At 43.6% G+C, this 57,671-nt stretch carries 55 protein-coding genes, 1 pseudogene and 2 riboswitches (1 of these 58 only partly in view); of the genes and pseudogenes, 38 read left to right on the forward strand and 18 right to left on the reverse strand.

Annotation, left to right across the window (positions count from 1 at the left end; translation table 11 throughout):
• Nucleotides 1–79 precede the first annotated feature (79 nt).
• Nucleotides 80–1,423: an MATE family efflux transporter gene (locus R7E42_RS02920; protein WP_025767935.1), complete on the forward strand. Its 1,344-nt coding sequence runs from the start codon at nt 80–82 to the stop codon at nt 1,421–1,423.
• Nucleotides 1,424–1,491: 68 nt separating this feature from the next.
• Here R7E42_RS02920 and R7E42_RS02925 read toward each other — a convergent pair whose 3' ends face one another.
• Nucleotides 1,492–4,128, reverse strand: coding sequence for an ATP-binding protein (locus R7E42_RS02925; protein ID WP_086047506.1), 2,637 nt, complete (start codon nt 4,126–4,128; stop codon nt 1,492–1,494).
• Nucleotides 4,129–4,743: 615 nt separating this feature from the next.
• Between R7E42_RS02925 and R7E42_RS02930 the strand changes: the two genes are divergently transcribed.
• Both R7E42_RS02930 and R7E42_RS02935 read left to right on the forward strand, forming a co-directional pair.
• Nucleotides 4,744–6,177 carry a glyceraldehyde-3-phosphate dehydrogenase gene (locus R7E42_RS02930; protein WP_025767937.1) on the forward strand — a complete coding sequence of 478 codons (1,434 nt, stop codon included), beginning with the start codon at nt 4,744–4,746 and terminating at the stop codon, nt 6,175–6,177.
• Between the two features lie 240 nt (nt 6,178–6,417).
• Nucleotides 6,418–6,639 (forward strand): hypothetical protein, encoded by a 222-nt coding sequence (locus R7E42_RS02935; RefSeq protein ID WP_005373607.1) that lies wholly within the window; start codon nt 6,418–6,420, stop codon nt 6,637–6,639.
• A 125-nt stretch (nt 6,640–6,764) separates the two neighbouring features.
• On the opposite strand, the gene R7E42_RS02940 is transcribed toward R7E42_RS02935, so the two are convergent.
• The 4 genes from R7E42_RS02940 to R7E42_RS02955 all read right to left on the reverse strand — a co-directional run bounded on the left by R7E42_RS02940 (nt 6,765) and on the right by R7E42_RS02955 (nt 9,558).
• A complete protein-coding gene (locus tag R7E42_RS02940; RefSeq protein ID WP_005373609.1) occupies nt 6,765–7,094 on the reverse strand; it encodes a hypothetical protein in 330 nt (109 codons plus the stop codon).
• A gap of 329 nt (nt 7,095–7,423) precedes the next feature.
• Nucleotides 7,424–8,038: a LysE family translocator gene (locus tag R7E42_RS02945; RefSeq protein WP_005373611.1), complete on the reverse strand. Its 615-nt coding sequence runs from the start codon at nt 8,036–8,038 to the stop codon at nt 7,424–7,426.
• A 109-nt stretch (nt 8,039–8,147) separates the two neighbouring features.
• Nucleotides 8,148–9,062 carry a LysR family transcriptional regulator gene (locus tag R7E42_RS02950; RefSeq protein ID WP_017819875.1) on the reverse strand — a complete coding sequence of 305 codons (915 nt, stop codon included), beginning with the start codon at nt 9,060–9,062 and terminating at the stop codon, nt 8,148–8,150.
• Between the two features lie 40 nt (nt 9,063–9,102).
• On the reverse strand, nt 9,103–9,558 hold the full coding sequence (locus R7E42_RS02955; protein WP_005373615.1) for an Lrp/AsnC family transcriptional regulator: 456 nt from the start codon (nt 9,556–9,558) through the stop codon (nt 9,103–9,105).
• A gap of 327 nt (nt 9,559–9,885) precedes the next feature.
• Between R7E42_RS02955 and yjeH the strand changes: the two genes are divergently transcribed.
• Nucleotides 9,886–11,148 (forward strand): L-methionine/branched-chain amino acid transporter, encoded by a 1,263-nt coding sequence (gene yjeH, locus R7E42_RS02960; RefSeq protein ID WP_017635168.1) that lies wholly within the window; start codon nt 9,886–9,888, stop codon nt 11,146–11,148.
• On the opposite strand, the gene R7E42_RS02965 is transcribed toward yjeH, so the two are convergent.
• Nucleotides 11,149–12,594, reverse strand: coding sequence for a PLP-dependent aminotransferase family protein (locus R7E42_RS02965; RefSeq protein WP_017635167.1), 1,446 nt, complete (start codon nt 12,592–12,594; stop codon nt 11,149–11,151).
• A gap of 100 nt (nt 12,595–12,694) precedes the next feature.
• Between R7E42_RS02965 and R7E42_RS02970 the strand changes: the two genes are divergently transcribed.
• Nucleotides 12,695–13,351: a pyridoxamine 5'-phosphate oxidase family protein gene (locus R7E42_RS02970; RefSeq protein ID WP_318072326.1), complete on the forward strand. Its 657-nt coding sequence runs from the start codon at nt 12,695–12,697 to the stop codon at nt 13,349–13,351.
• Here the strand turns inward: R7E42_RS02970 and R7E42_RS02975 are convergent.
• Both R7E42_RS02975 and R7E42_RS02980 read right to left on the reverse strand, forming a co-directional pair.
• Nucleotides 13,332–14,654 carry an ATP-binding protein gene (locus R7E42_RS02975; protein WP_182039584.1) on the reverse strand — a complete coding sequence of 441 codons (1,323 nt, stop codon included), beginning with the start codon at nt 14,652–14,654 and terminating at the stop codon, nt 13,332–13,334. The two genes, R7E42_RS02970 and R7E42_RS02975, sit on opposite strands and share 20 nt — an antisense overlap.
• Nucleotides 14,655–14,657: 3 nt before the next feature.
• The gene (locus R7E42_RS02980; protein ID WP_005373624.1) at nt 14,658–15,350 is read right to left on the reverse strand and encodes a response regulator transcription factor; all 693 of its coding nucleotides are present in this window, start codon (nt 15,348–15,350) and stop codon (nt 14,658–14,660) included.
• Between the two features lie 366 nt (nt 15,351–15,716).
• Between R7E42_RS02980 and R7E42_RS02985 the strand changes: the two genes are divergently transcribed.
• Both R7E42_RS02985 and R7E42_RS02990 read left to right on the forward strand, forming a co-directional pair.
• Entirely contained in the window at nt 15,717–17,258 is a 1,542-nt protein-coding gene (locus tag R7E42_RS02985) for a hypothetical protein (protein ID WP_064369369.1), read from the forward strand.
• 12 nt (nt 17,259–17,270) lie between these two features.
• On the forward strand, nt 17,271–17,960 hold the full coding sequence (locus tag R7E42_RS02990) for a hypothetical protein (protein ID WP_031778833.1): 690 nt from the start codon (nt 17,271–17,273) through the stop codon (nt 17,958–17,960).
• Nucleotides 17,961–18,049: 89 nt separating this feature from the next.
• On the opposite strand, the gene R7E42_RS02995 is transcribed toward R7E42_RS02990, so the two are convergent.
• Nucleotides 18,050–19,051, reverse strand: a complete 1,002-nt coding sequence (locus R7E42_RS02995; RefSeq protein ID WP_213871424.1) for an AraC family transcriptional regulator — start codon at nt 19,049–19,051, stop codon at nt 18,050–18,052.
• 107 nt (nt 19,052–19,158) lie between these two features.
• Here R7E42_RS02995 and R7E42_RS03000 point away from each other — a divergent pair, with 107 nt between their 5' ends.
• From R7E42_RS03000 to R7E42_RS03065, 14 genes are all read left to right on the forward strand, one after another.
• Nucleotides 19,159–19,485, forward strand: coding sequence for an MFS transporter (locus R7E42_RS03000; protein WP_017635162.1), 327 nt, complete (start codon nt 19,159–19,161; stop codon nt 19,483–19,485).
• Complete coding sequence (locus tag R7E42_RS03005) at nt 19,485–20,708, forward strand: HlyD family secretion protein (RefSeq protein ID WP_213871425.1); 1,224 nt, start codon at nt 19,485–19,487, stop codon at nt 20,706–20,708. The genes R7E42_RS03000 and R7E42_RS03005 overlap by 1 nt, the downstream gene beginning before the upstream one ends.
• Nucleotides 20,709–20,809: 101 nt before the next feature.
• On the forward strand, nt 20,810–22,132 hold the full coding sequence (locus tag R7E42_RS03010) for an AarF/ABC1/UbiB kinase family protein (RefSeq protein ID WP_318072327.1): 1,323 nt from the start codon (nt 20,810–20,812) through the stop codon (nt 22,130–22,132).
• 112 nt (nt 22,133–22,244) lie between these two features.
• The gene (locus tag R7E42_RS03015; protein ID WP_005373641.1) at nt 22,245–23,591 is read left to right on the forward strand and encodes a magnesium transporter; all 1,347 of its coding nucleotides are present in this window, start codon (nt 22,245–22,247) and stop codon (nt 23,589–23,591) included.
• A gap of 804 nt (nt 23,592–24,395) precedes the next feature.
• A complete protein-coding gene (gene codB / locus R7E42_RS03020) occupies nt 24,396–25,634 on the forward strand; it encodes a cytosine permease (RefSeq protein ID WP_318072328.1) in 1,239 nt (412 codons plus the stop codon).
• A 9-nt stretch (nt 25,635–25,643) separates the two neighbouring features.
• Nucleotides 25,644–26,921: a cytosine deaminase gene (locus R7E42_RS03025; RefSeq protein WP_025767946.1), complete on the forward strand. Its 1,278-nt coding sequence runs from the start codon at nt 25,644–25,646 to the stop codon at nt 26,919–26,921.
• A 248-nt stretch (nt 26,922–27,169) separates the two neighbouring features.
• Nucleotides 27,170–27,808, forward strand: a complete 639-nt coding sequence (locus R7E42_RS03030) for an HD domain-containing protein (RefSeq protein WP_318072329.1) — start codon at nt 27,170–27,172, stop codon at nt 27,806–27,808.
• On the forward strand, nt 27,809–28,567 hold the full coding sequence (locus R7E42_RS03035; protein ID WP_042522681.1) for a helix-turn-helix domain-containing protein: 759 nt from the start codon (nt 27,809–27,811) through the stop codon (nt 28,565–28,567).
• A 146-nt stretch (nt 28,568–28,713) separates the two neighbouring features.
• Entirely contained in the window at nt 28,714–30,567 is a 1,854-nt protein-coding gene (locus R7E42_RS03040) for an MFS transporter (RefSeq protein ID WP_104976243.1), read from the forward strand.
• 117 nt (nt 30,568–30,684) lie between these two features.
• Nucleotides 30,685–31,302 (forward strand): triacylglycerol lipase, encoded by a 618-nt coding sequence (locus tag R7E42_RS03045; protein ID WP_318072330.1) that lies wholly within the window; start codon nt 30,685–30,687, stop codon nt 31,300–31,302.
• Nucleotides 31,303–31,406: 104 nt separating this feature from the next.
• A riboswitch (FMN riboswitch) is annotated at nt 31,407–31,546 on the forward strand.
• Between the two features lie 113 nt (nt 31,547–31,659).
• Nucleotides 31,660–32,316: a 3,4-dihydroxy-2-butanone-4-phosphate synthase gene (gene ribB / locus R7E42_RS03050; protein WP_005373655.1), complete on the forward strand. Its 657-nt coding sequence runs from the start codon at nt 31,660–31,662 to the stop codon at nt 32,314–32,316.
• Between the two features lie 104 nt (nt 32,317–32,420).
• Nucleotides 32,421–32,966, forward strand: coding sequence for a glutathione peroxidase (locus R7E42_RS03055; RefSeq protein WP_005373657.1), 546 nt, complete (start codon nt 32,421–32,423; stop codon nt 32,964–32,966).
• Between the two features lie 10 nt (nt 32,967–32,976).
• Nucleotides 32,977–33,420 carry a DUF3429 domain-containing protein gene (locus tag R7E42_RS03060; RefSeq protein ID WP_005396352.1) on the forward strand — a complete coding sequence of 148 codons (444 nt, stop codon included), beginning with the start codon at nt 32,977–32,979 and terminating at the stop codon, nt 33,418–33,420.
• A 153-nt stretch (nt 33,421–33,573) separates the two neighbouring features.
• Nucleotides 33,574–33,819, forward strand: a complete 246-nt coding sequence (locus R7E42_RS03065; protein WP_005373664.1) for a hypothetical protein — start codon at nt 33,574–33,576, stop codon at nt 33,817–33,819.
• Nucleotides 33,820–33,889: 70 nt separating this feature from the next.
• Here R7E42_RS03065 and R7E42_RS03070 read toward each other — a convergent pair whose 3' ends face one another.
• Nucleotides 33,890–34,489 (reverse strand): thiol:disulfide interchange protein DsbA/DsbL, encoded by a 600-nt coding sequence (locus R7E42_RS03070; RefSeq protein ID WP_005373667.1) that lies wholly within the window; start codon nt 34,487–34,489, stop codon nt 33,890–33,892.
• An 83-nt stretch (nt 34,490–34,572) separates the two neighbouring features.
• Nucleotides 34,573–34,953 (reverse strand): hypothetical protein, encoded by a 381-nt coding sequence (locus tag R7E42_RS03075; protein ID WP_318072331.1) that lies wholly within the window; start codon nt 34,951–34,953, stop codon nt 34,573–34,575.
• A gap of 278 nt (nt 34,954–35,231) precedes the next feature.
• Between R7E42_RS03075 and R7E42_RS03080 the strand changes: the two genes are divergently transcribed.
• The 10 genes from R7E42_RS03080 (at nt 35,232) to R7E42_RS03125 (ending at nt 44,269) form a co-directional block, all read left to right on the forward strand.
• Nucleotides 35,232–35,528, forward strand: a complete 297-nt coding sequence (locus R7E42_RS03080) for an isoamylase early set domain-containing protein (protein ID WP_005373671.1) — start codon at nt 35,232–35,234, stop codon at nt 35,526–35,528.
• 213 nt (nt 35,529–35,741) lie between these two features.
• Nucleotides 35,742–36,455, forward strand: a complete 714-nt coding sequence (locus tag R7E42_RS03085) for a response regulator (RefSeq protein WP_318072332.1) — start codon at nt 35,742–35,744, stop codon at nt 36,453–36,455.
• Nucleotides 36,455–37,753 carry an ATP-binding protein gene (locus tag R7E42_RS03090; RefSeq protein ID WP_005373675.1) on the forward strand — a complete coding sequence of 433 codons (1,299 nt, stop codon included), beginning with the start codon at nt 36,455–36,457 and terminating at the stop codon, nt 37,751–37,753. Before R7E42_RS03085 ends, R7E42_RS03090 begins: the two co-directional genes overlap by 1 nt.
• 119 nt (nt 37,754–37,872) lie before the next feature.
• Nucleotides 37,873–38,265, forward strand: a complete 393-nt coding sequence (locus R7E42_RS03095) for a hypothetical protein (protein WP_005385575.1) — start codon at nt 37,873–37,875, stop codon at nt 38,263–38,265.
• A gap of 127 nt (nt 38,266–38,392) precedes the next feature.
• Entirely contained in the window at nt 38,393–38,749 is a 357-nt protein-coding gene (locus tag R7E42_RS03100) for a diacylglycerol kinase (protein WP_017635149.1), read from the forward strand.
• Nucleotides 38,750–38,770: 21 nt separating this feature from the next.
• A complete protein-coding gene (locus tag R7E42_RS03105) occupies nt 38,771–40,426 on the forward strand; it encodes a phosphoethanolamine transferase (RefSeq protein ID WP_213970330.1) in 1,656 nt (551 codons plus the stop codon).
• Between the two features lie 123 nt (nt 40,427–40,549).
• Nucleotides 40,550–41,482: a Gfo/Idh/MocA family oxidoreductase gene (locus R7E42_RS03110; protein WP_318072333.1), complete on the forward strand. Its 933-nt coding sequence runs from the start codon at nt 40,550–40,552 to the stop codon at nt 41,480–41,482.
• 218 nt (nt 41,483–41,700) lie between these two features.
• On the forward strand, nt 41,701–42,132 hold the full coding sequence (locus R7E42_RS03115; protein WP_005373685.1) for a YccF domain-containing protein: 432 nt from the start codon (nt 41,701–41,703) through the stop codon (nt 42,130–42,132).
• A 690-nt stretch (nt 42,133–42,822) separates the two neighbouring features.
• The gene (locus R7E42_RS03120) at nt 42,823–43,161 is read left to right on the forward strand and encodes a hypothetical protein (protein WP_017635147.1); all 339 of its coding nucleotides are present in this window, start codon (nt 42,823–42,825) and stop codon (nt 43,159–43,161) included.
• Nucleotides 43,162–43,420: 259 nt separating this feature from the next.
• Nucleotides 43,421–44,269: a patatin family protein gene (locus tag R7E42_RS03125; protein WP_042522690.1), complete on the forward strand. Its 849-nt coding sequence runs from the start codon at nt 43,421–43,423 to the stop codon at nt 44,267–44,269.
• Nucleotides 44,270–44,411: 142 nt separating this feature from the next.
• On the opposite strand, the gene R7E42_RS03130 is transcribed toward R7E42_RS03125, so the two are convergent.
• On the reverse strand, nt 44,412–45,260 hold the full coding sequence (locus tag R7E42_RS03130; RefSeq protein ID WP_213904411.1) for a pirin family protein: 849 nt from the start codon (nt 45,258–45,260) through the stop codon (nt 44,412–44,414).
• A 401-nt stretch (nt 45,261–45,661) separates the two neighbouring features.
• On the opposite strand from R7E42_RS03130, the gene R7E42_RS03135 reads away from it, so the two are divergent.
• The 5 genes from R7E42_RS03135 (at nt 45,662) to R7E42_RS03155 (ending at nt 48,555) form a co-directional block, all read left to right on the forward strand.
• A complete protein-coding gene (locus tag R7E42_RS03135) occupies nt 45,662–45,871 on the forward strand; it encodes a cold-shock protein (RefSeq protein WP_005373691.1) in 210 nt (69 codons plus the stop codon).
• Between the two features lie 240 nt (nt 45,872–46,111).
• The gene (locus tag R7E42_RS03140; protein ID WP_005373692.1) at nt 46,112–46,321 is read left to right on the forward strand and encodes a hypothetical protein; all 210 of its coding nucleotides are present in this window, start codon (nt 46,112–46,114) and stop codon (nt 46,319–46,321) included.
• 50 nt (nt 46,322–46,371) lie between these two features.
• Entirely contained in the window at nt 46,372–46,512 is a 141-nt protein-coding gene (locus R7E42_RS03145; RefSeq protein ID WP_017633782.1) for a PA3496 family putative envelope integrity protein, read from the forward strand.
• A gap of 237 nt (nt 46,513–46,749) precedes the next feature.
• A riboswitch (purine riboswitch) is annotated at nt 46,750–46,849 on the forward strand.
• A gap of 89 nt (nt 46,850–46,938) precedes the next feature.
• Nucleotides 46,939–47,955 (forward strand): adenosine deaminase, encoded by a 1,017-nt coding sequence (locus R7E42_RS03150; protein WP_318072334.1) that lies wholly within the window; start codon nt 46,939–46,941, stop codon nt 47,953–47,955.
• A gap of 126 nt (nt 47,956–48,081) precedes the next feature.
• Nucleotides 48,082–48,555, forward strand: a complete 474-nt coding sequence (locus R7E42_RS03155) for a peroxiredoxin (protein ID WP_054577743.1) — start codon at nt 48,082–48,084, stop codon at nt 48,553–48,555.
• A gap of 50 nt (nt 48,556–48,605) precedes the next feature.
• Here R7E42_RS03155 and R7E42_RS03160 read toward each other — a convergent pair whose 3' ends face one another.
• From R7E42_RS03160 to yghU, 3 genes are all read right to left on the reverse strand, one after another.
• Nucleotides 48,606–49,013, reverse strand: a complete 408-nt coding sequence (locus R7E42_RS03160; protein ID WP_005373701.1) for an SPOR domain-containing protein — start codon at nt 49,011–49,013, stop codon at nt 48,606–48,608.
• A gap of 211 nt (nt 49,014–49,224) precedes the next feature.
• Nucleotides 49,225–50,394, reverse strand: a complete 1,170-nt coding sequence (locus R7E42_RS03165) for a D-alanyl-D-alanine carboxypeptidase family protein (protein ID WP_053304564.1) — start codon at nt 50,392–50,394, stop codon at nt 49,225–49,227.
• A 1,183-nt stretch (nt 50,395–51,577) separates the two neighbouring features.
• Complete coding sequence (yghU, locus tag R7E42_RS03170; RefSeq protein WP_005373705.1) at nt 51,578–52,435, reverse strand: glutathione-dependent disulfide-bond oxidoreductase; 858 nt, start codon at nt 52,433–52,435, stop codon at nt 51,578–51,580.
• 253 nt (nt 52,436–52,688) lie between these two features.
• On the opposite strand from yghU, the pseudogene R7E42_RS03175 reads away from it, so the two are divergent.
• Nucleotides 52,689–52,799, forward strand: a pseudogene (locus tag R7E42_RS03175) (dihydrofolate reductase); the annotation flags it as partial.
• 125 nt (nt 52,800–52,924) lie between these two features.
• Here the strand turns inward: R7E42_RS03175 and R7E42_RS03180 are convergent.
• The 3 genes from R7E42_RS03180 to R7E42_RS03190 all read right to left on the reverse strand — a co-directional run bounded on the left by R7E42_RS03180 (nt 52,925) and on the right by R7E42_RS03190 (nt 56,939).
• On the reverse strand, nt 52,925–54,379 hold the full coding sequence (locus R7E42_RS03180; protein ID WP_258656500.1) for a sucrose-6-phosphate hydrolase: 1,455 nt from the start codon (nt 54,377–54,379) through the stop codon (nt 52,925–52,927).
• 31 nt (nt 54,380–54,410) lie between these two features.
• The gene (locus tag R7E42_RS03185; protein WP_053349293.1) at nt 54,411–55,334 is read right to left on the reverse strand and encodes an aminoimidazole riboside kinase; all 924 of its coding nucleotides are present in this window, start codon (nt 55,332–55,334) and stop codon (nt 54,411–54,413) included.
• Nucleotides 55,335–55,499: 165 nt separating this feature from the next.
• Nucleotides 55,500–56,939 carry a sucrose-specific PTS transporter subunit IIBC gene (locus R7E42_RS03190; protein ID WP_062731055.1) on the reverse strand — a complete coding sequence of 480 codons (1,440 nt, stop codon included), beginning with the start codon at nt 56,937–56,939 and terminating at the stop codon, nt 55,500–55,502.
• A gap of 235 nt (nt 56,940–57,174) precedes the next feature.
• Between R7E42_RS03190 and R7E42_RS03195 the strand changes: the two genes are divergently transcribed.
• On the forward strand, nt 57,175–57,671 hold the 5' portion of the coding sequence (locus tag R7E42_RS03195) for a LacI family DNA-binding transcriptional regulator (protein ID WP_017633789.1). 490 nt of this gene lie beyond the right edge of the window; 497 of the gene's 987 nt are visible here — the first part of the coding sequence; it begins with the start codon at nt 57,175–57,177; its stop codon lies off the right edge, out of view.

Genomic DNA, 57,671 nt, shown 5'->3' on the forward strand with positions numbered 1-57,671 from the left:
CTCGGGGTTTATTTTTGTCTCTAAACTAACCGCCGTGTACAATCAATCTAACTCTTATTTCTAACGCATTCAGCTTTCTATGTCTTCAACTACGACAAGTACACAACCAACGCTTGCAAAACAATTATTTACGATGACCTGGCCAATGCTTTTTGGCGTTCTGTCTTTAATGAGCTTTCAGCTTGTGGATAGCGCGTTTATCGGTCAGCTCGGCGTTTTACCGTTAGCCGCTCAAGGTTTCACTCTGCCTTTGCAAATGGTCATTATCGGCATTCAAGTCGGTCTAGGAATCGCAACGACAGCGGTCATTTCTAAAGCTCTTGGAGCGAATGAAAGTCGGTATGCCAAACAACTTGGCGGATTAGTATTGATGATCGGCTCAATTGGTGTCGCTATTTTTGGCGGGCTAATTTGGCTTTTGCGCTACCCCATTTTAGCTCTATTAAGCGCTCCAGAATCTGTTATGCCGATAATCGACAGTTACTGGCCTTGGTGGTTATTAAGCTCATGGACTGGTGCGGTTTTGTATTTTTATTACAGTATCTGCCGAGCTAATGGCAATACAATGTTACCTGGCACAATGATGATGATAACCAGCGGCGTGAACCTTGTACTCGATCCGCTATTTATTTTCACGTTTGACTTGGGTATTAACGGAGCGGCAATAGCAACCATCGTCGCTTTTGGGTTTGGTATTTTAGTCGTCGCTCCTCGCGTGAAGAAGAATCACTGGGCAACGACACAATGGCAAGATCTCAACGTAGCCAAAAGTGTTGCATCTATCGGTAACATTATGGGCCCCGCGATGATTAGCCAACTGCTGCCACCGTTGTCTTCCATGCTAGCAACAAAATTATTGGCAAGCTTTGGAACCGCAGCAGTCGCCGCTTGGGCGCTTGGTTCACGCTATGAGTTCTTTGCTATCGTTTCGGTCTTGGCGCTGACAATGTCTATGCCTCCAATGGTTGGACGCTTACTTGGAGCAAAGAACTATGAAGATATCCAAAGGCTCGTCAGTATTGCCGTAAAATTCATTCTAGGTTTCCAACTTTTGATTGCTGCCATTACATTTGCCGTCGCAAACCCACTCGCATTATTGATGACAAGTGATGTGCAAGTGGAGCAAGTCTTGGAAATGCATTTACTGATAGTGCCGATCAGTTTGGGTTCATTAGGGGTTTGTATGCTAATGGTTTCTCTTTGTAATGCATTAGGCAAATCTTACACCGCGCTCACCATTTCAGCGCTGCGCTTGTTTGTCTTTTTCCTACCGTGCTTGTGGGTTGGCGCTCAAATGGATGGAATCCGAGGTTTACTCTTAGGCGCTTGTATCGGCAACCTGTTAGCTGGTGTTTCCGCATACCTAACCTATCGCCAAACCATACGCAAACTCGCAGGCGCGCAAGCCAACGCACAACAATGAATAATCAGAACTAAGCCCCTGAAGTGGGGCTTTATCGTTTTGACGCCTTGTCTAAGTTGAAATGTTAGCTAGGCGAGTTTTAATTCACTAAAGAGCTCAAATAACTGGTTCGATTTATACGGCTTAGGTAAATAAGCATCCATGCCTGCCGCAAAACAGTTGTGGATGTCTTCTTCCAAAACACTCGCAGTGAGTGCGATAATCATCGTTTTTTCACGTCCTGCTTTCTTTTCCCAACGACGAATTTCTTTCGTCGCGGTCAGTCCATCCATCACGGGCATCATGCAGTCCATTAAAATTGCATCGAATTCTTCTCCCTTTGTGATGGCTTCTAACGCTTCTTGACCGTTGCTTGTTATCAAATAGTCATAACCTGCTTTATCCAGAAAAAAACTCGCTATTTTCTGGTTCATCAAATTATCCTCCGCAATTAAGATCCTCCGATGAGAGCGCGACGCTCGATATTCAGAGCTGACAACATTATTGGTGACATTGTCACTTGATATAGTCTTTTCAACCTTAGCTAAATCATCAATGACATGCTTAAATCGATTGCCAAGGAAAGGTAATGTGAGTACGGCATGTACTTTTTCTGCATTTTCGTAGGGAGTGGATAAATGATGCTGGCAAATAATCACACGGCGAAGATCGTAATTAAAGGATAGATTATCCAAGATTTCATCGGTATTAGCGTCGTTACTGTGGCACAGAAATATGACATCAAAGTCATCATTTATCGCTTGCACTTCATTCACATTATTAACACCAAAGAGATTGATTTTCGCTAAGCGACACTCTTTTAATACTTGGTCGGCGTAGTCGTAATTTGAGCAGATCAAAAGCCCTTTATTAATCACCTCCGAACGCCAGCCAAACACCGGAATTGCTTCAACCTCAATCGAGAATTCAAAGCATGTGCCCACTCCTTTTGTAGATGTTGCTACGAGCTTGCCCCCCATCATCGACACAAGCTGACAACAAATTGCCAAACCCAACCCTGTACCGCCAAATTGCCTCGACACTCCTTCATCTTCCTGAGTAAAGGGTTCAAAAATCGTGGTTAACTTATCTTGATCAATGCCTATTCCGGTATCTTCTACTTTAAACGTCAGCACTCCACGTTCTTTCTCAAGTAACTCCTCATAACTAACATCAACGCATACATGCCCACTTTCGGTAAACTTAACCGCATTCGATACCAGATTCGTAACTACCTGTTTGACACGATGATCATCGACCATCACGCGAATGGGGATATTTTCAGCTAAATTAATACCTAACTTTAGCTGTTTAGATGTTGCTTTGGATTGGAATAAAATCATCGACTGATACACGACTTCTCGGATATCCGCTTCTACTAGTGACAGCTCCAATCGTCCAGACTCGATTTTAGAGAGATCCAATATATCGTTAAGTAAAGTAAGCAGCGTTTGAGATGAGGAGTCAATGTCATCAACAACTTCTTGTTGATGCGAAGACAACTCACTTTGAGAGAGTATTTCTGTCATGCCCATGATCCCGTTAAGGGGCGTGCGGATTTCATGTGACATGTTGGCAAGAAACACAGATTTTGCACGATTAGCCGATACTGCTGACTCTTTTGCATGCAGTATTTCTTCAGTTTGTCTCTGCATTTCTTCAACCACTCGATTCACTTGCTGAGCAAAAATGGTCAGTTCATCACTTCCATCAACTTTGACTTTTGTTTGCTTCTCTTCGGAGTTGATCAACGCGTTTAAAGTATGAATGATCGCATCGAGTTTGCTGTTAACGCGGAACCAAGTACTAAATCCGAGCCAACAAAGCAGGATAACCACTAAGGCAACGCCAAAACTGATCATGGCTATATTGGCCTTTTGTTCATGAACCTGCGTGAGAAGCGACTGCTCAGTTTGTTTGGTGAACCCATCGATGAGCACTTGTAAGCGCTGCACACGAAAATCGAGTTCTTTTAAATACGCGGCGTAGTCACTTTGTGACATGTCTCCTGACATTAATTGTCCGCGAGACGCCAAGTTTCTCTGATATCTCGGCGAAGTAAACAAGCCAAGCAATTTATCCACTTGCTCGTATGACCCACCTAAGTTTAAAAACGCATCCAAATTTTGCTGCTGTCGGTCAATCGCCTGATAAAACATACTTTGACTTAGCCGACTCTTAGGGTCTTGGACTAAACGGTTCGTCAGCCAAGCTTCTTTCTGTGTCCAAAAAGAGAGCTGAGCAAGGTAGGCAATAAAATTTTGCATGCGAATGCCATCGTCACTGCCATACCATTGATGATTTTGCAACAAAGAGCGCGACATATTTTGGAGCTGTTGAAATGCCCAATCACCCAGGTCGTCCATCTCACTCAATCTACCTGACAATACCCCCAGCATGGCTTCTTTCAGTTCATCAGCATACTCAGCAGTATTAGGGTTACTCACAAACTTTTGATGCAAAGAAGAAATAACTTCACCTTGTTCTTCAATATTAATGGCTGCAGAGACTTGAAGATCAGGCTGTCGGCGTACTTTCTCTATGGAGTAAATAAAGTGGGAGGCCTTGGATATCAATTGGAAACCTTGAATATTGCTAACCGTTTGATTGAGACGGCTCACGCGCAACGCATTATCAGAAAACTGCTGAACTGCAAATACCACGATTACCACAGCGGGTAATAGTGCGAGGAGTGCTAAGCGTGTTTTTATTGATAATCTCAACATCCATCAGCCTAATGGTTGATTTCATCCGTTTATTTAATATTAGACTAGTTTCCCGCATTGAAAGGCATATACGACATTGTTACTTTCAAACAACATTCACCTACCTAGATTATGGTTATTGTGAGTGTTTTATCATCGGCTAATGAAGTGGCAATTGTGATTTAAGTCATATTTTTTGATCTTAAAGTTGGATGCAAACAATAAAGTTTCACTCACAACTAAGAGTCGCATCACTTTTCAGGAAATCATCTATTGTATGTTTACCTATTGAGTTGCCTTATCGAGTCAAATCACACAAAAATGCAAAATATCCATTTTTGTCAACAAAACTAATTTGAAAGCAAACGTTATCATCGCAAAAAAAGTAAGTTACTTTCTAAATGTCAATACGTGAAAACCACTGCTTTAGTCACATTAATCCACCACTAACGTCCCCTTAAGTAGTGTTTTACACTGGATTTAATTTTCCTAGCAGAATAAGGACTCCGACCTTAGAATCCGCACACATAACTATTACAACCCGATTACATAACCCACCACACTCTTGCACGCTGCCGAAGAGGCAACAACAGAGAGTATGGTTAGCCCCCAAAACGTGAAAGGTCTAATACAACAATGAGTCCAGAGAAATATCTCCAAGACTGGCAAACTAGCCAAACGATTGCTGAATCTATTTCCCCTCTAATTGGTAAGCTATATCGTCAAAAAGGAATCGAAGTGGTTCTGTTTGGTAAAACGCTTATTAATGCTACTACTATAGACATTCTCAAAACTCATCGCGTTGCAAGACGTTATACCGGTAACCCACTTTCGCTTGAGCACACGATGCCTATTATTCAAGCTCTTTGTGAAATGAGCATTTCTTCATGCCGTGTCGATGTTGGCCAATTGGCAACTATGTACTGGAATGAACATGACGATACAAGCTCTCTAAACGATTTCCTTATCACTGCACTTGATGGCGCTCGCGACGCAGATTCTTCATTGAAAGCGCGTGATGTGGTTCTTTACGGGTTCGGTCGCATTGGTCGACTACTTACTCGCCTTCTCATTGAGAAAAGTGGTCCAGGTTACCCACTAAGACTACGTGCGATTGTGGTTCGTGGCGGTAAAAAAGGCGATTTGGAGAAGCGTGCTAGCTTGCTGCGTCGTGACTCAGTTCACGGTCAGTTCAACGGTAGCATTGTTATCGATGAAGAGCGTAAAGCACTGATCGTTAACGGCAACTACATCCAAATCATCTACGCAAATAACCCAAGCGAAGTGGATTACTCAGCTTTCGGTATCAATAACGCGCTAGTTGTTGATAACACAGGTGTTTGGCGTGATTCTGAAGGCCTGAGCCAACACTTAGCGTGTAAAGGCGCAGAGAAAGTACTGCTAACAGCACCAGGTAAAGGTGACATCAAAAACGTTGTCTTCGGTGTAAATGAGTCGGTAATTAAAGAAGATGACACCATCATCTCTGCGGCAAGCTGTACAACAAATGCAATCACGCCAGTCCTTAAGGCTCTGAACGATAAATATGGTGTTCTTTCTGGCCATATTGAAACCGTGCACTCATACACAAACGACCAAAATTTGATCGACAACTTCCACTCTGGTGACCGTCGCGGACGTAGTGCTTCACTAAACATGGTTCTGACTTCAACAGGTGCGGCAAAAGCAGTTGCTAAAGCATTGCCAGAGCTTGCAGGCAAGCTAACAGGCAACGCGATACGCGTACCGACACCAAACGTTTCTATGGCAGTCGCTAATCTAAACTTAGGTGAAGACGTAGACCGTGATTCACTGAACGATTACTTGCGTGAAATGGCGTTGAACTCTGAGCTTTCGGCACAGATTGACTACACCGATTCAACAGAAATTGTATCAACTGACTTAGTTGGCTCTCGCCATGCAGGCGTCGTAGATGGTCAAGCGACTATCGCACAAGACAAGCGTTGTGTACTTTACATCTGGTACGACAACGAATTCGGTTACAGCTGCCAAGTTGTGCACTGTATGGAACAAATGATGGGTGTTCGTTACCAAACATTCCCTCGATAGGTGAACTTTGCTCCACAACGTTAACCACATAGCGTAGCGGACAATATCTCATATTTGTTCTAAATAATAAGCGCCATGCGCATTACTAATATTTTTCCCCGTTTATACGCCTGATCACCCTCAGGCGTTTTTTCGTTTCATTCATTTGACACTCTCCGGACAAAGTGAACGTCAGCATTCATGTTTTGTTCATGTTCACAGCATTAATCTGAGCACATAAATTACAGAGAGGTCATGATTATGAATCGGATTATTGTAACTGCACTAGCACTGATTACCGGCTTTTTTACGTTAGTATTTAGCTTGATCATTGCGATTCCGTTGACCATCGCAGCATTAATTACCGGCAAGCGTATTGAAAAGCGCGTCAAGAAAATGCAGAGAGAAATGCACGAAGAGTATGAGTTTAATACAGGTAAAGCAGATGCGATTGAAGGTGAATTTGAAGAGGTTCGCCGGTAAGTAAATAAGATTTAGATGAGTTTCTCTCCCCCGACCGCTCCTGAGAAACTTCTTGCTTTCACCCTGTCCTTAAAATGGCAGGGTGCTTTTTTGAAAAGCACAATGTTGAATAAGCACCTAGCGGTTTATTGCTTTATCTTTTTGTTGTAGGAGGCTGTGTAACCAGCCTCCCATAAATCACCATCGACACCAGAGTATGGGTTGGATTCTTTCGGAGCGCCGCTTAGGCAAGCATCTTTGCCTTCCTTCTTAATTTCATCGATGTGATTTAAAACAAAGTCAAAGTGTTTAGGATCAGCCTTTTGTAGTAACCCGTACAAAAGGCCAAAGCCAAGCATCGTAAATACAAACAGTTCAAAAAACACCCAAATGCTCTTTGTTGAAAAGAATATCCAAGCAACGCTGCAAACACTGGTCAAAATTACTACTGGAGCTAAATCTACTATTCTTTGCATATTGCTCTCACCTTCTAAACGGTCATGAAGTCTCTACCCCTTTCATAGGGTAAGTAAGAGGAAAGTCCGTTTTTATCCAATAAAGCACTCTCGACTTAATATGCGACACTGTTAGTATTAACGTTAAGTGGCTATCGTTCTCATTATAACAATGCGTTGGAAAGTAGCTTTCACAGCAAATGAGAATATGAACCAAAGTAACACTATTGATAATATTAATTTTAGCAACGTTTAGCGTCAGAATTACGTAAATTGTGTAAGGGTTACTGAGAGTAGACAAAAAAGCAGCCACACGGGCTGCTTTTAGTATTTCTGTCTTGCGAGCTTGTCTATACCGTTACGACCACTCTAAGAGCCAGCAGCATGAGTACTACCCCTGACAAACGATCAATCAACACTGCCTTAGAGCGAATTCTGTCAACGACTTTAGAGCTCGATAGCACTAGGGTAATAAAGGTGTACCAAAGCCCATCCACAACAAACGGCGTGGCAACAATGATCATCTGATTACTCAAATCATTACCGAGCGCGACAAACTGACTGAATAATGCGATAAAAAACAAAGCAATTTTGGGACTTAAAATCGAGATAAAAAAGCCTTCTCGCGCAGACTGGATTACCGTTGTCTCCTCACCTGACTCCAACTTCGCAGCCACACCACCTTTTGAACGCAAAGCATTAAACCCTAAATACGCAAGATATGCCGCACCCACAAGGCTAATCGTCTTGAACAGCATCGGGCTTTGCTGCAAAACAACAGCGAGACCAATCAAGGTAATAAACGCATATATACCAATGCCAAACGCATGAGCCCAAGCCGTAGCTAATCCATTGATACGTCCACCAGCCAACGAGTGCTTAGCGACAATAGCTAAGCTGGGACCTGGTGACATAGCCCCTAATAAACACACGGTAAAAAGTGATAACCAAACTGTTAGTGTCATAAGAATTTCCCCTCTTTGAAGCTCACTCTATCAACGGAAGAGGTATAATTAGAAATCAAAGTTATTCATACTAATCATGACTTCAAGTCATAGCTAAACGATGTACGTATTAGCGAATGGAATATTCAGAGATTTGCATTACTGAGCGAATCTCTTCTCGCACCCATTTATGCGCAGGATCCGTGTCGTATTTGGGATGCCACATTAACCAATATTGATGAATAGGTGTTTCGAGTGGTAATGCTTTATGGGTTAAGTCCCAATGCTTAGCGAGGTTAACGGCAATATGTTCAGGAGCCACCATCAGGTGCTCGCTTGCAACTAAGCGATTGATCGCAGCAGAGAAGAATGGAACCTTAAAGGTAACGTGGCGGGTGTGCCCTAGCTCTTTCAATGCTAAATCAGTGTAGGAATCTTTGTCTCCGCCGCCAGTCACTTTGATGTGTGAATATGAAATCAAGTCTTCAATACTGATCTGGTCCTGCTTTGCTAACGGATGAGAAGATTTCATCAAACAAACTGATGAATCCTCACCAATTTTAACGCTCGACACACTCTGTGGTTTTTCTGGATACATAGAAGACGCGATATGGATGCCCGTCTCATGAAGTTTATCAAGAAAGTTGGGTTGCCACAGTCGGTACGCCATATCTAGCTGTGGCGCTTGTTCACCCAAGTGAGAGGCAATATCGGGCAATACGTATTGCGCCACGTAGTCACTAGAAGCAATAACAAGCTCACCTTGCCACTGCCGCGGCTCAAAAGGTTGGTCATCGAGTAAATGGTCAAACTCAGCCAGTAATGCATCAAGCTTTGATTTTAACGCTATTGCTCGTGGCGTTGGTATCAGTTGATTACCTTGACGAATAAGCAGTGGGTCACCACACAGATCGCGCAATTGTGCAAGCTGTCGACTGACGGCAGACTGCGTAATGTGCAAACGGTCTGCGGTCCGGCTGACATGACACTCCTCTAAAAGTACATGCAAGGATCTAAGTAGATTCAAATTAATGTTGTTTAACATATTCGCTCAGAAGGGTTTTCAACATAGCATCCATTCATGGTCACTTCACAAACAGGTTCCCAGTCGTGTTAAAGAATTCAGCTAAGACGGTATGAGTCATCAGGTTTCGAAGCTCTGGATATCGTTGAATTTGATCTCTGATTTCGTTCAAGCGAGCCATCGTAGGCACTTCGACAAAAACCATCATGTCCGTCTCACCGCTGATCGCATGACACCATTTTACGCCATCAATTTTGTATAACTCGTCCGCGTATGATTCGCAATAATACGTAGAGGTTGATTTATCGAACTTTAAGGCAAAATAGGCGCAAATCGAATCCCCACCCGAAGGCGCAATTTCAGCGTGATACCCTAGAATCACTTTGTCATGCTCTAGCTTACGAATACGGGCCGTTACCGCAGAACGAGAAAGGTTTACTTTATCCGCAATTTCAGTCACCGACAGCCGAGCGTTGTGCCTGAGCAGATCCACAATCTTATGATCAAACTTGTCCATACCGTTACCAAGCTTTCCTTATTTTTCTCATTCTATACCGATTCTAACTGCATAAGAAACCAACATTTTGTTGGAATTATTTAAAACAACCGTCATATTGACGGTTTAGTAAATCATTTTGTTATTAACATTTTGGATATGCTATTTGGCGGGCATGAGATGAGTGCTGTTATCCATTTCAACAGAAAATAGATAACACATTGAAATCAAATTCCCACCTTAAGTACTCAGCACATAAATAGCATCGCTTAAACACATAAAACGAAATAACCAGAAGCCACAAGCTTTTTCGCAATAACCCTCATAACATTGGATGAATCAATTCGCATGGAAGAGCTCAAAAAAGACATTTCACTCACATCAGGTATCGCACAGTTATCCACCACATTAATGGGAACGGGGCTGTTTATGATCCCGGCTATCGCAGCAGGTATAGCTGGCCATTTTTCACTATGGGCTTGGATTTTATTGTTCATCGCGATTTGTCCTATTGCGCTGACTTTTGCTCAACTGGGTAAACGATACCCCAACGCGGGCGGAACAGCCTTTTTTGTACGCAAAGCCTTTAACGCCAAGCTGGAAAGTAGTGTCGCTTGGCTATTTGTTAGTGTCATTCCGGTAGGGGTTCCGGCCGCGATTGCACTCGCCGCAGGCTTTCTACAACAAATATTGCCAGAGCCTATTAGCAACAATCTGTTTGCACAAGTTCTCACGGTAGTACTTCTTGTGTTCGTCAACTTGATGGGCACAAAATCATCAGGCCATTTACAAACTCTTATTGCTTTGAGTGTCTTCGCACTTGTTGGCGCATTTTTATGGAAAGGCGACGTTAACAGCGCCGATCTTGTGATGCCCGCCATCACACAAGAGTCAATTTGGCCTATTACCGCAGCGTTAGGCGTGATGTTCTGGTGTTTTGTTGGCATAGAGGCTTTTGCCCATATGGGGGAAGAGTTCAAAAACCCTCAAAGAGATTTCCCTATTGCCATTGTGGTCGGTTGTTTTGTAGCAGGGGCTACCTATTGGGCATGCTCTGTCGTTATTTTAAAATTTGGCGCGTATGGTAACGCTCAATTTGATAACGCATCCATCCCCTGGCTTAGTGCCCAACTACTAGGCGATGGAGCCAAATGGATAATCAGCTTGATAGGTTTCTCCGCTTGTTTCGCGAGCGTTAACTTATACACACAGAGCCTAGCGCGAATGGTCTGGGCTCAAGCTCGTGAACATCGTCCTTCTAGTCCACTAGCCAAGATTTCGCGTCGTGGTGTCCCTTTCTCAGCCACCATATTAGTTGGCGGTATATTATTGATATCTTGTGTGATAGGAACCCTATCACAGCTCGATCTGGAGTTTTTCCTAAAACTCGCAAACAGTGTATTCGTTCTGGTTTACATGTTGGCGATGTTAGCCGCTTTTAAATTGCTTCGAGGATTTGGTAAAACACTTGCGGGACTGTCCCTACTGCTTTGTACCGGTGTTTTTATATGTTTAGGCTGGTCAATGTTTTATGCACTTGGCATTTTTACTCTACTTTTACTGCCTTGGAAACAGTGGCGACATAAGCGACAAACACGTGTAGTTGAATAGTCATCGCTTCCCATTTCGAAATATGTGAGCTAAACGTTGGATACCAGCGTCTATGTTCTCTAACGCGATATTGCCGTAACCAAGCACGGCACCATGCCAGTGACGTGCTTGAAAATCTGGGTGTTCATAATAGCTCAAAGGTCGCAAGATGATCCCTTCATGCTCTGCTAGTTTTATAAAACGCTGCTCATCCATACCGTCTTGCCATTTCAACGTAACATGAAGCCCCGCCGCTTGGCTAACGACGCAAACACGGTCGCCAAAATGCTGTTGAATGGATACATGCATCTGTTCATGCTTAGTTTTGTACAGTCGACGCATTTTTCGAATATGACGTAATAACCCACCTTCAGTAATAAAGTCTGCCAATGCTTCTTGTGTATGCGTCGGCGAATCACCACTTAACGCATCCTTAACCACTAAGCATTGCTCTACTAAACGTTCAGGAACTACAAGGTAGCCAAGCCGCAATCCGTTAAACATCACTTTACTGAAGGAGCCCACATACAACACACGATCATCTCGACCCATTTGAGCTGCTAGCCCCTGTAAGCTGGTATAGGGACGATGAGCAAACTGAAATTCGCTGTCATAATCATCCTCGATGATCCAACTTGATTGTTCGACCGCCCAGTTGATGATCTTTCCTCTTTGCTCGGTATTGAGTGTGGTACCCATCGGATATTGATTACTTGGTGTAATATACAGCGCATCGGCATCGCTTGAGGTCACCGCTTCCACATCAAAACCTAATTTCTCTGTTACGAACAAAGGCTCAAATTGATAGTTTTGGAACTGAATCAACTTCCGCATTTGCGCGTAACCTGGTTGCTCCATCAGAACCTTATCACCTTGTTTGAGCACTACCATCGTCGCAATCGACAACGCTTGCTGCGCCCCAGAGGTAATAATAATGCGCTCTGGAGAACAATTCACTGAACGGCTTGATGCGAGGTAGTCAGCTAAAGCACAGCGCAATGCCCAACTACCCTGAATATCTTGATTCCCCAACAAGCAAGTACGAGACATATGGCGAGTGAGTAACTTTTGCCATTGCGCCATCGGAAATGCGTCCAAATCCGGCACACCCGGTGCAAATGCGCGGTTGATATCAAAGTGAGCTTTCGGTGATGAGTCTCTCTGAACTGAACTAGGTTCAGGCAAGTACTGCTCTGGCAGTTCTACGGCAACATAAAAGCCAGAACCTTTTTGGCTGTTCAAGTACCCTTCCGCCACTAACTGTTCGTAGGCAGAAATCACGGTATTCCTACTTAGATTAAGCTCTTGTGAAAGCTTCCGCGTAGAAGGCAGCTTCCCATTCTTCACCCACAGTCCTTGAACAATTTTCTTGCGAATAGCCAAAAACAACGCTTGCTGACGCGTTCCTTCACTGTCTTTTAAATGTAGGTCACCGATATCAATCAAAGACAAACTGGATCCATCCATTAGTTAAAACTGGCTCTCTTTAAGCTACCAGTTAAACGCTACATTGCAATCAAAGAATGAGGATCAATCGCTCGTAATCGTGAGCAAACAAGGAGAGAAAATGCTATCCAACACCAATAGAACGGAAATTAAGAAAGGCGCACATAAAGCCGTCTCTGATGTTAGCAAACTGCACGCCATCATAGATGAAAGCCTAATCGCTCATATTGCGATAACCAACGAGTCAGGCCCTGTGGTCATCCCTATGCTGGCATGGCGTGTCGATGATTACGTGTATATCCATGGTGCCAACAACAGTCGACTGTTACGCTCACTCAAACAAGGAGTGCAAACGTGCTTAACCTTTACTTTGTTTGATGGTTGGGTATTGGCTCGAAGTGCGTTTCACCACAGTGCGCATTATCGCAGTGCTGTGGTCTTTGGCCAGTTTGAGGTGGTGGAAGATAACCAAGAGAAAGACAGGTTGCTGAATCACTTTATTGAACAGATCGCTCCGGGGAGAACAGAACAAATCCGTTTGAGTAATGAAAAAGAACTCAAAGCCACCATGCTGCTGCGTATTCCACTCACAGAAGCATCGGTGAAAATCAGCAATTTTGGCGTCAACGACGATGCGGAAGACATGGACATCCCTGTTTGGGCAGGTGTCCTACCCTACCAAACCGTCGTAGGTCCGCTGCAAGCTTGTGACGATTTGTATGAAGGTATCGCAAAGCCAGACTACCGCAGTGCCTACTCTAACCGTTGGCAGGAATAAGCACCGTAAAACGTGCGCCGCCTAAGTGACTCTCGCCGACAGAAAGCTCCCACCCCAGTTGCCGCGCTGCACTGGTAGCGATGGCAAGCCCTAAACCAAAGCCTTTCATGTCGGCGTTGCGGCTTTTGTCTAAGCGCGAAAATGGCATAAATACTTCTTCTCGCATCGCCTCAGGGATGCCCGGACCATCGTCCTCAATATCGATGCTCCAGCAATCCGCTACCGTTCGAATCGTCACCTCAACGCAGGATTCACCGTAACGCTTGGCGTTTTGCAGTAAATTATCGAGGACGAGGTTACCCAAAGTAGGCTGAAAGTGAATCAATCGGTTCGCGAGTTCATTTTCTGCTCTCAACATGGCGGACTCTAAGCCTAGGTAATTCATGCGGCTTTTACACCAAAGTGGCAGTTCCATGGTTTCAACAGAATCGATCCATGAGTGGTTTTTCACACTCAAGCGAGACAGCATGACGATGTCGGATGTTAAATCCGTCACGACATCAACGTATCGTTCAATATCGTCATGTAACTCTGCCTGCATTTCACCACTCGTGCGTCGAGCTAAATCCGTCGCTAGCTGAATACGACTCAGCGGAGTGCGCACTTCATGAGGAATAGCTTGAGTAAAGATGTGTGTTTGGCGCACTCGTCTCTCAATCTCTTCAGACATGCAGTTGAAGCCTTGGGCGAGCTCTTTTACGGGTTGCGAAAATTGCTTTAGATCGACTCGCGTATTCAACTCACCAGAACCAAATTGTTGTTGCGCAGCCGTTAATTGCCGAATTTGGCGGTCAAGACGTCGTACAGGTATGTAAACCATAATGCCTAAACTGCATACAACAACCAAAAGCAGAGTAAGTATAAATACAATCTCAGAATCTTCATTCCAATCAACGTGTGGGCTAAAGAAGTCCGTTTTTTCTTTGAAAACTAAACTCTTCGAAGTGTTAGGCAAAGGGAATACCGCAGCATAGGTACTGCCGTCAATAAGATAAACAGGTATCCCTTGCATTCGGTACAACAGATTACAATCTCGACAAGGCGGTGATCCGTCCCAGTTTTCAACCAATGTTAAATCAAAGATAAAGAAATCTTGCTTGCCGTTTTCGGTTAACTTCTTGTAGAGAGAATCCGGAGTGCCTCGTTGCTCAATGTATTGATCGACAAAATAAGCACCATCACTCAAAAAAACACCGACTTCTGTTTTGCGCATGTACTCTTCCCCCATAAAGAGAAACAAAGCAACAGTCAGCGCAAGGCCAGTTACTAACCCCACATATAGACGAGTAAACAGGGAAAACATGCGTCATTTACCTGTCAGCATGTAGCCGTGGTGGCGTATGGTTTTAATGGTAGCCGTATGGATATGAGCCTTAGAGAATTTCTTCCTTAGTGAGGATATACGCATATCAATCGAGCGATCAGTAATACAGTATTCAATGCCTCGGGCAAGACGGCAACATGATTCACGAGATACTGGCTTATCGACATTCAGCATCAGGAGCTCTAAAATTTCAAACTCAGAACTCGTTAAACCAATATCTTTTTGCAAATAAAATGCCTGGGAGCGACGAAGACAAAGACTAATGCCATATCGGCTCAGCTTTTCTTCTTCAACGATATCAACTTGACGACAATAGCGACGCAACGCTGCTTCAATACGGGCGAGAAGGATATTGCCTTTTATCGGTTTGGTAAGGTAATCATCAGCACCAAACTTAAATAAGCTCACCTCGCTCATTTCATCATCGGTCGCAGTCAAAACAATGATAATACCATGATAAAACTTACGCGCCTCTTGGCATATTTCTGCGCCATTTTTTCCTGGTAACATCAAATCTAACAGCACTAGGTCCGGCTTGAGCCCCTTAATCGTTTCTAATGCATTTTGACCGTTATCGATGACAGTTACCGTATATCCTTCGGCTTCGAGGTACATTTTGGTTAATCGAGCAATCTCAGAGTCGTCTTCTACCAGTAAGATTGTATTACCCACCATGAATCATTTACTCCACCAATATGATGGAGGGAGTATATCGCTCGTCCTATACTGCGCAACCTACTTAAATGATAATTTTAATAAAACGCAGGCTTACATACGCTTACAAACCATACATATACGATAATCCTAATCATTCTATACCCCTAAAACCATGCAATAACCTGAGGTTTTATTCATTACCAGAATATAGCTTCACATAGAAAATAAAATTCGGAATAAAAATCCACTATATTTTTAAATGTATCGAATAATAGGTCTTACCAAAAAACAATATCAACATATATGACTTAGTTTGCTTATATAGACAGGACTTTATGTTGCTTCTAAGTTTCTTGCTCTAATAAAGTCTACGAGTAACATGAAATGAGATATTCCAAATTAACACCTTTAGCCATATTTTGCGCGATAAGTCTAACTGCTTGTGGCGGCAGTGAATCTAATCCGAAACCATCGAAAACAACACCTCCACCACCACCAATGCCAACATTGAGCACTGTCACAATCCCAACTGTCGTTTCTACAGAGTTTCCAGCCAAGTTAAAAGTGGCTGCTGATGCTGGCTTCACCCACTATGTGAAAATCTCCCTTTCCGAAGCAAACAACAACGATACATTTCACATTGTGGCTGTTGATGACGGTGCGAATAATGAAAAAATCTTTCGTGCAGCCAAAATCATCCAACACCTTCTCACAAACCAACCAGACTCTAAGTACGGTGCTGACAAGTCTCGTATCGCTAAGACATTAGCCGAGCGTGATGCCACACTAATGCTGACCGAAAACGACGAACAGAATGATGAGATGCTAACCAAAATCTTTATCAACGAACTGATTCGCCAAGGCAAATTGAACGATGCAGTTACAAGCTCGGGCTTAGCACACTCTTTTGATACGAGTTCTCTAGAAAAGTTTGTTGTAAGCATGATGGTACTTAACGAAGATGATATGGATACACTTGTCACATCTATCGCGTCAACATTAGTAACTAGTAAAGAAACACCAAACTGGCTAAGGAATAGCCAATCTTTAATGTATCGAGAACTGACAGTTGAAGGCGATTGCCATTACATGAGTAATTTTGCCGATTACTGCGCCAATCTTGGTAAAAAAGCCGAACGAGACGCCGCTTTTGAAGAAATTTTACACTTGGTCCAAGCGCAAGGTATTGCACCTAACACGGCGACTGCGGCACTGCAAAATGACATTCAAGCTCATGCGTTAAGCATCTATAACGATATTCAATCGGGCAAACCGACGGTGTGGCGCCCTACTCAGTATGACTGGGACGATTGGAAATCGGACGACTTCGATCCTGAAAGTGTGAAACAAACGGGCCCTTCATATTCTCACGAATATTTTGCTGCCGCTTTTGAAGCTTACATGGGTGTAGCAAAAGCAAACGGACATGGTTTAGATGGCTACCAAGCGTTAACGCGTGAAGAAATGCAAACCCAAGATCCACAAGCCGTTGATTGGATCAGTGGCTTATTCCACGGATACTTGCAATATACCGCGAATATCGACTCTGCGGGCGTCAAGCTCTACACAGAAAAGACAAGTCCAGGCACAGTACCTACCTTCCGTATGGCTCCCAACAAAGACGGTTTGATAGAAGCGTACACCTACAAATCTCAGTGGCTAACAAAAGTGAAGATCATTGGCGGCGACGCGATGAATGTGATCGGTAATGATCAAAACAATACTTTTGAAGGCAACAGCAAAGACAACAGCATTTATGGTGAAGGCGGTATCAACACCTATATAGTGCCACACAAACTGGCGGAATGTACTGTTATCAAAGCAAAGAGCGTTTCTGTTGAGTGCCCGAGTACAGGCACTGACGAGTTGTACGACATTCAGAACATCCAATTCACCGACCAAACCCTAGATGTAACCAAGCTATAAAAAATGAAAAACATGAAGAAACTTATTCTATTCGCTCCCTTGCTCCTTGCTGGTTGTGGTGGCCTAGCCGTCATGGATCGTACTGATGCCGTAAAAGCACAACCAGAAATGCTGATCAAAACCGACGGTGATTTTTGGGGATTCGGTGCGGATGGCCATTTTGATTTTGCTGGTAAGTACAAAGGCAAGTATTCACGCAGTGCTTCTAACTCAAGTTGGTTTAACCGTATCTCTTTCAAAGAAGGTTCAATGGGCGCAGAAGTGACTCGTATCGACAGCGGGGAAACTTGGCTTTTGAACTGCACTGGAGGCGGTATGTCGGTTAACTACATGGGCGTCGATTTTGGTGGGAATGATCCTTACACCTGTGACATTACTCAAGATGGTAAAAAAGTCGGTGAGTTTGCGATGGAGCCAAAATCCGCTCTCATCGACATCAGCTTTGAGAAAAAAGAGACAGGCGTAGTGCGTATTGGTAGCACCCACTTTAATGTAGAAACTGTACATACTAGTCCTGACGCCATGATGGCGGTAGACATTCCATTGGGTTATAGCTTTAAGGAAGGCACACAAGAAATTGCCGCAGTGCAGACGAACGGTACCATTGCGGTACAGATGCTCCCTGAACTTAGCGAACAAAAAAAGGATGTAATTGCCATCGGCGCTGTTGCAAGTGCACTAAGTTGGCGTCCTAAGAAATAGCCACCACATAAAACGACACAAAAAAATAACAAAGCCCTCTACTTTTTTGAGGGCTTTTATTGCTTGTACTCATAGAGATAAGTGGAGCACTACTTCTCTAATCTTCCCGTATACTGCTTGGGCGTTAATCCACGATGTTTCTTAAACATACGATTGCAGCTCGCCACATTGGTGTAACCAAGGCGCGTGGCAATGTCATCAATACTCACGCGCTTACTCAACAAACCAGCTGCAATATTACTCAATACATAGCCAGAAACCGTCGAAAAATTGAGTCCTAATTTATGCAAACGACGTTGAAACTGCTGTTCAGATAAATCAAGCAGAGAAGAAACGCGCTCTAACGTTGGCAATCCATAATGGCTGCTGTAATTCACCACTTCATAAATCACTTTCAACTCATCTTCTGGGTCGGGCATATTAAGCAAATCATCCAAATCGGAAAAACTCATCGCTAGACGGTTGTCTTCTCGATGGCTCACTTGGCGAGAAGCTAGTCGGTCATCTCCCGGGATCCATATCTCTGTTTTTGGCTGACTCCATTCCACCTCGCAGCCGAAATATTCCCGGTATCTCTCAGTATTTTTTCTCGAGCCTGAAACCTTGACACGTAAAGGCTGGTAATCTTTGCCAAGAAATTCGCGTAACACCTTAATCATAAATACCGCACAGCGGATACTATCGTGCACCTTTACTGACGTTTCTATAAACGGGTTGTGGTAAGTCCATTTGATGATTTTACCCGACTGTTCGCCAGCAAAAAACGCCCCTGATTGTAGGTTGCTCACACCATAATTCACTCGCCGAATGGTACTGGCTAAATCATTGCCGGAGAATAACCAGCGTCCCACTGGCCCTAGCTTTTGCAGTTCAATACCTCGGCTGAGACTCAACACCACATCCGGGTCACCACTGGCTTGTTCAACACAACGATACCATTCCGCAACGGCTTTTAGCGGGATCAGTGTCATTGGGTTACGAAACACCGATGCTGGGATCCCTAACTCATCCGAGTCCAAATTGTATTTAGATAACGCGAGGTTATGCATGTTTAGAATGCCCATCGCGCGAATAAACCGAACCGTTTTCATAACCAATCACATCAAATTTAATCCTGTAGTGATTGAATCTGTCACAAAGAAAGCCGCAAATCAAATTCAGATCACAATACGCCAACAGTTTGATAGAGGAGCGTTTAATGAGTTTACTGAGTGTCCCATTTGTCGGTACAGGCGCAGATACAGCGTTACATGTTGTTGCTGCTGTCGTTTTAATCGCGAGTGTCGCGGGCGCGTGTTACGGCTTTTGGAAAATCCATGAATTACCTATCAATAAAGCACACAGCAAAGATCATCATCAGATAGGGCTCATCACTGCGCTGACCTGGATAGGGTTTGTCTGGCACTGGGTTTGGGTGCTAGCCGTGATCTTTGCATTTGTTGATATGGAAAAAGCCATCATCAATCTGCGTGATACATGGAAAAGTAAACCGCAAACAGAAACACAGCCAAAAGAGGAAGCATAATGTTAGAAGGTTTAGCGGTATGGGCACTCTTCATCTATCTGCTGCGTTTGGTTGGCATGCCTTGGAACAAAGCAACCAAATCGTTCGCTTATCTTGGCGGTTTGAGTTGGCTGATGTTCGTCTGGGTAGGTTTGATTAACTTCACCCCGATGGATTTATCCGGCGGTTCTGTCGTGCAGTCACCACACATCCAATTGCGTCCAGATTCAACCAATGTAAAAGGTAAAGTTGACCACATTTACATTGAGCCGAATCAGCAAGTTAAAGAAGGTCAGCTCATTTATGAACTTGACCCAACGCAATACAAAATCGCATTAAATCAAGCGAACGTATCCGCTGATTCTGCTCGCGTTGCATTAGCTACGGCAAAAGGCGACATTGAGATTGAAGAAGCTAACCACGAAGCGCTAGTGCAAGATCTAGAAACATCCAAGAGCCAGTTGGAAGCGGCCAAAGTTGACTACAAATTGCAGAAAAAAATGCTAGATCGTTATGTTGAGCAAAACCGAGTGGTGCAAAACACCATCACGGAAAGCGACATCGACAAACAATCGAGCACGGTAGATATGGCACGTCACAACGTGTTAACCCTTGAGTCTCAAATCAAGAAGAAACAAGTCGATATTTCCCGTGCAAAACTGGCGATTCATAAAGCGGAACTTGCAGTTGAAACCAAACAAGCCGAACTGCGCCAAGCTGAAGAGCAAATTGCAAAAGCGCAATGGGATTTGAATAGCACAAAAGTTCATGCCCCAACAGATGGCTTTGTCACCAACTTTATCCTGCGTGAAGGTCAGCGTGTATCGATGATGCCGCGTATCAACATGTACACTAACGAGAAGTATGTGCTGATGCGGGTCAACCATCAGGCGATTCGTAACATCAAACCGGGTCAGCCAGCGGAATTCTCTTCGTCCGTTTACCCAGGTAAGATCTTCTCAGCGACCGTCGAAGGCATTGTTGAAGCAACAGGTGAGTCACAAGGTAATCTACTGGGTTTCGATGATTCCGTACGTGTCACCACTGGAAAGAACTTACAGAACAAACACCACTTTGTTCGTCTTAAGATTGATGAGCCAGAAGGCTACGACATCCCTGTTGGCTCTGTTGGCCTCGCATGGGTCAGCGGTGAAAAACCGATAGGCTTCATGGCCTTCTTAGATGTGATTCGCGGGATCATCATCCGAATGAAGTCTCAACTGTACTTCTTCTACTCTATCTAAACTCGCAAACCGCCAGTTACGCTGGCGGTTTTCTTTTCATTTGTATCCAAACATATCCTTTTCCCGTATAACAATTAGTTAGTAAATAGCGGAGAAGATTCATGTCGGCAAAGGAAAGAAGCCTACCTACCCATCGCATCTCAAGATTCAGCAAGTTCGCTTCACTTGCTACCCGTGTCGCAGGCAATGTGATTGCAGAAGGCACGAAACAGATAGCCAAAGGCAACAAACCAAAAGCGAAAGACCTCTTGCTGACGCCACAGAACATCGCGCGCTTAACTGACCAACTTGCTCACCTGCGTGGCGCTGCAATGAAGCTTGGTCAAATGCTATCAATGGATGCTGGTGATGTTTTAGAACCTGAACTTGCCGATATTCTTTCCCGTCTTCGCTCCAACGCAGACCCAATGCCTGCAAAACAACTCAACGCAATAATGGAAAGTTCGCTAGGAACGAATTGGAAAGCTGAGTTTCTGTCATTTAACTTCAAACCAATCGCCAGTGCATCAATAGGACAAGTGCACCAAGCCTACAGCGATGCGGGAGATAACCTAGCCGTCAAAGTGCAATATCCGGGCATACGGAAAAGTATCGATAGCGACGTCGATAATGTCGGTACACTGCTCAAGGTCGTTGGGTTGATTCCCGAGTCTGTCGACTACCAAGGATTGCTCGAAGAAGCGAAAAAGCAGCTACATGACGAGGCCGATTACGCACGAGAGGCGCAATTTGCCATTCGTTATCATGACGCTTTGAAGGAGCACCCTCATTTTGTGGTGCCCAAGATTCATACTGAAAGTTGCTCAGACTCCGTTCTCGCGATGGAATTCATTGATGGCAGTCCGATTGAGCAAATCGAACATTATGATCAGAGTACGCGAGATTTTGTCATGCACAGCCTACTCGAATTACTGTTTCGAGAGCTGTTCGAATTTAAGATGGTACAAACCGACCCAAATTTCGCCAACTACTTATATATCGAAAACACTCGTCAAATCGGCTTGCTAGATTTCGGGGCCACTCGCGAGTACAGCGATCGGTTCAGCACTGGTTATCGCCAAGCTTTCGCATCTGTCGTTAACAATGACGAACAAGGCTTGAATGATGCGCTTGAACAAATAGGCTTCTTCAGCCAAACCATCCTTCCAGACCAACGCCAAGCGATTCTCGATCTAGTGAAAATGGCATGTGAACCTATGTTGGTCGATGAGCCCTATGATTTCAAAGCCAGCGGCTTAGCACAAAAGCTTCGCGAGGCTGGCACCATTCTAAGCATGGAGCAAGAATACTGGCATACTCCACCAGCAGATGCCCTATTTTTACACAGAAAAATCGGCGGAATGTACTTGCTGGCAGCCCGTATTGGCGCAAAAGTGAACATTCGCCAATTGGTACAGCCATATCTCACCATCAACAGCGAATAGCCTATTGTTTTTCTGTTACTTTCAAGTACCTTGAGCAAGGTTAAGATGCATAGTTGTGCATCTCAATAACATGCCATACTTCCATAAAACGAATTAACTATCGGGGTACTCGGTGAGCAAGTTTCAAGATCTCTCCACTCTAATCCAGCAAATTGGCCAAGCCGAAGAAGCGGATCAAGTCGCAACGCTCAATGAATCTATTGAAGCGGGCCTCGAGCCCGGCGCGGTTGCCCTGATTCTAGAAGCATTTCCAATCGACGATCGTGTTCGCTTATGGCGAGCTTTACCACTAGAGCTACATATCGACGTGTTAACGGAAATGCGTGCGGACGTACGTTTCTCTATCATCAATGCGTTATCTGAAGTCGAGCTAAAGCTCACTCTCGCTAAACTCGACAACTTGTCGCTCATCGAATGGGCCGATTCGTTGCCAGAGTCGATCATCAACGAAGCGCTCTCGTTGATAGAAAAAGATGAGTTGGAACTTTACGATCAAGCAAACGAGTATGCTGATGAAGAACTCGGCCACTGGGCTGAACGTAAGATCATCACCCTGCCCTTCAATATTACGATTGGGACAGCTAAGCAGTTAATGGAGCGCTATAGCTACGACACGCCTCAACAGGTGTATCTGATTAATCGTAATAAACAGTATCGTGGAACGGTCAACTACTTCGATATCTTACGTGGTGACCCCGATACTCGCTTAAAAACACTCGTTATTGAGGCTGTGACGGTTCTAGACAGTAAAATGATGCTTCCTGAAGCGGTAGAGGCATTAGAACACAGCACACTGCCCGCTCTCCCTGTAACTGATGCAGACCAAACACTGATCGGTGAAGTCGATTGGCAGTTTGCATTGAGTACACAGCGTGAAATCTACGAAGCACGTTTGATGGCCGGTACAGGTATGGATGAAGGCGATGACTTGTTTGCGCCAGTATTAAAAAGCTCGCAAAAGCGCGGGGTTTGGTTAGGCATCAATTTGCTTACTGCTATTTTGGCGTCTGTCACTATCGGACTGTTTGAAGATGTAATTGCTCAGGTAGTGGCTTTGGCGGTGCTCATGCCAATTGTTGCATCCATGGGGGGCATTGCTGGCAGCCAAACGCTCACTCTAATGATTCGTGCGATGGCGCTTAATCAGATCACCCCAGGTAACCGCTTCAAGCTTTTGAAAAATGAGTTGGGTATTGGCTCTCTGAACGGCATTGCTTGGGCGTTAATCATCGGCGGGCTCGCCGGATTGTGGTTTCAATCTCCGGTTCTAGGGGGAACCATCGCGCTGGCCATTATCGTCAATATTATTACCGCAGCTTTATTTGGTGTGCTGATTCCCATTATTCTGGATAAGTTTAAATTGGACCCCGCTTTGGCTGGCTCGGTGATTCTAACAACAGTGACAGATGTAGTTGGTTTTTTCGCCTTTTTAGGAACGGCGAGTTTAGTCATGCTTTAAAAGGTTCATTGTTTATTAATCAATCATTAGCATAATAGAGTCAAATTGCATAACGCAGTTGCAAATTGCAAACACACTCAAACTTTAAGCAACGCATGTCACAGAAACTGCGTATTTTAGGGCATATTAAAGTTGGCACAGTAACTGCATTATATAAATCGACCCTTCTTAAGCCGAGGGTCACCTAGCCAACTGACGTTGTTAGTGAACTTGATTTTGTTCACATGTATATAAGCCAATCGCACTCTTTGCGGTTGGCTATTTTTTTATGTGGCTATTGCCCTCTTATCCTCTGACCGAGCTCGGTTGTGCTTTTCTTGCCCACAACAGATTGTTTACTGTTTATAAAATTCAAATATTCGCCCAATAAACCATTAGAAATGTCAGCTTCAACAAAAATAAATCACCTACATAAAATAAAACCAAGAAAACATACCCAAGAAAAGAACAAATACCGTCCAAACCAAAAACCTCATCATGAAAACGTTTTCTTTTCATAGAAATCGACTGAACAATTCAGAGTTATAGATAAATTTAATCCATAAAAACAAATAGCAATTCAAAACATTAACTTCACATAGAAAATCTGTCTATAAATCATAGAAAACACGTAAAACCAAACTTTTCAATTTTAGAATTTAAAAATCAAACTATTGTTATTAAAAGAAAAAATACACAACAAAAATCAAGCAAACGTTTAAATTGCAATTTTATCATTGACTATTAAATTTACATCACGATAATACGCGCCGTTTGCCTGAAATCAGGTGCTATAATTTAATGTTTCAATGTGCGGAGGTAATAATGGCTGGAGACAATAATTGCAGTCTTGGACCAGTTCCCAACACGGCCAGAAAAGGCGTGGCATCACTTACAATGGTGATGTTAGGACTCACTTTTTTCTCCGCAAGTATGTGGACTGGGGGTTCTCTCGGTACTGGGCTCTCCTTTAATGATTTTTTCCTCGCTGTTCTCATCGGTAACCTAATCCTCGGTATTTACACTTCTTTCCTCGGTTACATCGGCGCTTCTACTGGTCTCTCTACTCACCTTCTTGCTCGTTTCTCTTTTGGTTCTAAAGGCTCTTGGCTTCCTTCCGCTCTTCTTGGTGGTACTCAAGTCGGGTGGTTTGGAGTTGGTGTCGCGATGTTTGCGATTCCGGTGCATAAAGCAACGGGCATCGATACCAACACGTTGATCCTTGTATCCGGTTTGCTCATGACCGCGACCGTTTACTTTGGCATCTCCGCACTGATGGTGTTGTCAGCAATTGCCGTTCCTGCCATTGCGCTACTTGGCGGCTACTCTGTCATCGAGGCAGTAAATAGCGTTGGTGGTATTGGCGAACTACAACAAGTTCAACCAACCGAGCCACTCGATTTTTCAATAGCTCTCGCGATGGTTGTCGGCTCTTTTGTCAGTGCTGGTACATTAACGGCGGATTTCGTACGCTTTGGTAAAAAGCCGCGCAGCGCCGTGATGATCACCATGGTGGCATTTTTCATCGGTAACTCGTTAATGTTTATCTTTGGCGCGGCAGGTGCGTCGGTGACGGGTCAATCAGACATTTCTGAAGTGATGATCGCGCAAGGTCTTCTTATTCCAGCTATCATCGTTCTTGGCTTGAACATCTGGACGACCAACGACAACGCGCTCTACGCATCGGGTCTTGGATTTTCCAACATCACAGGCTTACCAAGTAAATACATCTCAATGGCGAACGGTCTTGTTGGCACACTTTGCGCTCTCTGGCTCTACAATAACTTTGTTGGCTGGCTGACCTTCTTATCTTTGGCAATTCCACCGATTGGCGGTGTGATCATCGCTGACTTCTTCACGAACCGTAAACGCTACGCAAACTTTGAAGCCGCCCAATTCCAAAACGTTAACTGGGCTGGCATTATCGCTGTCGTGATTGGCGTTGGTGCGGGACACTTCCTGCCTGGCGTAGTGCCGATTAACGCTGTACTTGGCGGCGCAATTAGCTTCCTGATTCTTAATCCTATTCTCAACAAAAAAGCACTGGCTACACAGCCAGCGTAAGGAACCATCATGACAACACTACTGATCAAAAACGTAACGCTAAAAGGACAAGAAGGTCTGCAGCAAATTTTGATTGAAGATGGTCAATTCAAGCGCATTGAAAGCAACGATGTGGAGCTTAGTCATAACGGTGACATCATCGATGCTGAAGGCGGTATGGCGGTTGCGCCTTTCTGCGAGCCACACATTCACTTAGATACAACTCAAACCGCAGGTGAGCCAAGCTGGAACATCTCTGGCACATTGTTTGAGGGTATTGAACGTTGGGCTGAGCGCAAAGAAATGCTGTCGATTGAAGACGTGAAAGCGCGCGCAAAACAAACCTTAAAATGGCAGATAGCAAACGGCGTACAACACGTTCGTACCCACGTCGATGTTTCAGACCCTACCCTAATTGCCCTAAAAGCGATGGTAGAAGTGCGTGAAGAGATGAAAGAATGGGTAGATATCCAAATCGTCGCCTTCCCGCAGGAAGGAATTCTCTCTTACCCAAATGGCAAAGAGCTGCTAGAAGAAGCCGTCAAATTAGGTGCGGACGTGATTGGCGCGATTCCACACTTTGAATTCACACGCGAATATGGCATTGAATCGCTGCACTACGTATTCGAGTTAGCGCAAAAATACGACCGCCTGATCGACGTGCATTGTGATGAAATCGATGACGAACAATCTCGCTTCGTTGAAACACTGGCAGCATTAGCGCACAAGTTTGATATGGGGAATAAAGTCACGGCCAGTCACACCACAGCGATGGGTTCCTACAACGGTGCATACGCATCTCGCCTGTTCCGTTTATTACGCATGTCCGGTATCAACTTCGTGGCAAATCCATTGGTGAACATTCACTTACAAGGCCGTTTTGATGATTACCCAAAACGTCGCGGCGTAACACGAGTGAAAGAGATGCTGAATGCCAACATCAACGTCTGCTTTGGACACGATGATGTATTTGACCCTTGGTACCCACTAGGCACTGCAAACATGCTGCAAGTGCTGCATATGGGTCTGCACGTGTGTCAGGTGATGGGTTACGACCAAATCAACAACTCACTGGATCTGATCAGCACCAATTCAGCACGTACACTGAACATTCAAGACAAGCACGGCATTGAAGAAGGCAAACCAGGTAGTTTACTGATTCTTCCCGCAGAAAATGGTTTTGACGCAGTACGTCGCCAAGTGCCGGTTCGCTACTCTGTTCGTCACGGTAAAGTGATCGCAGAAACACAGCCTGCGACAACTCATATTCATCTTGAACAAGCAGAGCAAGTAACGTTCAAACGCTAAAAAGATCGGCGAAAAGAAAAAGGCCTGACGACATCGTCAGGCCTTTTTTCTACTGGTAAACATCACTGCTCGCTCTGTCTATTCTTGTCTCATAAACCACTGAACACATTGAAAGGCCATATAAAACGGCTCAGTACCAAACGTTGCACAAGGTTCTGGTGGCTGAATCTCAATTACACCATCGCACTTGGAAATTATTCTAAGCGTTGGGCATACTTCTGACTTCATTTTAGTTGTAGATATGAACCATGACGTCATTAAGCCAGATAGAACCGCAATTTTTGGAATTTATGCAGCAAGAGATGCAAGTAGATGCAGCTCATGATCTTAAACACGTAAAACGCGTGGTCAAAACAGCGAAACAGCTCTGCAAAGAAGAAAATGCAGACATCGCGATTGTATTACCGGCTGCCTATTTGCATGATTGCTTTACTTACCCGAAAGATCACCCAAATCGCAAAGAGAGCTCAATCATCGCAGCCAAAAAAGCGGTCGCATTTTTAGAGAGTATCGATTATCCGCAGCAATATCATGATGCCATTGCTCATGCGATAGAGGCACACAGCTTTAGCGCAAACATCAGGCCAAATACGTTGGAAGCCAAAATCGTCCAAGATGCCGACCGTCTGGACGCTTTAGGCGCAATTGGCGTGACGCGATGCATTCAAGTCAGCACTCAATTTAACGCGCAACTTTACAACGACAGCGATATATTTGCCGAAGAACGTGAACTTAACGATAAACAATTCACTCTGGATCACTTTCAAACCAAGTTATTCAAAATCGCTGAAACCATGAACACGGAGTCAGCGAGACGCGAAGCGCAAAAACGCAAAACCTTTATGAAAACGTACCTAGAGCAGTTACACGACGAGGTAACAGCGTAAATGTCAGAAAGCTATACGTTAATTAAAGAGCTTAAACGCCAACTAAAGTTAGCTGGGCTGCATTATGCGGATGTTGCACAACACCTTAATTTAAGTGAAGGAAGCGTCAAACGTTTACTCGCTGAAGGTCAGCACATTAGCCTTGAGCGCTTAGAACGCATTTGCCAATTGATTGGTTTAGAAATGGCGGAACTATTTAAGCTCGCGGCTGCGCACAATAAAGGTCTAGAGTCGCTAACGTTAGAGCAAGAAAAGCAGCTGGTTGACGATAAAGCCCTGCTGCTCGTGGCGATCTGTGTTGTAAATGGCTATCAGTTTGAACAAATCGTTCAGCAATATACCTTCAATGAGTTGGAACTGGTGCAAAAGCTTGCTCATTTGGATCGGCTGAACATCATCGACTTGCAGCCAAATAACAAAATTCGTTTGCGTATATCTCCGACATTTAAGTGGCAGATGGGCGGCCCTATTCAACGGTTCTTCCAACAGCAAGTTCAAGACGCCTTTTTCCAAAGCTACTTTTCTGGTGAAGATGAAAAGTTCTCCATGGCAACAGGATTGATGAGTGTACCAACCAACAAGAAGCTACAACAGAAACTGCAAAAGGTCATCGATGAGTTTTATCAGGCTTGCCAAAGTGATAGCTCTCTCGATATGGACGAAAAACACGGCACCTCTCTGATTATTGCGATGCGTCGCTGGACGTTCCCTTTATTTGAACCATGGGAAAGAAAACTCACCAATAAGTCTCGCAATTAGTAACTCAATAAACAAATGGAAATAAAAGTAACGAATTTCGTTACTTTTGGTGGCATACAACGTCACTAGAAAGAGAAAGCTGGTTTAATCGTTCATTGAGCATAAAGTGCTCCCATCTCATTCGACTTTGTTTAATCGGGGCCCGTATGTTTTTCTCAAAACGCTTTTTTCCTTACTTTGTGACGCAATGCCTTGGCGCACTCAATGACAACATCTACAAAAACGTTCTGTTATTGATGGTGACATACAGCCAAATTGATAACCTACCAATATCTGTCAATCTATTCGTTAATTTGGCGGCAGGCTTATTCATCCTACCTTTCTTTCTATTCTCAGCGCATGCTGGTGCCGTCGCTGACAGCATGGACAAAGCCAAATTAATCCGACGTCTAAAGCTCATCGAACTAGCTATCATGTCATGCGCAGCAACCGCTATTGCCACCCAAAGTGCCATGCTGATGCTGGTTCTGCTGTTTATGACAGGCACTCAATCGGCCTATTTTGGTCCCGTGAAATACGCCTTGCTACCACAAGCGCTCAAACCAAATGAGCTTGTTAAAGGAAATGCTTGGGTTGAAATGGGCACGTTTCTTTCGATTCTTATAGGTACGCTTAGCGCAGGCCTGCTGCTAGCCATTCCTAATGGTACCTTGATTGCTTCTTGTACCGTGATTGCCTTGTCTTTGCTTGGGTTCATGAGCAGCGTGAATATTCCAGCGATGCCTAGCCAATCAAATGACAAAGCGAAATTTGAACCGATTTCTGGTTTAAAGAACACGTTAAAAGTGGCAAAAAAGCAGAGAGGCATCTGGATGTCTATTCTTGCCATCAGTTGGTTCTGGTTCATGGGTGCGACTTACCTAACTCAATTCCCTAACTTCGCACGCGAACATTTGTTCGCAGATAGCACTGTCGTTTCTTTACTGTTGGCATTGTTTTCCATTGGTATCGCGACAGGCTCTTGGTTGTGTGAAAAGCTCTCTTTCAACCACGTTGAGCTTGGTATTTTGCCATTCGGTATACTTGGTCTGACAGTCTTTGGCGTCGACTTGCTATGGGCAGTCCCAAGTTATCCATCACTTCCGGTGCACTTTTATGATGTTCAAAGCTTCGTTGCTGAATCAAAACATCTACGCGTCATGATTGACCTGTTCCTTGTTGGTGTAAGCGGCGGTGTCTTTATTGTTCCTCTTTATGCGTTCATCCAATCGCGTTCAAACAAAGGGGAGTGTGCACGTGCCATTGCTGCTAACAACATCATGAATGCGTTGTTTATGGTGGTGTCTGCTTTGGTTTCGATCGTTGTACTCAGCGTACTAGAGCTTTCTATTGTGGAACTGTTTGTCATGATGGCAATAGGTAACTTCTTCGTGGCAATCTATGTCTATCGTCAAGTACCGGAATTCACACAACGCTTTATCAGTTATTTACTCAGCCATTGTATGTATCGTGTGTCCGTAAAGGGGCGCCAACATATTCCTGAACAAGGTGCTGCGTTAATCGTGGCTAACCATGTTAGCTATGTCGATGCATTGATTTTGATGGGAACCTCTACTCGCCCGGTTCGTTTTGTGATGGACAAATCCATCAGCGAGCTACCTGTTCTTAAATATGTATTCCGTCATGCCGGTGTTATCCCGATCTGTTCTCCACGTAAGTGTGCCGACACTTACCGACGAGCATTTGAACAGATTGAACAAGCACTTAACGACGGTGAGGTTGTCTGTATCTTCCCTGAGGGTCGTTTAACGTCTAACGGTCAATTGGGTGAGTTTCGCCCTGGTGTAGAGAAAATCCTTGAACGTAACCCTGTTCCTGTCATCCCTATGGCGTTAAAAGGGCTTTGGGGTTCTTTTTTCAGCCACAAAGGCGGACATGCTCTCACAAAACGACCGACTCGTTTTTGGTCAAAAGTGGATGTTGTTATCGGTGAAGTGTTAAGTCCTGCGTCTTTAAATCGTCATCAATTGCAACAACAAGTACAGGATTTACTGGGCTGAGTCGCTTGCTACAGCAGTCAAACTTTGCAGCAAAACGTAAATATGCACCACAAAGCACAAGTAGTTCTTTGTTAATTAGAGTAGGATATCTACGACGTCATAAATCTAGGAGGTATTATGAAAATCATCATCTTACATGGTCTTTATATGCATGGGCTGGTCATGCAGCCTCTTAGCCAAAAGCTGAGAAAACTCGGATACGAAACGCAAGTACTCAGCTATAACACTGTTGCTATCGATGAGTCTTCACTGTTTGATTCTATTGATCATTCGCTGAATCCACTGACCACAAACGTCCTCGTGGGACACAGCTTGGGAGGCTTGATGATTAAGCGCTATCTCGCCAACAGAAAACCGAGCACTAACTTAATCTCTCATATTGTCGCTATCGGTTCGCCTCTTAAAGGCGCGTCCATTGTAGGTCGAATTCAAGATCTCGGATTGGGTGCAATTTTAGGCAATTCGCCACACCACGGATTAAACAAACATGATGACGCTTGGGATTTCCCTCAAAAACTCGGTAGTATCGCAGGAACGATGCCGATTGGCGCTCGCCCATTGTTGATCCGTAATGACAACACCATGTCGGACGGTACCGTTACCGTAGAAGAGACAAGACTGGACGGTATGCAAGATCATATCGAAGTGAAGCAAACGCATACGAGCCTGATTTACAACACCTTCGTGCCGCAGCAAATTGATCACTTTATTCGCACAGATTATTTCCGTCGATAGCACACTTTTCCATCATACAGATGGAATCGACTTTCCAAGCTATTCAGTTCGCAGTACTATCCTAGCTCCACTTCTTCACAACTTGGATGAAGTGGTACATTTTTAATTGTTCTCAGGGCGGGGCGAAATTCCCCACCGGCGGTATACTTTTCAAGTGAGCCCGCGAGCGCTCGATTCGTCGAGGTCAGCAGATCTGGTGAGATGCCAGAGCCGACGGTTATAGTCCGGATGAAAGAGAATAAGAATACACCAGCATAGCGAGTCAGATCGCTAAGAATGCTGGTGCACTTCTTTTTGATCGTATTTTACGGCGATCTCTCATACCGCCCTGATTCTGGTGAAATTTAGGAGTTAACCATGAATCAGTCATCACTACTTGCCGAATTCGGCGACCCAATTACTCGCGTTGAAAACGCACTTATCGCTTTAAAAGAAGGCCGTGGCGTACTGCTTCTTGATGATGAAGATCGCGAAAACGAAGGCGATATCATTTATTCAGTCGAGCACCTCACTAACGAGCAAATGGCATTGATGATCCGCGAATGTAGCGGCATCGTTTGTTTGTGCTTAACAGATGCTCAAGCAGACAAACTGGAACTGCCTCCAATGGTGGTAAACAACAACAGCGCAAACCAAACCGCATTTACGGTTTCTATTGAAGCGAAAGTTGGTGTAACAACGGGTGTTTCAGCAGCAGACCGCGTAACGACCATTAAAACGGCGGCAAACCCGCACGCAAAACCGGAAGATCTTGCTCGCCCGGGTCACGTATTCCCTCTGCGCGCACGTCCAGGTGGTGTAATGACTCGCCGTGGTCACACAGAAGGTACGATTGATCTGATGCAAATGGCAGGGCTTCAACCCGCTGGCGTACTGTGTGAAGTGACCAATCCAGATGGCACGATGGCAAAGGCACCGGAGATCGTAGCATTCGGTCGCCTGCACAACATGCCGGTACTGACGATTGAAGATATGGTAATGTACCTGAACCAGTTCGAGTTGAAACTGGCATAGTCAGATCTCAGCTCTTGAAAAAGCCGCGCATTTGTGCGGCTTTTTTGATCGATCCTCTTTGCACTTAAGTAGTTATACTTATTGAAAACAAGGGGAACAACACCATGAAAGGATTACTGAACTTCGCCGCTCTCGTTAGCTTTCTCTCCATGAATTCGCTTGCTCTTGCATCTGAGTGCCCTGATATTCTTCAAGGTAAGCAAAGGTTGTTAAACTCAACGGAAGAAGTCGATCTATGCGAAAGCTTTAAGGGAAAGACACTACTAATCGTCAATACAGCAAGCCAGTGCGGCTTCACTCCTCAGTTCGAACAGTTAGAAACCCTCTATCAAACTTACAAAGACCAAAACTTCACCGTTATCGGTTTCCCGAGCAATGACTTTCGACAAGATAGAGGAAGCGAAACAAACACAGCGAAAGTCTGTTATCTCGATTACGGGGTAACCTTTCCAATGATGGCTCGCTCTTCAGTATTAGGTGTAGATGCGAACCCAGTCTTCAACCAGATTACTAACCAAGCAGGCATAAAACCAAAATGGAACTTCTACAAGTTTCTAATTAGCTCTGAAGGTAAAGTTATTGCTACTTTTCCAAGCTCCACATCACCGACAAGTACTACGCTTACCAATATGATAGAGCAACAATTATAAGGTGACGACCATGACAACACGCTCAACCATGCTACAACTCGGTTACTTAGGCCTGGTTCCATTTGTGTTTAGTTTAGGGCTGATTTTCACTGACATCTCACTCTTCAATTTAAGTGGTCAGCAATTTTTCATCGCATATAGCGCCGTTATATTAAGTTTTTTATCCGGCATCCTTTGGGGTAATGGCATTGAGCATTACTACCATCGCCTTAGCCGAAATATATTAATTCTCAGCAACCTTTTTGTCTTACTGGCTTGGGGCGCATTACTGCAGGGCCACAAACATTACGCAGTCGCAACCCTACTCTTAGCAATTGGGTACCTTGCTGTTTGGTATGCAGAAAAGCTCGTGAGGAAAGTCGAACAAGACGCCGAGCCCAAGGGATATCAAGGAATGAGGAGCAAACTGACCTTCGGCGTAATCGTAATGCACGGATTGGCTTTAGTTTCATAACCTGGTCTGTCCAGTACTAAGATCACAAAAAAAACGTCTTTTTATAAAACAGTGTTCATTTCGTGAATGCACACATATTTTGAACACCGTTTTGTTTCATTTATGAACCAATCCACATATAAGTAATTTAAAGCATTCACAAAGGATATGAATATGTTTTTTCGCAAACTTTTGTTTAGCACTGCGATGATCAATGCAACGACAGGTTGCGTGTCTTACCAGGCACAACAAGCCGCCGCTCAAACAGTAAATAATACAGGTGCCGTGCTTACCAATGTGATTAAAACCACGATTGCTCAGCCATGTAATGTTGCAATCACTGCTGCTAGCTTGTTTTATCCGCATGCCATATTTATGACTAGTGTTCCGACTCAAGCATGTACAAGCGTTCTTAGATAATACGAGTGTGATAAGCATAAAAAATGGCGACTCTACCGTCGCCATTTTTAAGCATCAATGCTATTTACAGTTACAGCGTCAATAAGTAATTAACTAATTGATTGTACTCGTCGTAAGTACGAATTTCGTTGGCCAAAACAATGTATTTATTGTTCACAACCACACCCGGAACCCCTCTTAACGTGCTGGCAGAGAATTGCTTATCAAAACCTTTCTGCATTGAGTTTACGGCGAAACTGTTGTAAGCCGCATCAAACTTCTTACCTTCTACGCCATTATCAACGAAGAGTTGTTTCAGCTCAGCTTCGTCTTTTGGCGCTTGTCGCTTTTGATGAATTTGGGCAAACATGGCAGGAATCATTGTATCTTCAACTCCTAGCGACACCATCGTCGCGTAGGACTTGGCCATCGGAATCGCCATATCTCCGCCCATGAACCCCACATGCACCTTTTCAAACTTTGCCTCTTTTGGCAGAGCAGGTTTTAAACGCTCAATAAGCGACTCAAACTTGTAGCAATGTGGGCAATAAAAAGAAAAGAATTCCGTCACAACAGGTTTCGATGCTTTCTTAACATCCAGAACTTTGTAGTGCTTCCCTTCTTCAAATTGCGCTGCATGAGCGGTAAAAGTCAGTAAAAGTGCACTACATAAGGCAAGTAGTTTTTTCATTGTTTATTTCCTTGTGGCATTCAAATGCCAAATCATTTCATTTGGTAAAAAGGGGTAAACCCCAAGTAATTTGAGATGAGGAATTAAACAATCGGAGGACGATAAAGCTTGGTGCTCACAGTCACTACTTTTTCGACTAGAGGCCTATCAATCAATGCAAGGCTATAAGGAAGAAGCAGTAAGTCGTTTTGAGATAAGTTGGCGGGAATTTTGACCATGCAGGAAGAGCTACAACTCGTGTGAGATTGTTGTGCCTTATTGATGGCTGACTCATCGTGATGTGATTCTACGCAGTCGTCATTGACGCCAAGTTGTTTGTGCAGAGCAGCCTGTTGAACAATAAGATCGCGTACTTCAATTGTTTTCATCGGAGCGGAAGCCTGCGCCACAGGAGCGACACTACTCAAAAGCATAGCAACTAAGCAAACTATCGCAGTGAACAATGTACGGTTAAACTTCAACATAGCTACATCAAGGAAAATGGTGATTTAAGATAATACATGATAACGGTTTGACTTCAAGATACGGACTCTCGGCTCGCTAACAAACTCTGTTCTTTGACTATTTTAGGCTAGTGAATTTTCTCTCTAACGCTCCCTCAGTACACGAAACCAGCACAACGAGCTATTCACCGTTCGGATACTCCCCTCATCAGATACCAGCAACAATTCGATAAAACTTGAAATCATTATGAAACACGAGTAATAGTTAGAACAGTTTTTGTACGAACAAGGAAAGATCAATGCTTAAAAAGAGATTCTTTAAGACAAAAGATGAAGTCGAAGTCACGTTCGAGCTAGATAAAGATCAGTGGGACTCTGTCCAAATTGCTGGAGACTTCAACAACTGGCAGCCAGAACCGATGAAATTAGTGAAGAAAAGTCGTCAGTTTAAATTTAAAACCCGCTTACCTAAAGCGCAGAACGTTCAGTTCCGTTACTTGCTCGATGACGCGAAGTGGGAAAATGACCCACAAGCTGATGCTTACGTTCCAAATGCATTTGGCAGCGACAACAGCGTCGTGTGTACCACCGAATAAGCGGTAATTTCGCTTTAAGATTCCATACCTAGGCGCAAACGTTGCGCCTTTTTGCATCTCTCTAAATGTGATAGGTGATTAGATTTAAATCATTAATTGGCAATTTTATCCAATTAACTCATCCGATAACCTTATTCTGAGAAAGCTTTATTTGAAATAATTCGTAAATTTGTTTAAGTTCCATTGATATTAAATATTGTATACATCACTTAAATGAACGCACAACAAATCAAACCATCTCTAATCATTGTGGAAGACGATCCCAAATTACAAACTATGTTGGGTGAGTATTTTGTTGAACAAGGTTTTCAGGTCAAATGTATCGACAATGGGACGGACGCACCTAATGCGATTATTGACACACAACCAGACGTGGTGCTGTTAGATTTGATGCTACCCGGGCAAGATGGTCTGAGTGTATGTCGTCAAATCCGAGAATGCTACAAAGGCAAAGTGTTGATGCTGACAGCAAGTGATGATGACTTCGATCATGTCGCCGCATTAGAAATAGGCGCAGATGACTTTGTTACTAAACCCATCAAACCTCGCGTATTGCTAGCTCGTATTCGCATGCTATTAAGAAGAAAAGAGGCGGCGCCTACCGAGTCCGAAAACGACCTACAAATTGGTGTTCTGTGTTTAAACCGGTTGCGTAAATCGTGCGTAATGAACCAAGAAGAAATTGCGCTGACAGACGGCGAGTTCGATTTGTTGTGGGTTCTTGCTACGCATGCTGAAAAAACACTATCACGTGAGTGGCTGACCAAAACACTACGTGGTATTGAATACGATGGAACAGACCGCACCATTGATAATCGCATAGTGACACTGAGAAAGAAGCTAGGCGATGCTTCTTGCTCACCACAAAAAATCATTACCGTTCGCGGCAAAGGCTACCTATTTATGCCTGATGCATGGAATGAATAATGAGACGGATTTATCTGGAAAGCTTTGTTGGCCTTATCATTCTGTTTATGGCTAGCTTGTGGGGATACGAGTTCTTAGTTTATGAGATCAACACAGATTATGACTACCTATTACAAGAGCATGAGGGTCAAGCTTTTCACGATCTGATCTACCCTATCTATAAAGAACACGGATTAGAATATACTCAACAACAGTTGGAACAATTTGCCACATCAAGCCATCGTTTGTTGGTGCCTCATACGCTTGAAGAGCTTCCAACAGACATCAAAAAGGCGTTTGAAAGTGATACCTCCGTTAACGTCGCTTACGATGAAGAAAGGGATATCTGGTTCCGCCTAGATGCGAGCACGCCTATCTTTAAAATGAGCGATAATCCGAATAGTCCTGTGGTTAAAGCTGCCAACTTTGATGACAATATCGTTTGGTTGTTCTTTTTAGCTGGATTTGCTCTGTATTGCATATTGTTGATCTGGTTCTTAAGCCGTCGGATTCGAGAGCTAGAGAGAGTGACCGTTGAGTTTGCCTCAGGTAACTTCAAGGCTCGAGCTAGTACCTCAAGCGCTAAGTCTGTTGGGACGTTAAACAAAAGCTTTAACACGATGGCCGATAAAGTATCTCGCTTGATCACTAGCAATAAAATGCTAACTAACGCCGTTGCACATGAATTGCGTACCCCAATCTTCCGCTTACAATGGCAAGCAGATTTGTTATCGGATTCAACCTTAACTGAACAACAGAAAAAGTATGTTTACAGTATCGTCGAAGACATTGACGAGATGGAAGAAATGGTTGAAGAATTGCTTTACTACGCAAAGATGGAGCGTCCTGACACAGCATTACAAACTCAAGAAGAAGTCGTCCTATTCAACTTAGTCAAAGAGTTACGACAGAGATGGCAAAAAGAGACTACGCTCGCTATCTCGCTTCAAGAAGTAAACTCAGAAAACGTTCTCGCGTTTGCTGACCCAAAATTGTTAAAGCGAGCCTTAGATAACTTGCTGCGCAATGCAATGCGGTACGCGGATAAGCAGATTTTAGTAGAGATAAAACACGATCAGCACCGCTGCTTCATCAATGTTCATGATGATGGCATAGGTATTGAAGAAAAGCATTGGCCTCATCTATTCGAACCATTTTACAGTGCGGATGAATCTCGCAACAAAAAGACGAGCGGGTTTGGGCTCGGCTTGGCGATTGTCAGACAGATAATGGAGCTTCAACGTGGAGAAGTTTCGATTTGCCATAGCCCACTTGGAGGAGCTTGTTTCACACTTAGCCTCAAAAAATCAGACAGTTAACTTAACCTTCCTACCCCGTTTACAGAAGACGACACTTCAATACACTCAAGCGACAGAGCCCAACAATAAAACAGTGTACATTTAATCCATAAGATTCACACACTAAATGGATAGTACTCATGTATAAATCTTTTATCCTGATTATGGCGCTTACTTCTACGCTTACAGCTTGCGCCTACAACCAAAAACCTGTCGTCGACATGACCAATGTTGACCCTAGTACATATGAACAAGACTTTCTTTACTGCCAAGGCTATGCAGAAAATGTCGACAAATCAGAGGCAGCGAAATCTGAAGCCACTAATGGGGCAGTTACAGGCGCATTGATCGGCGCAGCTGCTGGTGCGCTAGAAGACGGATTAGGTGGAGCGGCTGTCGGTGCTGCTGCCGGCGGTGCTGTAGGAGCTGGAGCTGGTGCTTTGAGTGGAACAAATGATTCAACCAAAACTCAATCTCTCGTATTGCGTAAATGCCTCCAGCACAAAGGCTATACCGTCTACGATCTTGATTAAATAAGCACTTTTCTTAAATTATCGCGCGATGGATTCTATTCACAAATGTTTCACGCTGTAACGATTAATCTCGTTACCTCTCTGGGATATGTGTTCCATCCCAATGCTTAAATAGTAAGGTCATATTTTGAAGCCAGGTAAAACAGGTATACGCCGTGTCATGGATGCGACCGGCTATTCATTTCAAGGATTGAAAGCCGCATGGACACACGAAGCCGCTTTTAGACAAGAATTGATTCTCGCCTTGGTGCTTTCCGTCTGTGCTTTTTTCCTTCCTGTCACCACATACGAAAGAGTGCTGATGATCAGTAGCCTGTTCTTGGTATTGATCGTCGAACTCATTAATTCCGCCGTAGAAGCGGTTGTCGACCGTGTTAGCGATGACTGGCACGAGCTCAGTGGTAGAGCCAAAGATATTGGCTCAGCAGCAGTATTTGTTGCGTTAACTCTTGCCCTTTTTATTTGGGCTTCGTTCTTGCTCTAATTTTTATTCAAGACACTCATTATGAAGACACATGATTTACAACAGAGAGGTATCTCTTACGTTACCTTTACTTTCTTGTTGGCGCTGTATTTCGCTCTCGTCGTAAATATCCCTATTTATAAAGAACTGATCGGCATCTTTACACACTTAGATAATGTCAAGATTGGATTCATTATCACAATACCAATTTTCTTTCTTGCCGCGCTCAATTTCCTTTTTAATTTATTTAGTTGGCCTTGGATCGGCAAGCCGTTCTTTATAATTTTAATCATTGTTTCAAGTATGGTGAGCTACGCAAGCTATAACTATGGCACACTTTTCGATTCTGGAATGATTGCCAATATTGTTGAAACCGATTCGAGCGAGGCGAGTTCTTACCTGAGTGCTCACTCTGTAATTTGGACGCTGATTATGGGAGTTATCCCAGCGATAATTGTCTTTAAGGTCAAGCTGCAATCTCAACGCCACCAATTACTGTACTTCTCTGTTACCAAATTAGTATCGATGCTGTCGTCGCTAGCTGTCATCGCCGTCATTGCCAGCGTGTACTATCAAGACTACGCATCTGTAGGGCGCAACAATAGCCACCTGAAAAAAATCATCATACCCACCCAGTTCGTTTATAGCGCGACCGGGTATGTGAAGGAAAAATATTTCACCACGCCAGAGCCATATCGAGAAATCGGCACAGATGCAAAGCAGTCAAATAGCGCCGTACAGCAAGCACAGAGCAAACCAACACTACTGGTTTTTGTCGTAGGAGAAACCGCTAGAACGCAGAACTACCAACTCAATGGCTATACACGAGAGACAAACCCTTATACTAGTAAATTGGATGTTATCTCATTTCAAGACGTCGCATCTTGTGGCACCGCGACTGCTGTATCTGTGCCTTGTATGTTTTCACAGCTCACGCGAAACGAGTTTGAACGCACCACAGCGGATAACCAGGACAATGCTCTCGATATAATGCTGCGCGCTGGGGTTGACCTCATTTGGAAAGAAAATGACGGTGGGGATAAAGAAGTAGCCCACAAGATCAAGAAGATTGAAGTGGATCGAAAGCAAGTAAGCCCTATGTGTAATGGCCAAACTTGTTACGACATGGCGCTATTAGATCATTTTGATCAGGAAGTCGCGGATATGCACGGTAACCGAGTGGTCGCCATGCACCTTATAGGAAGCCACGGTCCGACCTACTTTCAGCGTTACCCAAGAGACAACGCCTTCTTTAAACCAGACTGTCCACGTGCAGATATCGAAAACTGTAGCATCGAACAAATAGTGAACACATATGACAATACAATACGCTACACCGATCTTGTATTGGCAGAAACCATCAAAAAACTTAAAGCGTTAGAGTCTGAGTATAATACCGCGCTAATTTACATATCGGATCACGGTGAGTCACTAGGCGAAAACGGATTGTTCTTACATGGTATGCCTTATGGCCTTGCACCAGATTTCCAAAAACGTGTTCCTTTGATTATGTGGCTGTCTTCGGGCTTTAAACAAGCGAAGCAGATCAATACCGACTGTTTGTATAAACAAGCACAGAATGCAGGCCAATACTCACATGATAACGTGTTCCACTCTTTATTAGGCATTATGGATGTACAAACTCAAGCCTACGATAGCAAGTTAGATATATTCAAAGCCTGCCGAGCCGTTTCCTAAATCATTCAATAAAGCCTGGCTCAAAGTGTGAATCAGGCTTTTTCTAACAAGGTATTTAAACTCATCGCCGCGCCAAGCGTTATACTGACAGTCCGCGATCCATACATCGAGATAAGGACTAGGATGAAAATTGGTATTATTGGTCTAGGGGATATCGCTCAGAAAGCATACCTTCCTGTTATCACTCAGCTTCCAAATATCGAACTTGTATTTTGTACCCGCAACCCAAACACACTTGAGAGCCTGGCTAAGCAGTATCGAATCTCAGAGATCTGCCAAGACTACCAGCAACTTCTGCACTTTGGCGTCGATGCCGTCATGATTCATGCGGCAACAAGCGTACACCCTCAAATAGCGGCATTTTTTCTGCAGCATGGAATTCCAACCTTTGTCGACAAACCATTAGCGAATAGTGCTGATGACGTAGAAAAGCTGTACGACATTGCCGAAAAAGAGAGACAGCCACTCTATGTGGGCTTTAACCGTCGTCACATTCCACTTTACAACCAACATATGCCACAAGTGCAGCAAGGCAACATATCTAACTTAAAGTCGCTACGCTGGGAAAAGAACCGTCATCAACTACCGGGGGATGTTCGTACCTTTATATTTGATGATTTTATTCACCCATTAGACAGCGTTAACGTCACAGCCAAAGCCGATCTAAAAGATGCTTATGTAACTCATCAACTTGAAGGTGGTCAGTTGGCGCGCTTAGATATTCAGTGGCAACATGGAGATACTTTGCTCCACGCCTCGATGAATCGCCACTTCGGTATCACTACAGAGCGCGTTCAAGCTTGTTATGCAAACAAGGCAGTTGAGTTCGACTCCTTCGTTGAAGGCAAACTATGGCAAGCTAACCAAGAGCAAAAAATCAATTTGAAAGACTGGACGCCAATGCTGACGAGTAAAGGTTTCCATTCGATGTTGCTCGATTGGTTTGGCGTCGTTGAGTCTGGAAATATTGCTGATGAAGTAGTAACACGCAACATTGCCAGCCATCGATTGGCAGAGCAAATTTGTCAATATCTCGAGAAAGTTGTCTCTAGATAATGCGATTCTTGGCTATATGCTTGATTGAGTATTACGCTCTATACTAAAAAGACTTGCCTTAGGGAAGGCATTCATTCTCTGTTAAGACTACGGCGATTATTCTATCAATCAGGTGAATGAGGGCACGGAAGCACACATCGACAAAACAGACGGTTTAGATTTGTTTTACACTGCTCTCAGGTATCTGAATCATCACATTCAAGAATAAAGGAAATAGAATGAGAACACTTGGTAACATCATTTGGTTTGTATTTGGTGGCGTATTTATGGGGTTGCTATGGTGGTTTTTTGGTATTTTGGCCTTTATTAGCATCATCGGAATACCTTGGGGGCGTGCGTGTATCGTTATGGGTAATTTTTCCTTTTTCCCATTCGGTAAAGAGGCCATCTCACGCGATGAATTGACCAATGAAATGGACATTGGCACGAGTCCACTCGGCGTTATTGGTAACGTCCTTTGGTTTGTATTTGCAGGCCTTTGGTTAGCTATCGGTCACGTACTTTCTGCGGCAGCATGCTTTGTCACCATAATCGGCATTCCGTTTGCGCTCCAACACCTCAAGCTAGCGGTTATTTCACTCGCACCAATTGGTAAAACGGTTGTATCGTCAGAAGAAGCTGCAATGGCTCGATACAACATCAATCGTTAGCAAAAAGCTAATGCGCTTTCTATCCTCTGGGCAGTCATGCTCAGAGGGTAACGCCCGTCAAAAGTAAGCCTATAATCGCTATCGCATATTCAATAATGGCTGATTGTATATTCATACCGTCACCTTTACGTTGAAGTTTATCCTAGCTCAGCACTGCTTTACTTTTATAATTAATTAATACGCCCAATCGAGTTCAAGATGCTAGACTCATAGCGTCGTCACTGATTCAAACTCCAAGAACGACGTAACGAAAAAGCGAGCTATCCTATGCTCGAAATATGGATTCTTTCCCCCTCGAAGTAGAGTTCAACAACAAAAAGACGAACTATAATCATAGCCAAAATTAATGCTTTTCGACCTAAAATATCTCACATCAATCAAAGAAAGCTTCTAAGATTTTCTCTTTTTGAGTAAATATAGACAGTTACAGTAGCGAAATTCTTCTCGGTAAAACTCCCCACTCAATCTCATGATCAGTTTTTTTAAAAAACAACAAAAATTCGTTGTTATCTAGAGTAATTATTTTATTTGTCGCAGAGCAATTCCATCAATATCATTTGCGACATCGGAGTGCTAGAGCATTGAACTTTTTAGCATTTATCACAGGTATAGAACGTAAAAAACCTTTTATTACTTATTTTTCTTTTTACATATGTTCTAACTCAACGTCTATTCAGACAGGAATATACCGTGGATAAATATCAAGCAGCTTATGCTAAGCGTCTAGAGAAACTAAATGGGGATCCATCTCCTAAAACGATAGCCCGCCTTTCGGCTTGGGATGCGTTTTTTAACAAGGAGTACGAGCTCCAAGACTTGGAATACCAGCTATCGGACGCTGCGCACCAGCACTATGAACAGTCGCATGCGAAGAGCGACATTAGCTTCAAAGAATTCAAACGAGCGTTCTATAATGAATCCATCAAAATTTACAATTTAACTGATGGCGCTTCTATCCAGAAAGTATTCACCCCATTACTTTTGCTTACAACGCTCTGGATAGTGTTTGTATGCCTATTTAACAAGTGATCATCAAACTATTCCAACAACGATCAGTATGGGACTACAGGTATGGCTCTATGTAAGGGGGCTAATTCGCTCGGTCTCCTTCACTAAATTAGCGACTCAATTACCCGCAATTCCATAAGCTAAAAGTGACAAGGGCATCCGTTGATGCCCTTTTTATTCAAAGGAACGCAACCAATAGACCTTTGGCCCACTTGGGTATAAAACCATTATGCGTTAAGCTGCACGCTATTATCCGATTGATAAAGAGTGGAGCGAAGTGATGGAAAAAGTAGGCTCTCGAGCATTGATTGTCGAAGGTGGAGCCATGCGAGGCGTATTTTCATGCGGCATACTCGATCATTTTCTTGCTAGCGAGTTCTCTCCATTTGATAGCTTTTGGGGAGTGTCTGCGGGTGCTAGCAACTTGGCTGCCTACTTAGCTAAAATGCCCGGACGTAACTTAAAAATCTACCTCGATTACAGCTTAAGAAAAGAATTTATCTCTCCATCTCAACTTCTACGTGGTGGTGATATGATGAACTTAGACTGGATGTGGAATGTCACCCTCGAAGAACTTGGAATCGATAAATCTGCGCTCAAAGCTGATTCACGACCTTTCTTTTTAGGCGTGACGCGTCAAGACAATGGGCAAGCGGAGTACCACCTTCCTGATGTCGACGACTTGGCAGAAACAATGAAAGCCAGCAGCGCACTGCCTGTACTTTACCGAAATGGCGTATCACTGAACGGAATTCAATACGTTGATGGTGGCGTCTCAGACGCACTTCCTGTTGCAGAAGCAATAAAGCGAGGAGCCAAAAAGATTATGGTTTTACGCAGTCAGCCCGCAAGCTATCAAAAGCCAAGAGGAAAATTCAGCGCCCTAACTAGGAGGATGTTGAAAGAAACGCCCGGATTAATTGAACCTATGTTGACACGTGAAGTTCGCTACAATCAGACCTTAGCGCTGATCAACAACCCACCACCTGGTATCGAAATCATTCAAGTGTGTCCTCCTGAAACATTCAAGTTGAAACGGCTGAGTCGATCGCCAGCACCACTGCGTCATGCTTATGAGTTAGGAATTGAAGCAGGAAAGGAAGCCATCATACGCTGGAGTCAGAAGTAGAAAAAAGCCACGTGGATTAAACGTGGCTAACGCAAATTCGATGGCAGTGGATTATCGTATTTGCTTCTGGTCGAGCCCAATATTCAGGCTCAAAACTGTTTTAATTTGCTCGCTAACTGAGAAAGCGAGTAGGCTGTCAAAACTAGTAAGTTTCAAACAACCCAGAGTTGTAGTCTTGGATGGCTTGTTCTATCTCTTCCATGCTATTCATGACAAAAGGGCCATAATGCACCACGGGTTCATTAATTGGCTCACCTATAAAGATCAGTGCACCACTCTCTTTTTCGGCCTGCAATTCAACCCATTCACCTTTCGATAAAATGGCCATTTCGCCTTGATTGATCTCACGACCTTTTAATTGAATACGACCTTTATAGACATAGAGCATCATGTTGTTGTCTTGATCCGTGTTCAAATTCAAAGCTTGACCACCCATCGCTCTCCAATCGGCTACCGTGGCAGCAACACCTGTCTCTGTTAGCGGCCCCTGAATTCGTTCGTTGTTTATAGTCATATGACCCGCAATCAAACGTACAACCCCCGTATTCGGAGTATCAAACTCAGTGATCGTTTCAGGTTGAAAGTCATGATATTGAGCTGGCTGCATCTTATTTTTCGCAGGCTGGTTAATCCAAATTTGGAAACCATGCAGTTCGCCTTCCTTCATAATAGGCATTTCGCTATGGATGACGCCTCTTCCTGCCGCCATCCACTGTGCACCACCGGAACGAAGCTCACCAACATTATCCATATGATCACGATGCTGGAAATGACCTTTCAACATATAAGTAAGCGTCTCGATACCGCGGTGCGGATGCGGAGGGAAACCGCCGATATAATCAGCGCGGTCTTCTGATTTGAGTTCATCCATCATCAAAAATGGAGAAAAGCTAGCATTATTGAAACCCGCTACTCGGCGAATTTTCACTCCATCACCATCAGCAGTAGCTTGCGCAGGAATAAGCTGACGAATGTCTCTGAATGTACTCATACTAGTTCTCCTAGTTTATCTATGTGACCGCTTGCAAATCGCATGTTCAATCTATGGCTATCGATAAGGTTCTATTTTAGGTTGATGAGCTAAAATTATGAGCCATACTATTCGTTCTACTTATTCAACTTTTTCGAACAATACAATTTATCGAGTTAATAATGAGCACATTTAATTTATCTAAAATAAATGTAGCTATTTTCTAAACAAGGTGTATAGTGTGCCTTGGCTCTTAGAAGAGAGCTGTTAATGCAACATTTAGTTTAAGTTTCCTCTCAGTAAAATCTTGAATCCCCAATTCAGACACCTGCGTACAACTTCCTCTTGATTGAACATTCAATAGCTTAGAAAAGATCCACAAAACAAATCATAATTTTAATGTTTAATTCAAAGGTATTTTTATGTCTAAAGTAACTGGTTCAGTAAAATGGTTTAACGAAACTAAAGGCTTCGGTTTTCTATCTCAAGACAACGGCGGTCAAGATGTATTCGTACACTTTAACGCTATCGTTTCTGACGGTTTCAAAACACTGACTGAAGGTCAGAAAGTAAGCTTCAATGTAGAGCAAGGTAAAAAAGGTCCTCAAGCGACTGAAGTAACTCCTCTATAAGACTGCTTTTCTTGGTGTAGCATGCCCATGCTGCACCAAACCTCTCTCCTTCAAAAATATTCTTTCATCAATCACTCAGCCTAATTTTAGGCATTGCTTTGTGCTATCTAAAATAAACTGAATAGTACTGCTTAATTTATTATTTATAGGAAAAATCATGTCCTCAAAAAGAACTGGCCGTCAAAGGCATTGGTATCAATTACTTAACAAAGAGAAAATCACTAAAAAACAGGAGAATAAATGTTAGAAATTGAATTTAATTTAGAACAACCTCAAACCTCTTGGAACGCTAAAATACATCAATTAAATGGTGATATTTTACGAAGACACGTATTACCGAAACTTCTTTCTCATAGCTTCATGATCGATTTTGAATATTGTGAGAAAACGCAATCTGGAACTATTCTCTGTGATTCAGGTTCAAAGTTAGGAAGTTTTACTGTTAACTGATTCAGTTTTCATGCATTAATGGATAATGCAACTAATTTGGAAGGTATCCAATGGCTAGAAAAAGTAAGAAGCAGTCAGAAAAAGACAAAAAAGAGTCTGAACAAAACGCGGCGGCGGTAAAGCAGAAAACTCGACGCCGCATAGAAGACATTATGGAACAAAGAGAATTTGATAAGTTATTCGATCTATAAATGCTCTCTAGTGCTTTCTCTGCCTTTATCGTTGTGCAAGGTACCGCCACCTACCTTTGCTCAAACGAATCTCCACTCTTTTAGACTACTCTTCTAATTACACGTGCCTCTCACACACGCAAAAACAACTGGCTCCTCTATACTCAAGTGACTTGCAAATAGTCGTTTCGCTCACAGGGAAACCCGTGACTAATGACAGTTAGGTTATTTGCGTATAGCCAAAGCGATATTTTTGCGTATAATCCCTCTCGTTTGCTTCGTATAACCCCAATGATATGGTTTGGGGGTCTCTACCAGTTCCCGCAAAGTGCTGATTACGAAGAGTTGAGATCATCGTGGGTCTTACTCTTTGTGATAGCGTTCGATTTATTTCTATCTATACCTATTCTTAGAGTAACTGCATCCACAATACACATAAGGTGGAATATGAACGCATTTATTCAAGGTCTTCCAAAAGTAGAGCTGCACTTACATATCGAAGGTTCACTTGAGCCGGAACTCTTATTCAAATTAGCAAAACGAAACGGCATCGAGATCCCTTACTCTTCTCCGAGTGAACTACGCAGCGCATATCAGTTCACAGACTTACAATCATTTCTCGACCTCTATTACCAAGGAGCGGGAGTTCTGCGTACTGAGCAAGATTTTTACGATCTCACTTGGGAATACTTACTGCACTGTAAAGAAGACAACGTTATTCATACCGAAATCTTTTTTGACCCTCAAACACACACAGAACGCGGCATAGACTTTGACACTGTTATCAATGGAATCGCTCGTGCGCTAAAAGATGGTCACGAAAAACTTGGCATTACCTCGCAAATTATTGCGTGTTTTCTCCGTCACCTTTCAGAAGAGAGCGCCATAGAGACCCTACAGGCTATTCTGAAACACCGTGATAAGATCATTGGTGTTGGACTAGATTCTTCAGAACAAGGTCATCCGCCAGCTAAATTCAAGCGCGTATTTAAACAAGCAGTAGAAGAAGGCTTACTTACCGTTGCTCACGCAGGTGAAGAAGGCCCCGCACAAAATATTAGCGATGCAATTGAAATGCTTTACGTGAGCCGCGTGGATCACGGTGTTCGCTGTGTTGATGATGAAGCATTAGTTGAATACTTAATCGAAAGCCAAATGCCACTGACAGTGTGTCCGTTATCGAATCTTAAGCTATGTGTATTCGACGATATGAAAGATCACAATATTGTGGATTTGCTACGAAAAGGTGTCGCTGTAACGATTAACTCAGACGATCCTGTGTACTTTGGTGGCTACATGACGGATAACTTTCTGGCCGTCAACAACGCACATCCAATGAGTAAGAGTGAACTTGCCCAATTTACAATGAACGCGATTGATGCCAGCTTTATCGATAACGAGTTAAAGGCGAAATATCGTCACCTTGTTAGCCAATACGTAAACCAGCACGAAGCTTTGCAATAAAGGCATCAGTGCCACGCCTTAGGCCAAACGCGTAGGTATTAAAACCCTACAAAAACTCTGTGGTTAACCGCATTTATAAACGCTAGACTGAGAAAGCTAAACTAGCACACAAAAAGGAATAGAATCATGATTCAACAAGGCCAAGCTCTACCAGTTGCAACTCTAAGTGAGTTGACTGCCGATGGTATGGTGAACCACGACGTTACAGAGCTGTTTGCGAACAAGAAAGTCGTACTCTTTGCTGTACCTGGCGCATTCACCCCTACCTGTTCAGAAGCCCATCTACCAGGCTATGTGGTATTAGCTGATGAGCTAAAGGCAAAAGGTGTTGATTTAATTGCGTGCGTTTCTGTAAACGATGCATTTGTGATGCAAGCGTGGGGCGAAGCTCAAAACGCTTCTGAGATTTTGATGTTGGGTGATGGCGACGCTAGCTTTACTAAAGCATTAGGTCTTGAAATGGATACAGGCGGCTTTGGTGGTATTCGCTCACAACGTTACGCAATGGTCATTGAAAACGGCACAGTGACTAAGCTAAACGTTGAAGAGCCAAAAGAGTTTGAAGCAAGCAAAGCAGAAACGATTTTAGCGGCGCTTTAAGCTTACTCCTAAATACAAAAACGGAAGCCATCGCTTCCGTTTTTTGTTGGCTAACGCATTCTCACAACACTCGTTTGTTGCTTACGCTGCATTTCCGCAAAAGTCAGCACAAACGGGGATGACTGCTTTACACGGCTTGGTAATGAAGAAAGCGCATTGTAGGCATCCTGTTTCGTTTTAAAATCACCAACAGTTACCGTATACCAACGCGTGCCTCGGCTGTTTTTCCAGTTAACCCAAACCGGATGCTTAGGATCGATATAGCGAATATAATCTTTCACATCTTTTTCTTGCTTTAGCGCGAGTACCTGCATCGTGTAATGGTTTGGGTTTAAATAACCATATGCATCCTGAGAGGTCATGACTCCAACACATTGGCCGCTATCGACCTCCTGCTGGTAAGGCATAGCGCAGCCCATGAGCGATAAAATCAATGTCAAAGATAAAATCTTGTGCACGTGTCACTCCATTCTTGTTCTAGTTTCTTTTCTCTCGCACCCAAAAACACAAAACGCTCTTGGTCAGGTAAAACACACCCTTACAAGAAGGCCTGCGTTTTAACGCAACGAGTATTCCAAAAACGTAAGGCGACCACGTTGGCCGCCTTAGTAAATTGATTTAATAGAACATTAACAAGATAGAGTGATATAGACAGAAGTTCGCTACTGTTTAGAACCAGCTAGCGACCAATTGCTTAAACCAGTCTAAAATTCGCTTGAATAAACTGCCTTCCTCCACTGACTCCAATGCAACTAGCTCGGCTTCATTTACGACCTTACCTTCGACTTTGTAAAGCACTTTACCAACCACTTGTTGCTCAGAAATTGGCGCAACTAAATCACCGTTGTATTCAACTTCCGCTTGCAGATTTTTTACATCTCCTTTTGGCAAAGTGAGATAAACATCGTTAGCTACGCCGACAGTAAGCTCGTCTTTTTCGCCCATCCAAACTCGAGCTTTCGCAAGTTCCGCACCCGCCTCAGTCGGCATTACCGTATCGTAAAAGCGGAAGCCATAACTCAACAGCTGCTTGCTTTCTGATTCACGAACATTCTCACTCTTCGCTCCCATCACTACGGCAATCAAACGCATATCACCTTGTGTTGCAGAAGTCGCTAGACTATAACCCGCGCCGCTTGTATAACCAGTTTTCATGCCATCGACATTCATACTACGATCACGAAGCAAGCCATTACGGTTGTATTGAGTGATGCCATTGTAAGTAAACGAGGTTTCGCTATACAGCGGATAGATATCAGGTAAGTCACGAATAATCGCTTGGCCCAACTTGGCAATATCATAAGGTGTCGAATATAAACCGTCACTGTCTAGGCCGTGAGGGTTGGTGAATGCCGTGTTAGACAATTCAAGCTTGGCGGCCCAACTATTCATCAAACTCACAAACCCTGATTCACTTCCCGCAACATGCTCAGCAATAGCGACACTGGCATCGTTACCAGATTGAACAATCAGACCACGGTATAAGTCAGACAAAGAAACGGAAGTATTGACTTCAATAAACATTTTTGAAGAATCTGGGAAATTTTTTGCCCAAGCATTTCTGCTGATGACAACCTCATCATTCAACGTAATATTGCCTGTATTAATTTCTTGACCAGCTACATAAGCAGTCATCAACTTCGTTAAACTCGCAGGGTTTAAACGTTTGTGGGCATCACGTTCAACCAGTACTTTCCCCGTATGGAAGTCCATCAAAACATAACCACGAGAACTGAGTTCTGGCGCATTTGGCACAACTGAAGGCGCAGCATAAGCCAACGAGGATACAGCAGCGAACCCTGTAATTAACACTGTGTGTAATATAGTACTTTTTCTCATCATGACATCTTATCTTAGTAGCATTTAAGGCTTACAAACGGTACCCGAATGAATTCAAAGCGCGGGATTACCTAGTTAAAAAACGAGTATATTGAAACGGCGCTCAGTTACAGCCACCTTGTTACGATTGGTTACTTTTACTCAATGTTTGTCGAAAATAATGAGAGGTAGGTAGAGCTTTCGTCTTGAAGAATGAAACAGGAGCGAAAATAATTCCGTAACGCTATGTTTTTTGAGAGGGGAGAAAAAGCGCGCAAGCCAATTCAGGGAGTAAGTTGGTATAGGAAAAGTAGTTGAGCTTTTATCCATATCTAAATAGGAAACAACAAAAACAATCAACAATAAGCCCAGCTAATTATTTACCAAGAAAACATATTGAAAACGCATCATAAAATCGTAATTAATTATCGATAAATTTAAAAACCTAATATTATAATTTATGCAAATTTCATTTATTATTAAACTGGAGAAAAATACAGCTTTCCTTTTTTAAAACTAAGAGACGATTTTTTCGATGTTTTTAGGTTTATCTCATCAGAGAACTTGGTATAACAGTGAGGGATAAGACATCCGGACTTAGCGCGAAAGGATAACCCACTGTTATTTAAGTTCACACGCTGCTTTTTAATGACTAGAGACTTTAAACTGCGGTTACCTTCGGTTTGTGCGGCTATTCTTTGACGTATCCCAACCCAGTACGACTCAAACGACGACATCATACATATCCTCTTTCATGATATAAGCATTAATAATTAAACATCGCTAAAAGCTAAGCTTGTCTTAAATAAAAGTACTAGAAATTGATTTTATTTCTTCAAAACAAATCAACCCGCATATTCCACATAAATTTAGTGGTTATGTCAAATATTAATTATCATTAATTTTATTTATAATGGATATAAAATCAGTTTATAATTTTTAAATAATTTAATTATTAGAAAGCAGTATGACCAGTCCATATTTAACATGGAAATATGAGCTTTGTTTTGCATCATAATATATAAATACATTAAAGATTCATCTACGAAATAAATGCTCTTCAAGAGGTGATATAAATTAGCATTTCGAGACTAAATGAGAATAAAAATAGCGCACCGTATATGGTGCGCTATAGATTTGATTAAGGTCACTGTATAAGCATAGATAAAACTAAACTCATTTGACGTAGCTAGGCCAAGATTGCTTATGGTTTAAGTTTCAATACTTTATCAATATCTTCTGCGCTGTGGCGCTCAGGTAACTGCTCCCATTCTTCACCCCATGAACGGTTCACAATTCGACCACGTTTTACCGCTTCACGCTCATCAATTACTTTTGCCCAACGCACAACGTTTTTGTAGCTTTCTACGTCTAAGAATTCAGCCGCATCGTAAGCACGACCCAACACAAGGTTGCCGTACCATGGCCATGTTGCGATATCAGCGATGCTGTACTCATCGCCACCTAGGAATTCATTGTTCGCAAGACGCTTGTCTAATACATCTAACTGACGTTTTGCTTCCATTGTAAAGCGGTTGATTGGGTACTCGAACTTCTCTGGTGCGTACGCGTAGAAGTGACCAAAACCACCGCCTAGATATGGCGCAGAACCTTGCAGCCAGAATAACCAGTTCATTACCTCAGCACGCTTAGCGCCTTCTTTTGGTAAGAAATGATCAAACTTCTCAGCTAGATAAAACAAGATGTTGCCAGATTCAAACACGTTCACTGGCTCAGAACCAGAACGGTCAACCAATGCCGGAATTTTAGAGTTTGGGTTAACAGCCACAAAGCCAGAGCCAAACTGGTCGCCATCGCCAATCTTAATCAGGTATGCATCGTATTCTGCTGCCGTTACGCCAGCCGCCAAAAGCTCTTCAAACATGATCGTCACTTTCTGACCATTTGGGGTACCCATTGAGTAAAGTTGGAATGGGTGCTCACCAACTGGAAGCTCTTGCTCATGACGTGCGCCAGAATCCGGACGGTTGATGCTCGCCCACTGACCGCCGTTTTCATTATCGTTTGTCCAAACTTTTGGTGGAATGTATTCGTTAGCCATTGTTTTCCCTTATTGTGTTTGAATGCATCTTCAAACTGACGGGTCTTACGCGCCAGCAAGCATTATTAACATCACCTCTTCGCCAACTGCGATTAGGCATACTCAAGATATTAGGTCGAATTCGCTAAATAAAAGTCCTGCAATCTCTTTTAGTTAGAACCTTTGGTTATGGGATTTTCTTTCACGCTATAAGTAAAAACGTCACGGTAATGTGAACTAGGTTCGAGATGCCAACGATGAGTAAGCTACACTCGGCGGCGCACCTCTATTTGGGGATTTAGAACAACCGCTAAACTTCAAAGTCGCCAAGAGTGAAGTTGTTTTGGATACTTTAGTTCAAACGACCTACGTGCGTGAAAGATAATCTACCTAGGTATTTTGAACAAAAACGCCCTTCATGGAGATATGAAGGGCGTTTTTGATGCCTACTGAGGAGCTGTTATATCAAAAGGCTCGTATATCAAAAGGCACTCCGCTTGATATGACCAATTATAAAGATGACTCAAACAAGCCTGTAATACCTTTCAAAGGGAAAAGCCTTGCTTGCTCCAACCCTCTCAACGTTACCGTATTGAGGTCATCAATAAAGAAACGACTGGTCATCGTGTGTTTGCCGCCATTAATGAAAATCTCGATGACAGAATTGTCGATATACATCTCAATCGTCTGCTTAGCGTCCAATCTTGGTGCTTTTCGAATACCACCAAATTCTTCTGCGTACAAATGAGACATGTGACGACGGTCCAGCATAAACTCGTGCTCTGTCGCACTAAAGACGATGTTGTCACCTTTGAGGTTACTCAGCTCAAGTTCAAAGCCATCGCCCTCAAGGTCTAATTGGATCAAACAACTTGTGCTTTCCAGTGTATGGGATTGTGCAAAGACCACCTCTTCTTTTCTTAAACTCTTCAGCTCAGGGAGTGGAGTTTGAACAAGAAAACCATCTTTCAACGTTAGTTCTCTAGGAAGAGACAACATTCCTGCCCACTGGTGTGTGACCGATGGCGTGTCGATTTCTGGCAACCCTATCCATGCAATAAGAATGCGACGCCAATTCTCATCTAAATAGGTTTGTGGGGCGTAGAAATCAAACCCATAATCTGGCTGTAAAATATCTTGGTGGTTTTCTAAAGTCATCGACTCTAGGTTCAACTGATCACCCACGATATACGCGACAGAATAGATGTTTTTGAAATCATAAGGATTACTACTGCTCACGCCCTGTGGAGAAAACAGCATCACCGATTGACCATTAATCTCAAATAAATCAGGACACTCCCACATGTACCCAAGGTCAGAGAACTTGGTCTTGATAGGACCTTTATGCTGCCACGTTTTCAAATCTTTGCTTTGATAGAGCGCCATAGAACCATGCTCGGTTTTGGTTTGAGCACCCACCACCATCAAATAGTCGTCGCCTTTCTTCCAAACTTTTGGGTCACGAAAGTGCTCCGTGTAATGTTCGTTCTCAATGACTACACCGTGCTTTTCAATGCTGCCGTCTGAATCCATGGTGGCAAAACACTGTGTTGGGATTCGATTCCAGTTTTGGTCACGCTTGTTGCCAGTAAAAAACAGCAAAGCCTTGTTGTTTTCCACCAAAGCGCCGCCCGAATAGACACCATGTGAATCGTAGTCTTGGTCGGGATGAAGACCCACGCCATGATCAGTAAAATGGATGAAGTCTTTAGTAGAAAGGTGATACCAATACTTCATTCCATGGACTGGTCCCACAGGCGTCCACTGGTAAAAGATGTGGTGCTCACCATTGAAATAGCACAACCCATTTGGGTCATTTAACAGCCCAAATCTAGGGGCGATATGAAAACTAGGAAAGCCTTTATCTTGCTGACGTGAAAGTGTCATTTCTTCGATATCACACTGAGGGATTTGCTCAAGTCGACGATATCTTTGCTCTACAGTCCAACGGTTGTTTAAGCTCATAATTTTTCTCAACTGAAATTGGATCTGAAGATCATTGCCCAATAAATTGCAGCAACTCTGTCTGGGTCGGAAGCGCGGTCATTGCGCCTTTTTGCGTCGTCGCTAATGCACCACAGCCATTTGCCCATTGAATCGCAGAGCTAACAACAGGATGATTTTTCCAATCGTCATGCCGAGACAGGCATGCCAGTAGCCCTCCGACAAAAGCATCACCCGCACCTGTGGTGTCAATCGGACTAACGACTTGACCTGTGATCAGTTCACTCTGACTTTCAAAGACGCGCCAAACACCTTTCGCACCTTGTGTCACCAAGACCAAAGCAATATTCAAAGAGGCTATTTGTTGTAAACCTTGCGCCATCGACGTTGAGTCAGTTAAGAACAAAAGCTCTTCTTCAGAGAACTTAACCACATCGGCCATCGCTACAGCCTTCATCACGACAGCTTGGATTTCTGATTGATCTTGCCACACTTCATCACGCAAGTTAGGGTCAAAGCTAATGAAACCACCAGCGGCTTTTGCTCTTTTGATCGCCTCAAATGTGCTGCTTCTACTTGGCTCATTTGCCAGTGAAATTGAGCAAACGTGTAGCCAGTCACCTTGCTTAAAGTTTGGGATGTCTTCAACAGACATAAACTGATCAGCGCTCGGTTTTACCATAAATGTAAAGCTGCGTTCCCCTTGATCGTCTAAATCTACCACCACTGTTGATGTTCTTTGCTCAGGGTCTTTAACGAGAAACTCCGTGCTCACGCCCTCTTGATCGAGCGTTGATTGCATGAAGCGACCAAATGGGTCATCACCTACACGTCCAAAAAACGCACTCTTACCAGATAGACGAGCAATTGCTACGGCGACATTCGCTGGTGCACCACCGGGACATTTGAGTAAAGAAGTCTCAGATTCCGGTATTAGATCGACAACTGCATCACCAGTTACCCATACTTGATTCATCTTGCTTACCTTAAAATTAAAGCCCTGATAGTCCAACGTGTTGAACACCTTCACTACCAAGTAAAAATTGAAAAAGGCTAGCCAAGCCATTAGTGCTTGGCTAGCACCCCAAACATTTAGGAAAAGAAGTGGATTTTGGGGGACTCCACCCTTAAGGAGTTCAGATTAAGCCGCTGCTTTTTTACCGACTTTAGCGCGGTCACGCATACCAAGAACAATGGTGAGAACAAATGCGGTCAAGAACGCGATCACCATACCCGCGATGTAGTACCCAATCTTCTCTGGCGTAATGGAAATGATGCCTGGAAGACCAGCTGCGCCCAATGCCTGAGCTTTCACATTAAACATTGTGATGAACGCACTTGATAACGCCGCAGCGCAAACTGCCGCAATAAATGGGTAACGTAGTTTTAAGTTAACACCAAACATAGCCGGTTCTGTAATACCCAGCAAACCCGTAACACCCGATGGAATCGCAATACCTTTCATCTTCTTATCTTTGCTCATCACGCCCACCGCCAACGCTGCCGCTCCTTGAGAAACGTTAGACATCGCCGCAATAGGAAAGATAAAGGTGCCGCCCGTCGTCGCAATATCCGCAAGAAGTTGAGTTTCAATCGCAATGAAGCTGTGATGCATACCAGTAATAACAAACGGAGCATAAATAAGACCAAATACCGCACCACCAACAAAGCCAGCTGTGTTGTATAGCCAGTTCAGACCATCACCCAATAGGAAACCGATATCACGCGTGAACGGACCGACGACAGTAAACGTCAGCAAACCCGCTATGAAAATCGCCAGTAATGGCGTTAAAAGGTTGTCTAAAACAGAAGGGATGACTTTACGTAAGCCTAGCTCAACCTTCGCAAGAATGAATGCCGATACCAAAACCGGTAACACCGAACCTTGGTAACCCACTTTTTGGATTTCAAAGCCAAGAATATTCCAAACCGGAATGTTGCCAGACACAGATGCGCCGCCGAATCCCCAACCATTCAGCAAGTCAGGGTGAACCATCAACATACCTAGCGCCGCCCCTAAATATGGGTTACCGCCAAACTTCTTACTGGCTGAAAATGCCAGCAGAATAGGCAGGTAAACAAACGGCGCGTTCGCAAACGTGTTGATCATGTTCGCCAAGTCTGTCAGTCCTGGGTTGGCATCAATCAAAGATTTGCCATCAATGAACAAGCCTTGAGCAGTCAATAGGTTATAGATACCCATCAACAAACCACCAGCGACGATTGCGGGAATGATTGGGACGAAAATATCAGACAGCCCTTTCACCGCGCGCTGAACAATGTTTTGTTTCTCTGCGCCAGCAGACGCAACGTCGTTGGTGGACATTTCACTCATCCCCGTCAACTTCGCCATTTCTGCATAAACTTGGTTTACGATGCCTGATCCAAAAATGATTTGGTACTGACCCGCAACTTTGAACTGCCCTTTTACTCCTTCAAGGCTATCAATCGCTTGTTCATCTATTTTTTGCTCATCTGCAACGGCAAGGCGTAAGCGTGTCGCACAATGCGCAAGTGCGGTGATGTTGCTTTTACCACCTAATAGAGTTAACAACTCTTTTGCTACTGCCGGATAATTCATTTCATACCCCATTGGATTATTATCTGAGCTTGCGAAATTTTCGGGAACGTTTGCAAAACAGATTTTTGCTCAATAAAACCAAATGATCAAAGATAAAGCAGAGAGAATGTGAGAATGATCGTCAAATTCTCTCCCTAAGAGCAGTATAGGAGGTTAGAATCGCTACTTATCAAAGAGCTTTTCATCTTCTCTTTGCAAACAATCCCAAAAACGAAAAACAGAATGGATAGGAACAATGGCGAGTCTGCATGATGTCGCCCGTCTGGCTGGCGTATCAAAATCAACAGTGTCACGGGTTATAAACGATGAATATGGCGTAAAAGAAGCGACAAAACTGAAGGTCCGCCAAGCAGTAGCGGAGTGTGGCTATGTGCCGAACCAAGTCGCTAAAGATCTAAAATCTCAAAAGACCAATCTGGTTGGTGTCATTGTTCCTCGGGTTTCCTCTCATGCCACATCCCAAGGTGTCGATGGATTAACCGATGTCCTTGAAAAAGCCGGGAAACATGTCTTACTTGCTAGCACTCACCAAGCCCACGAAAAAGAACTGGAATACATTCAGATCTTTAACCAAAAACGGGTTGAAGGGATCATTCTTTACGCCACCCACCTCGATTCCAAGCTGGTAAAAGCAATTCAAAACTCAGCCGTTCCAGTTGTGCTCGTCGGTCAAGATGGTTCCATGTTTAACATTCCAAGCATCATTCATGATGACGCACGAGTAGGGTTTGA

Source organism: Vibrio sp. Vb1337, from assembly GCF_033338715.1.
In the GTDB taxonomy this organism is placed as follows: Bacteria; Pseudomonadota; Gammaproteobacteria; order Enterobacterales; family Vibrionaceae; genus Vibrio; species Vibrio alginolyticus.

Excerpts from the sequence above, each read along its gene's own strand:
- R7E42_RS02920 (WP_025767935.1), top strand. The coding sequence starts at position 80 with ATGTCTTCAACTACGACAAGTACACAACCAACGCTTGCAAAACAATTA.
- R7E42_RS02925 (WP_086047506.1), bottom strand. The coding sequence starts at position 4,128 with ATGTTGAGATTATCAATAAAAACACGCTTAGCACTCCTCGCACTATTA.
- R7E42_RS02930 (WP_025767937.1), top strand. The coding sequence starts at position 4,744 with ATGAGTCCAGAGAAATATCTCCAAGACTGGCAAACTAGCCAAACGATT.
- R7E42_RS02935 (WP_005373607.1), top strand. The coding sequence starts at position 6,418 with ATGAATCGGATTATTGTAACTGCACTAGCACTGATTACCGGCTTTTTT.
- R7E42_RS02940 (WP_005373609.1), bottom strand. The coding sequence starts at position 7,094 with ATGCAAAGAATAGTAGATTTAGCTCCAGTAGTAATTTTGACCAGTGTT.
- R7E42_RS02945 (WP_005373611.1), bottom strand. The coding sequence starts at position 8,038 with ATGACACTAACAGTTTGGTTATCACTTTTTACCGTGTGTTTATTAGGG.
- R7E42_RS02950 (WP_017819875.1), bottom strand. The coding sequence starts at position 9,062 with ATGTTAAACAACATTAATTTGAATCTACTTAGATCCTTGCATGTACTT.
- R7E42_RS02955 (WP_005373615.1), bottom strand. The coding sequence starts at position 9,558 with ATGGACAAGTTTGATCATAAGATTGTGGATCTGCTCAGGCACAACGCT.
- yjeH (WP_017635168.1), top strand. The coding sequence starts at position 9,886 with ATGGAAGAGCTCAAAAAAGACATTTCACTCACATCAGGTATCGCACAG.
- R7E42_RS02965 (WP_017635167.1), bottom strand. The coding sequence starts at position 12,594 with ATGGATGGATCCAGTTTGTCTTTGATTGATATCGGTGACCTACATTTA.
- R7E42_RS02970 (WP_318072326.1), top strand. The coding sequence starts at position 12,695 with ATGCTATCCAACACCAATAGAACGGAAATTAAGAAAGGCGCACATAAA.
- R7E42_RS02975 (WP_182039584.1), bottom strand. The coding sequence starts at position 14,654 with ATGTTTTCCCTGTTTACTCGTCTATATGTGGGGTTAGTAACTGGCCTT.
- R7E42_RS02980 (WP_005373624.1), bottom strand. The coding sequence starts at position 15,350 with ATGGTGGGTAATACAATCTTACTGGTAGAAGACGACTCTGAGATTGCT.
- R7E42_RS02985 (WP_064369369.1), top strand. The coding sequence starts at position 15,717 with ATGAGATATTCCAAATTAACACCTTTAGCCATATTTTGCGCGATAAGT.
- R7E42_RS02990 (WP_031778833.1), top strand. The coding sequence starts at position 17,271 with ATGAAGAAACTTATTCTATTCGCTCCCTTGCTCCTTGCTGGTTGTGGT.
- R7E42_RS02995 (WP_213871424.1), bottom strand. The coding sequence starts at position 19,051 with ATGAAAACGGTTCGGTTTATTCGCGCGATGGGCATTCTAAACATGCAT.
- R7E42_RS03000 (WP_017635162.1), top strand. The coding sequence starts at position 19,159 with ATGAGTTTACTGAGTGTCCCATTTGTCGGTACAGGCGCAGATACAGCG.
- R7E42_RS03005 (WP_213871425.1), top strand. The coding sequence starts at position 19,485 with ATGTTAGAAGGTTTAGCGGTATGGGCACTCTTCATCTATCTGCTGCGT.
- R7E42_RS03010 (WP_318072327.1), top strand. The coding sequence starts at position 20,810 with ATGTCGGCAAAGGAAAGAAGCCTACCTACCCATCGCATCTCAAGATTC.
- codB (WP_318072328.1), top strand. The coding sequence starts at position 24,396 with ATGGCTGGAGACAATAATTGCAGTCTTGGACCAGTTCCCAACACGGCC.
- R7E42_RS03025 (WP_025767946.1), top strand. The coding sequence starts at position 25,644 with ATGACAACACTACTGATCAAAAACGTAACGCTAAAAGGACAAGAAGGT.
- R7E42_RS03030 (WP_318072329.1), top strand. The coding sequence starts at position 27,170 with ATGACGTCATTAAGCCAGATAGAACCGCAATTTTTGGAATTTATGCAG.
- R7E42_RS03035 (WP_042522681.1), top strand. The coding sequence starts at position 27,809 with ATGTCAGAAAGCTATACGTTAATTAAAGAGCTTAAACGCCAACTAAAG.
- R7E42_RS03040 (WP_104976243.1), top strand. The coding sequence starts at position 28,714 with ATGTTTTTCTCAAAACGCTTTTTTCCTTACTTTGTGACGCAATGCCTT.
- R7E42_RS03045 (WP_318072330.1), top strand. The coding sequence starts at position 30,685 with ATGAAAATCATCATCTTACATGGTCTTTATATGCATGGGCTGGTCATG.
- ribB (WP_005373655.1), top strand. The coding sequence starts at position 31,660 with ATGAATCAGTCATCACTACTTGCCGAATTCGGCGACCCAATTACTCGC.
- R7E42_RS03055 (WP_005373657.1), top strand. The coding sequence starts at position 32,421 with ATGAAAGGATTACTGAACTTCGCCGCTCTCGTTAGCTTTCTCTCCATG.
- R7E42_RS03060 (WP_005396352.1), top strand. The coding sequence starts at position 32,977 with ATGACAACACGCTCAACCATGCTACAACTCGGTTACTTAGGCCTGGTT.
- R7E42_RS03065 (WP_005373664.1), top strand. The coding sequence starts at position 33,574 with ATGTTTTTTCGCAAACTTTTGTTTAGCACTGCGATGATCAATGCAACG.
- R7E42_RS03070 (WP_005373667.1), bottom strand. The coding sequence starts at position 34,489 with ATGAAAAAACTACTTGCCTTATGTAGTGCACTTTTACTGACTTTTACC.
- R7E42_RS03075 (WP_318072331.1), bottom strand. The coding sequence starts at position 34,953 with ATGTTGAAGTTTAACCGTACATTGTTCACTGCGATAGTTTGCTTAGTT.
- R7E42_RS03080 (WP_005373671.1), top strand. The coding sequence starts at position 35,232 with ATGCTTAAAAAGAGATTCTTTAAGACAAAAGATGAAGTCGAAGTCACG.
- R7E42_RS03085 (WP_318072332.1), top strand. The coding sequence starts at position 35,742 with ATGAACGCACAACAAATCAAACCATCTCTAATCATTGTGGAAGACGAT.
- R7E42_RS03090 (WP_005373675.1), top strand. The coding sequence starts at position 36,455 with ATGAGACGGATTTATCTGGAAAGCTTTGTTGGCCTTATCATTCTGTTT.
- R7E42_RS03095 (WP_005385575.1), top strand. The coding sequence starts at position 37,873 with ATGTATAAATCTTTTATCCTGATTATGGCGCTTACTTCTACGCTTACA.
- R7E42_RS03105 (WP_213970330.1), top strand. The coding sequence starts at position 38,771 with ATGAAGACACATGATTTACAACAGAGAGGTATCTCTTACGTTACCTTT.
- R7E42_RS03110 (WP_318072333.1), top strand. The coding sequence starts at position 40,550 with ATGAAAATTGGTATTATTGGTCTAGGGGATATCGCTCAGAAAGCATAC.
- R7E42_RS03115 (WP_005373685.1), top strand. The coding sequence starts at position 41,701 with ATGAGAACACTTGGTAACATCATTTGGTTTGTATTTGGTGGCGTATTT.
- R7E42_RS03125 (WP_042522690.1), top strand. The coding sequence starts at position 43,421 with ATGGAAAAAGTAGGCTCTCGAGCATTGATTGTCGAAGGTGGAGCCATG.
- R7E42_RS03130 (WP_213904411.1), bottom strand. The coding sequence starts at position 45,260 with ATGAGTACATTCAGAGACATTCGTCAGCTTATTCCTGCGCAAGCTACT.
- R7E42_RS03135 (WP_005373691.1), top strand. The coding sequence starts at position 45,662 with ATGTCTAAAGTAACTGGTTCAGTAAAATGGTTTAACGAAACTAAAGGC.
- R7E42_RS03140 (WP_005373692.1), top strand. The coding sequence starts at position 46,112 with ATGTTAGAAATTGAATTTAATTTAGAACAACCTCAAACCTCTTGGAAC.
- R7E42_RS03145 (WP_017633782.1), top strand. The coding sequence starts at position 46,372 with ATGGCTAGAAAAAGTAAGAAGCAGTCAGAAAAAGACAAAAAAGAGTCT.
- R7E42_RS03150 (WP_318072334.1), top strand. The coding sequence starts at position 46,939 with ATGAACGCATTTATTCAAGGTCTTCCAAAAGTAGAGCTGCACTTACAT.
- R7E42_RS03155 (WP_054577743.1), top strand. The coding sequence starts at position 48,082 with ATGATTCAACAAGGCCAAGCTCTACCAGTTGCAACTCTAAGTGAGTTG.
- R7E42_RS03165 (WP_053304564.1), bottom strand. The coding sequence starts at position 50,394 with ATGAGAAAAAGTACTATATTACACACAGTGTTAATTACAGGGTTCGCT.
- yghU (WP_005373705.1), bottom strand. The coding sequence starts at position 52,435 with ATGGCTAACGAATACATTCCACCAAAAGTTTGGACAAACGATAATGAA.
- R7E42_RS03180 (WP_258656500.1), bottom strand. The coding sequence starts at position 54,379 with ATGAGCTTAAACAACCGTTGGACTGTAGAGCAAAGATATCGTCGACTT.
- R7E42_RS03185 (WP_053349293.1), bottom strand. The coding sequence starts at position 55,334 with ATGAATCAAGTATGGGTAACTGGTGATGCAGTTGTCGATCTAATACCG.
- R7E42_RS03190 (WP_062731055.1), bottom strand. The coding sequence starts at position 56,939 with ATGAATTATCCGGCAGTAGCAAAAGAGTTGTTAACTCTATTAGGTGGT.